This window comes from Klebsiella sp. X13 (assembly GCF_003323835.1).
Lineage (GTDB): Bacteria > Pseudomonadota > Gammaproteobacteria > Enterobacterales > Enterobacteriaceae > Klebsiella > Klebsiella ornithinolytica.
The window spans coordinates 2632615-2688804 of record NZ_CP030874.1; the positions used below are offsets into that span (position 1 = coordinate 2632615).

Sequence of the window (56190 nt, forward strand, 5' to 3'; positions counted from 1 at the left end):
GGAGAGTCGTTATGTTCGGAAGGCATAATCATCGCGTCGCGGTGATTGTGGCGAACCGGCGTAGTCGTTTGCTCCGCATAGCTCTGGCTGGAGACCAGGCCGACCAGGACCATGGCCGCGGTAGCGAATAGTTTCATGATTTCCTCAATACGTCTTGTTGCAGGCGATTAACAGCAGTTGTTTAGTGGCATCAGATAGCGGGATTCACCCGGCATATTGGTCATGCGATATTTGTGCGGCGGAACGTCGAAGTAGTTTTTAAAGGTTCTCGTCAGCGTTTGTTGCGATTCGAAACCGTAACGTTCTGCCAGGTACAAAATCGGCTCATTGCTCTGCTTGAGTTTTTGCGCGATTTCCGTCAGCTTGCGACTGCGGATGTACTGGCCTAAGGAGTGACCGGTCTCTTTTTTAAACATTCTTTGCAGGTGCCATTTGGAGTAACCAGAACGCTCGGACACTTTTTCCAGCGACAGGGGCGATTCCAGGTTATCTTCAATCCACGACAAAATACTATGGATAGTGATGGCGTCATTATTGCGTCTGGACATCATCTTACCTCTTCTTATTACGGCAGGACTTTTTTGAGTAAATGCTCAAGATTGACCACTTCATCCGCCGACAGATTTTTTGTTAATTCCTGGTGCAATTTCTGACCCACAACCTGATGACACTGCTCACAAAGGGCTGCACCGTCTGGTGTTAGCTGCACCAGTACGCCGCGTTTGTCATTGGGGTTGGGTAACCGTTCAATCCAGCCTTTACAGACCAGACGGTCGAGCATGCGCGTCATTGCGCCTGGGTCGACCGACAGCACGGTTTTCAGCTCAACGGGGGTAATACATACTTCGCAACGAATGGAACAAAGCACCCGAAACTGGGTGGAAGTAATATCCATCGGCGAGAGATATTCGTTGAGCAGGCGATCTTTTTTCTGGTTAACCATTTGGATCAAGCGACCGAGGGGGATCATTTCGTTAAACAGATCGCTGGTGTTTTTCACAATGGTTGCCCAGGCAAGTAGTTAATTGCTGCTGATATTATTGCCCAGGCAATAATATGTCAACCTGAGGGATTAGACGATGACACGATTTGCTAAAGCAGACTTCTGGCCCTGGCTGAAGCGGCGGTGGGGCGCTGCACTGGCCGGGTGATAAGCGCTGGAATGATATTGACGAGCAAAGTTATACTGGCGCGGCAAAACTTTTTAATAGTGAAAAATTAACGGGGCCTTAATTCATTATGATTGAACTCTTTCAGGCGATAGGTCTGGGGCTGGTGGTGATTTTACCGCTGGCGAACCCGCTGACGACCGTTGCGTTGTTCCTCGGGCTGGCTGGCAATATGAACAACGAGGAGCGCAACAAACAATCGCTGATGGCCTCGGTGTACGTATTCATTATCCTGATGGTTGCCTGGTATGCCGGTCAGGTGGTGATGAGCACCTTCGGCATCTCTATTCCCGGCCTGCGCATTGCCGGCGGGTTGATTGTGGCCTTCATCGGTTTTCGGATGCTCTTCCCGCAGCAGAAATCGCATGACTCGATGGAAGCGAAGATCAAATCCGAAGAGCTGGTGGATGAACCGACGGCCAATATCGCGTTTGTGCCGCTGGCTATGCCGAGCACCGCCGGGCCGGGGACCATCGCCATGCTGATCAGTACGGCATCGACGGTGAAGCATGGCGTCGATTTTCCGAACTGGGTGGTGCTGGTGGCGCCGCCGATTATCTTTGCCCTGGTCGGGATTATTCTCTGGGGCTGCCTGCGCAGCTCTGGGGCAATCATGCGTCTGGTGGGGAAAGGGGGAATCGAAGCGATTTCGCGCCTGATGGGCTTCCTGCTGGTGTGCATGGGCGTACAGTTTATTATCAACGGCGTGCTGGAAATTATTACCACCTACCACGCCTGATAACGTCGCCGTCGCTTCACTGACGACCCGCGAATAAAAAAGCCTGCCGATGGAACAACCGGCAGGCTTTTTTTTCGTCAACCCGTTCAGGAGTGGTGAGGCTGATGATCGTCCAGCGACACCGGCCAGCGGCGGAATATCATGATTGACCACACCAGCGCCACCAGCGCCGGAATCGCCCCGACGTAGCCGATCGCGTCCATCGAAAGATGCGTGCTGACCTGGCTGCCGACCAGCGCGCCCGCGCCGATACCAATATTAAAGATCCCTGAAAACAGCGACATCGCCACATCGGTGGCATCCGGCGCCAGCGCCAGAACCTTCACCTGCATCCCCAGACCAATAATCATGATCGCGATGCCCCAGAAGATGCTTAACACCATCAGGTGGTGAGCGTTTTGCGATGCCGGCAGCAGCAGCAGCAGGCTGACCAGCAGCAGGCCAATGGCGATGCTAATCAGCCCGGAAGCATGCTGGTTGCCCAGTTTACCAAACAGCACGCTGCCGATGATCCCTGCGCCGCCGAGGATCAGCAGCAGCACGGTGGCAAAATTACCGCTCATACCGGCTACCGTTTGTACAAACGGTTCAATATAGCTGTAGGCGGTGTAATGTGCGGTCACCACGATGACGGTCAGCAGATAGATGCTCAGCAGCGCCGGGCGACGGAACAGCACCGGCAGGCTTTTCAACGAACCGGAATGCTCGCTGGGCAGTTTAGGCAGCAGCTTAAACAGGCACACCAGCGTCACCAGCGCCCCCAGACCGATCGCCAGGAAGGTGGTCCGCCAGCCAAAATACTGCCCGATGATGCGGCCGATAGGAATGCCGAATACCATCGCCAGCGCGGTGCCGGTTGCAATCAGACTCAGCGCCTGCGCACGTTTGCCCGGCGGCGCCAGACGTATTGCTAATGCAGAGGTTATCGACCAGAAGACCGCGTGGGCAAAGGCGATCCCGATGCGGCTGATCACCAGAACGTTGAAGCTCCAGGCAAAGAACGACAGCACATGGCTGGCAATAAACAGAATGAACAGGCCGATCAGCAGGCGGCGGCGCTCCATCTGGCTGGTCAGCAGCATAAACGGCAGCGACATTAACGCGACCACCCACGCATAGATGGTCAGCATCATGCCCACCTGAGCGGTCTCCATGCCGAAGCTGTCGGCAATGTCGGACAGCAGACCGACCGGAGCGAACTCGGTGGTGTTAAAAATGAAAGCGGCGATCGCAAGCGTGACTACCCGAAGCCACGCGACCCTGCGTGAAACCGTGTTTGTAATCATAGGTTCTGAGCTGGTTACTAAAGAGGAAGAAGAGGTCTCGATCTTAAAACGATTGCTGGTGAAAATACAATCGTTTTGTGATCTGGATCTCACTATGGCATCAGGCGGCATTTATAAGCTAACGGATTCATTTTTATATAGATCGTGTACATGACCCGCTTTTATGTCATGTTGAAGAAAAGTAAAAACAGGAAGCGTTGTATGATGCAGGAAATTGATTTTTACCTGGTAGATGCCTTCAGCGATCGCAATTTTGGCGGTAATGCCGCCGCGGTGTGCCCACTCACCGAATGGTTACCCGACGACACGCTGCTGAGTATGGCGCAGCAGCACAACCAGTCCGAGACCGCCTTTTTTGTGCGTACCGATGAGGGTTATGAGCTGCGCTGGTTCACCACGCTGCATGAGATTAACCTCTGCGGTCACGCCACGCTGGCCTCGGCGCACATTATCTTTGAATATCTCGACCATCCTTCCACCACGGTGGTGTTCAGTACCCGTTTTGTGGGGGAACTGAGGGTGACGCGTAACGGCGACTGGCTGACGTTAGACTTCCCGGCGTGGCAAACCACCCCGGTTATCGCCCCGCCGCCGGAGCTGCTGGCCGGACTTGGGCTGGATAAGGCCGTAGAGATTCGCGAAGGGCGGGATTATCTGGTGATCCTCGAAAACCGCCAGCAGGTGGAAGCCGTGCGGCCGAATATGTCATTGCTTGAGCGGACGGGCAAAATGATCTGCGTCAGCGCCGCCGATGATGAATATGATTTCGTCAGCCGCTTTTTCTGCCCGGGCGAGGGCGTTGTTGAAGACCCGGTGACCGGCTCGGCGCACAGTATGCTGATTCCCTACTGGGGGGAAAAACTGGCCAAAACGACGCTGCAGGCGCGGCAGGTCTCCGCCCGCGGGGGCGATCTGCGCTGTCAGTGGCTGGGCGATCGGGTGCTGATTGGCGGGCAGGCGACAACGTACATGACCGGCACCATTACGCTACGCTAAGGAGATACCGTGAAAGAGATCCCCATGTATCTGGTTTCAGCGTTCAGTGAACGGCCTTTTGCCGGTAACCCGGCGGCGGTGTGCCTGCTGGACGCGTGGCTGGCGGATGATATTTTGCTCAAAATGGCGCAGGAGCATAATCAGTCTGAAACCGCCTTCGTGGTGCGCGAGGGAGAGGCGTTTTCTCTGCGTTGGTTCACGACCCGCAATGAAGTGAATCTGTGTGGGCACGCCACTCTCGCCAGCGCACACGTTATTTTTCATCACCTCGACTTTCCGCACGCGGCGATTCATTTTGCGACCGCCTCCGGTCGTCTGACCGTGAGCCGGGAAGGGGGCTGGCTGACCCTGGATTTCCCGGCGAGTGCCACGCAAGAGAGCACCCCGCCTGCAGCCCTGCTCGCCGGATTAGGCCTTGAGCGGTACGTAAGCGCCCACCGTGGCCGGGCATGGCTTATCGAGCTGGCCAGCCGCGAAGAGGTTGCCGCCGTGCGCCCGAATATCGCGGCAATGACGCCCGGAGAACATAAGGTGACGATTACCGCCCCCGGCGATGGCGAGTATGACTTTGTCAGCCGCTTTTTCTCCCCGGGAGAAGCGGTATGGGAGGATCCGGTCACCGGTTCGGCGCATACCATGCTGATCCCGTTCTGGAGCGCGAAACTGGGGAAAAGTAAAATGCTGGCCCGCCAGATATCGGCGCGCGGCGGCGATATTCGCTGTGAGCTGAAGGGCGATCGCGTGCTGATGGCCGGCCAGGCGGTGACCTGGCTGCAGGGGAGAATTTTGCTGCGCTGAATCTAAACCCGTGAGAGCAGGATGCCCGCGTAAAGCGGGCATCAACGGCTGAGAAGCGAATCTAGCCGAGACGGGCGATATTGGCTTTAATCACCTCAACAGAGCGGCGGAATTGCGCCGCTTCATCGTCGGCCAGTTGCAGTTCAATAATCTGCTGGACGCCGCTCTGCGTCAGTACCGCCGGTACGCCAACCGCGACATCATACATACCGTATTCGCCGTCAAGAATGCACGAAATAGCCAGTGCACGGTGGCTGCCGGTGAAAATATTGCGACAGATCTCGGCGATGGTGCCGGCGACGCCGTACTCGGTGCAGCCTTTCCCGGCGTAAATTTCAAAGCCAAGGGTGCGAACCTTCTCCGCGATCTGCTGGCGATCCAGCCGCTGGCCGGTATGTTTCAGGTAAACATCGGCAATCGGGGAACCGTAAACCGACGAATGCGACCAGACCGGAAACTGCGTATCGCCATGTTCGCCGAGAATAAAAGCATCGATGCTCTGGGCGCCAATATCGAGTGCCTGGGCGAGCACCCGCCGCAAGCGGGTGGTATCCAGCCAGACGCCGGTGCCTATCACCTGGCTACGCGGGAGTCCGGACAGCTTCCATACCTGCCAGGTAATAATATCGCAGGGGTTGGTGGCCACCAGAAAGAGGCCGTTGAAGCCGTTGTCCATCATCTGTGGAACGATGCTGTTAACGATTTTGGCGGTGGCGTTCAGCTCGTCAAGGCGGGTCTGGCCTTGTTTCAGCGATCCGCCGGAAACGGTAATCACCGCGATATCGACATCGGCACAGTCGCTGACCTCCCGGGTTGAAATGGTCATCATCCCCGGCATATAGGCGGCTGCATCGCTAAGATCCTGAGCATGTGCCTGTGCTCTGGCCCTATCGAGGTCCACAAGGATCAGCTCCTCGCAGATAGTCTGGTTTAACAATGCGTAAGCCGCTGAGGTGCCGACATTGCCGGCACCGATAATCATCACCTTGCGTGCTTTGGTATTCATGGTCCATTCCCGATATCAAGCGTCATGGCATAAAATTACTGCGGTTCAATTGCTTAGCGCAAGTGGCGGCGGGTTGTATAAGTTAAAACTATGAGAAAGGGGGTATGCGCTGCGCTACAGTAGGCGAAAAAAGGAGCTCGCCTATGTATACCATCGCCCCGACAGCCATAACCGATCCGCATCTGACGGCGCTGATTGCTCGCCTCGATGCCTATCAGAAATCCCTCTATCCGGCCGAGAGCAACCACCTCGTGGATTTGAGCCAGCTGGCGGTGGAGTCGGTGATTGTGCTGCTGATCCGCGATGCCCACCAACAGGCGGTCGGCTGCGGGGCGATTGTGCTCGGCCACGATGGGGTTGGGGAGATGAAGCGGGTGTTTATCGACCCGGATCATCGTGGGCAAAAGCTTGGCGAACGGCTGCTGGAGGCGCTGGAAACGGAAGCGCTGCGCCGGGACTGCCATACCGTGCGGCTGGAGACGGGAGTTCATCAGCAGGCGGCGGTCAGGTTGTATACCCGCTGGGGTTATCAGACCCGCAGCGCCTTCGCACCCTATCAACCGGACCCGTTGAGCCTGTTTATGGAGAAACTGCTCGTTGCCGATCTTCGTTCAGCTGCGCTATAAACGCCTCCAGCTGACGGGTTTTCGCTCCGCGCCGCCAGACCAGCCAGGTTGTCAGCCAGCGCCACTCTTCGGCCAGCGGCCAGGCCGACACCTGATGATGGCCGGGCATACTCTCCAGCATACTACGCGGGATCAGCGCCAGCCCGGCGCCGGCAATGACGCAGGCCAGCATCCCGTGATAGGACTCCATTTCATGGATCCGCCCCGGCGTTGCCCGGTCGGCGTGGAACCAGCTCTCAAAATGGCGGCGATAGGAACAGTTAGCGCGAAACGCGTAGACGCTGCTGCCGTTCACCTCGCTGGCGCGGGTAATCGGCGGATGGCCGAAGGGCGCCACAATCATCATCTCTTCCGGAAAGACCGGTAACCCCTCAAGGCCGGGATGGACCAGCGGCCCGTCGACAAATGCGGCGCTTAAGGTGCCCTCCAGTACGCCATCAATCATCGTTCCGGAAGGGCCGGTAGAAAGCGCGAGATGGATTTTCGGGTAGCGCTGGTTATAAAGCGCCAGCGTCGAGGGAATGCGAACCGCGGCGGTACTCTCCAGGGAACCCAGCGAAAACAGCCCCTGCGGCTCATCTCCGGCGACCACCATTCGGGCTTCATCGACCAGCGCGAGGATCTGCTGGCTGTAGCGCAAAAAGCTGTGTCCCGCCGGCGAAAGGCGCAGGCGCTGATTCTCACGAATAAACAGCTCGACGCCGAGGTCGGCCTCCAGCTGGCGAATTCGGGTCGTCAGATTTGACGGGACGCGGTGCACCTTCTGCGCGGCCTGGGTAATGCTGCCGGTGCTGGCGACGGCGTTAAACATCTCAAGCTGGGTCAGGTCCATAGTGTTCTTCTTTTGTGAATAGGTTGCTTAATATTATTCATTTTCAATGAAAAGCAGGGTAAGCCAGAATGAGGTCAATTCGCAATCAACATTCGTCATCAACAGAGAGAGCATAACGATGAATTTATCTGCAACTCACGCGGTTTCCGTCAACCCGGCCACGGGAGAAAGGGTGTCGTCTCTGCCCTGGGCGAGCGAACAAGAGGTGGATTCGGCGATTGCGCTTGCTGAGCAAGGTTATCGTCAGTGGCGTCACGTCAGTCTCGAACAGCGCGCTGACGCCCTGCGTAAAGTCGGTAATGCGCTGCGCGCCCGCGCCGAAGAGATGGCGCAAATGATCAGCCTGGAGATGGGTAAACCGATTGCCCAGGCTCGTGGTGAGGTGACTAAATCCGCCAATCTCTGCGACTGGTATGCGGAACACGGCCCGGCCATGCTGGCGACCGAAGCCACTCAGGTGGAAAATAACAATGCGGTGATTGAGTATCGTCCGCTGGGCGCGATTCTCGCCATTATGCCGTGGAACTTCCCGCTGTGGCAGGTTCTGCGCGGTGCAGTACCGATTCTGCTGGCGGGGAATAGCTATCTGTTGAAACATGCGCCGAACGTGATGGGGAGCGCGGCGCTGATTGGCGAGATCGTTAATCAGGCAGGGCTGCCGGCCGGCGTATTTGGCTGGGTTAACGCGACCAATGACGGTGTCTCCCGGATGATCAACGATTCGCGTATTGCCGCGGTGACGGTAACCGGCAGCGTACGCGCCGGGAAAGCGATTGGCGCCCAGGCCGGCGCGGCATTAAAGAAATGCGTTCTTGAACTGGGCGGTTCCGATCCGTTTATCGTCCTGAATGATGCCGATCTCGATGAAGCGGTAAAAGCCGCGGTGATTGGCCGCTATCAAAATACCGGGCAGGTTTGTGCCGCCGCGAAGCGCTTTATCGTTGAGGCCGGGATTGCCGAAGCCTTCAGCAAAAAGTTTGTTGCCGCGGTTGAAGCGCTGAAGATGGGCGATCCGCGTGATGAGGCCAATTACCTCGGGCCAATGGCGCGATTCGATCTGCGTGATGAGCTGCATCAACAGGTAACGGCCACCCTGGCTGAAGGGGCGACCCTGCTGCTTGGGGCGGAGAAAATCGCCGGGCAGGGTAACTACTATGCGCCAACGGTACTGGGCAACGTGACCCCGGAGATGACCGGATTCCGCCAGGAGCTGTTTGGTCCGGTGGCGACCATTACCGTGGCGCGAGACGCCGCCCATGCGCTGACGCTGGCAAATGACAGCGAATTCGGCCTGTCGGCGACCGTGTTTACCGCAAGCGTCGATGAAGCCGGGCGTTTTTCTCGCGAGCTGGAGTGCGGTGGCGTCTTTATCAACGGTTACAGCGCCAGCGATGCGCGCGTGGCGTTTGGCGGGGTGAAGAAGAGCGGCTTTGGTCGCGAGCTGTCCCACTTTGGCCTGCATGAGTTCTGCAACGTCCAGACCGTATGGAAAGACCGTCGCTAACGGAAGTCGCACCTGACGATCGTCGTCGTGCTCTGCTATACTCGCAGCCCGAATTTTGACGGCGGGCAAGGAGCCGGGTGTGGCGACGGTCATCAATAATGCAATGCTGGAGACGATTCTGGCAGAAATCAGGCCGCTAATTGGGCGTGGCAAAGTGGCGGATTATATTCCGGCGCTGGCAAGCGTAAGCGGTAATAAGCTGGGTGTGGCGATTTGTACGGTGGAGGGTCAACACTATTCTGCCGGCGATGCCCACGAGCGTTTTTCCATTCAGTCCATCTCTAAAGTGCTGAGCCTGGTGGTGGCGATGAACCACTATCAGGAGGAGGAGATCTGGCAGCGGGTGGGGAAAGATCCTTCCGGACAGCCGTTCAATTCATTATTACAGCTGGAAATCGAGCAGGGCAAACCGCGCAACCCGTTTATTAATGCCGGTGCGCTGGTGGTTTGCGATATGTTGCAAAGCCGACTGAGCGCGCCGCGACAGAGGATGCTGGAAATCGTGCGTCGTCTGAGTGGAGTGACGGATATCGGGTATGATCCGGTGGTGGCGCGTTCGGAGTTCGAACATTCGGCGCGTAATGCCGCGATCGCATGGCTGATGAAATCGTTCGGCAACTTCCATAATGATGTCGCGACGGTCCTGCAAAACTATTTTCACTACTGCTCGCTGGAAATGAGCTGTGTCGAACTGGCGCGGACGTTTCTGTTTCTCGCCGATCGCGGGGTGGCTCCGCATCTGGATACCCCGGTAATTGCCCCGATCCAGTCGCGGCAGGTGAATGCCTTAATGATGACCAGCGGGATGTATCAGAACGCCGGCGAATTTGCCTGGCGCGTCGGACTGCCGGCAAAATCTGGGGTAGGCGGTGGTATTGTCGCCATTGTCCCGCAGGAGATGGCTATCGCGGTGTGGAGTCCGGAGCTGGATGCGGCCGGTAACTCGCTGGCGGGAACCGCGGTACTGGAAAAACTGACCCAACGCCTGGGAAGGTCGGTATTCTGATGGCCAACATAGATTCCTTATTTGCCCGTCTCCAGCGGTCGACCTTTCGTTCCCGCTTCCATCTTGGTCGCAAAGAGCGGCAGTACTGTGTCGATAAAGGACCGGAGATCATTGACCAGCACGCGGCGGATTTTATTGCCCGCCGGCTGGCGCCAGCGCATATTCCGAATGACGGTAAACAGACGCCGATGCGCGGACATCCGGTATTTATCGCCCAACATGCCACCGCCACCTGCTGTCGTGGCTGTCTCGCGAAGTGGCATGATATTCCCGCCGGCCGTGAACTGACAGACCGGGAGCAGCGCTATGTGGTGCAGGTGATCCATCGCTGGCTGGTTATCCAGATGAATTCATCTGGAGGTCAATAATGCGCATTTATCCGCCATGGGTATGCTGGATAAATATTCTCATGTTATGATAATCCGCTAACTAATTATTAACATAATAATTGCCTGAAACAATTAGACGGATAATCACTGAATGTCTTCACTGTCGATTCGGTTATTCACGCTGTTTCGTGAGGAACACCCCGTGCGTGACGCGCTGGTGTTATTCACCTTAACGTTGTTGCTCCATTTTTTCGGTGCCATGCTGCGTCTGGTCCAGGAACTGTCCTTTTTCTGGCCGCTGAATGCCGTGATGGTCGGGATCTTCGCCCGCTATGTCTGGCTCAATCGTAGCTATTTTTATGCCACCTGTTTTGTGGCGATGATGGTGTACGACGGCCTGACCTCACGCTGGGGAATGGGCTTTGCCTCGCTGCTGATTAATTTCTCGAATATTGTCTTTATCGTCAGCCTGGCGCAGCTGTTGCTGTGGGATAAGCGACGGACTGATTCCATGCCGGGCCCGATCAATGTGCTGAATTTGTTCTGTTACTGTCTGCTGGCCGCTTTCCTGAGCGCCGCCGTGGGGACGCTTGGATCGATGGATGTCGAGCGGGAGACATTTATCTCTCTGCTGGCCGATTGGTTTAGCGAACAGTTCTCGACGGCGGTGCTGATCCTGCCGTTTATCCTGACGGTGACGATCCCTTCGACGTTCAGCGGCTTCCGCTGGAGTCAGCTGCTACCGGTCATGGTGCTGGTGCTGTCCATTATCCTTGGCGTCGCCGTAGGGGGAGCCGAAAGTATCACTTTCCCGCTGCCTGCGCTGATCTGGTGTGCGATTCGTTATCCGCTGCCGCTGACCTGCCTGCTGACTTTCCTCACCGGAATCGGTGAGATCCTGCTGGTGGCGAATGCGTTAGTTCATCTCTCTCCCGATGCGCATCTGCAGCCATGGCAGCTGTTCTCGACCCGCCTTGGCATTGCGGCGATGTTAATCAGCCCGGTGATTGTGGCCTCAAGTGTTGACGCGATTAATAACCTGGTGAAACAGCTGGCGCTGCGGGCTGATTTTGATTTCCAGACGCGGGTTTACTCGCGTTCCGGTCTGAGCGAGGCGCTGAAGCGTCAACCGCAATCAGAAACGCAGCAGCTTACCGTGATGTTGCTGGATATCGATGACTTTAAGCGGGTCAACGATAGCTGGGGTCACGAGTGCGGAGATTGCGTGCTGACTCAGTTCGCCCAGCGGGTGCGGGATCTGGTGGGCGAGCAGGGGCTGGTGGCGCGTATTGGCGGGGAGGAGTTTGCCGTTGCCATGTTGAGCGCGACGCCGCAGGAGGGTCAGCTGCTGGCGGAGAAAATTCGCCAGGGCGTGGCGGCGCAAACCTTCGTCTGGGGGCCGCACAAGATTAAACTGACCCTGAGCATGGGGCTGGAGTGTCGTCCGGTCGGCGGCGGGCGGATCACCGAGCTGTTTAATCAACTGCTGATGGCTGCCGATGATTATCTTATTAATGCGAAGGAAGCCGGGCGCAATCGGATTTGTACGCCGACGCTGGCGGAACATCAGCCATAAGAAAACGCAATGACAATTCCGCTTGTGTTAAATATAAGTTAAAAAGATAGTGATGTGGTCAATTTCATGGAGCGACCAATGACCACATCCTTTTCCCTTCGTACGCTTTCGCGTGCTGATATTCTCGAAAACCTTTCCCCGCTGAGCGATATTCTGGCCGATTGCGTTAACGGCGGTGCCTCCGTCAGTTTTATGCTGCCTTTTTCGTTGCAAACGGCGCGAACGTTCTGGCTGCGCATCGCCGAAAGCGTGGCGGCCGGGGAGCGTCTCGTGCTGGTGGCCGAACATGCCGGGCAGATTGTCGGCACGGTACAGCTGGTCATCGATCAACCGGAAAATCAGCCTCATCGCGCCGACGTGGCAAAACTTTTGGTTCACCAAAATGCGCGGCGGCAGGGGCTGGCTAATGCGCTGATGAATTATCTGGAGCAACTTGCCCGCGAGCAGGGCAAGTCGGTTCTGGTCCTTGATACGGCCACCGGCAGCGGCGCAGAACGCTTTTATGTCCAGTGTGGCTGGGAAAAAGCCGGGGAAATTCCGCGTTATGCCTTAATGCCGGACGGAACGATGACGGCGACCTCACTGTTCTATAAGATCCTGCAATAACCGAGACAGGTTTGATCAAAACACGGTTTTACTCTTAGAAAAGCTGTTAAGTTATTACACCAATTACTCAGGTTGTATGACCACTCTACGAGGGAACCTATTGTGAAAACATTAAACCGTCGTGATTTTCCCGGCGCGCAGTACCCTGAACGTATCATCCAGTTCGGTGAAGGTAACTTTCTTCGGGCATTTGTCGACTGGCAGCTTGATCTGCTGAATGAGCATACCGACCTGAACGCCGGCGTGGTGATTGTTCGCCCCATAGAGAGCGCGTTCCCCCCGTCGTTGAGCACGCAGGATGGGCTGTACACCACCATTATCCGCGGTTTGAACGAACGGGGTGAGGCGGTGAGCGATGCGCGTCTGATCCGTTCGGTAAACCGGGAAATCAGCGTTTACGCGGATTATGACGCCTTCCTTCAGCTGGCTCATAACCCGGATATGCGCTTTGTGTTTTCCAATACCACCGAAGCCGGCATCAGCTATCACGCCGGCGATCGGTTTGAAGATGCGCCGGCGGTGAGCTACCCGGCAAAACTGACCCGACTGCTGTACGAGCGTTACAGCCACTTCGCCGGCGCGGCGGATAAAGGCTGGATCATTATCCCTTGCGAACTGATCGATTATAATGGCGAAGCGCTGCGCGAGCTGGTGCTGCGCTATGCTCATGAATGGGCGCTGCCGGCGGCATTTACGACCTGGCTGCAGGAGGCAAACGCTTTCTGCTCGACGCTGGTGGACCGTATCGTAACGGGCTACCCGCGTGATGAAGCCGCGGCGATCGAAGCGCAGCTGGGGTACAAAGACGGTTTCCTCGCCACCGCCGAACACTTCTATCTGTTTGTTATCCAGGGGCCAAAATCGCTGGCCGCTGAACTGCGTCTGGATAAATTGCCACTTAATGTCCTGATTGTTGATGATATTAAGCCGTACAAAGAGCGGAAAGTGGCGATTCTTAACGGCGCACATACCGCCCTGGTACCGGTGGCCTACCAGGCAGGGCTGGATACCGTCGGCGAAGCGATGAATGACCCGGAGATTTGTGCATTCGTCGAGAAGGCGATATATACAGAGATTATTCCGGTGCTCGATCTGCCGCGCGCTGAACTGGACTCTTTTGCCAGCGCGGTGACAGGGCGTTTTCGCAATCCGTATATCAAACATCAGCTGCTCTCCATTGCGCTAAACGGCATGACCAAATTCCGCACCCGCATTCTGCCGCAGCTGCTGGCAGGGCAGGCGAAATCAGGTAAACTACCGGCGCGTCTGACTTTTGCGCTGGCGGCGTTGATTGCCTTCTATCGCGCGGAGCGCGATGGCGCAACTTATCCGGTGCAGGATGACGCCGAATGGATGACGCGTTTCCAGACCCTGTGGGCGCAGCATCGCGACGCGCAGATCGGCACCCGTGAACTGGTGAAAGCGGTGCTATCGGTGACCTCTCATTGGGAGCAGGATCTGACGCAGATTAATGGCCTGGTTGAACAGGTAACGCAGGATCTTGATGCCATTCTGCTGCGCGGCATGCGAGAAGCGGTGAAGCCGTTGTGCTGATTTAAACATCGTCGAACAACGTTGACCCGGCCACGGCCGGGTTATTAACTTGCCTTATTTAGTTACAACATACAATGGCTGCAAATCAGAAACAAAACGCGCAGATCTGTAGCGCTGAAAACAACAATCGCCAGACAGCGGTAAATGCGCGTACAGATAAAGACGAATAAGGGCAAATTGTGCCCCCGCCGCTTGAAGAAATGTCAGGCCAGGAAAATAATGGGCATCGTAACTGCAAGACGTTAATCGATCGCCCGCGTAACCGGTCCAGTTCGGACATCAGGAGAGATAATCGATGGTTGTTGATATTCGCGAGGTCTGTGCGCAAGACAAGTCGCAATGGCTGCAGCTTTGGCAAGGCTATACCTCTTTTTATGGCAGCCCGCAGCCGGCCGATGTCACGGAATACACCTGGCAGCGGTTACTGGACCACGGCTCACCGGTTCTGGGGCGTGTGGCCGTGGTCGACGATCGCGTAGCGGGTTTTGCAATCTGCGTCCTCCATGAAGGGACCTGGGTGAAAACCCCGATTTGCTATCTGGAAGACCTGTTCGTCGATCCGCAGCTCCGCGGCCGCGGCATTGCCCGGCAATTGATGCAGGCGCTACGGGCGGAAGCCAAAGAGCAAGGATGGTCGCGCCTTTACTGGCATACGCGCACCGACAATCCGGCCCGTCGACTGTATGACGAATTTACTCCCGCTGATGATTACGTGCGTTATCGCATCACCTGTTAAAACAGGTCAAAAGAAAGCCGTTGTTCAGCGTCGCCTGGCGGCTGAAAACAACTCAGGAGAATCAAAAATGGAAAAACGCATCGAGACCGCCATTAACCTGATTATGTTTCTTTCGCTGCTGGCCACCGCGTGGGATCTCTCGCTGGTGCACCATCTTTCCTGGTAACTCTGCTGCGGCGCCTGCTTTGGCGCCGCTCAACCGCGCCGGATGTTTATTGCTGAAGCATGATATTGTGCCAGAAGAGAGGGCACCGTGGTTTTCAGGAAAGATATCACCTGATTGATTGCGGGTGAAATCGGTTTTTGCGGTGGGGTCAAGGCATGTAAATCAAAAGCGGGGATGTGATAACCCGGCAATAGCTCAACCATTTCACCATTGCTTATTTCTTTCATGCATGCCGGCGCCTGAAGAACGCCAATGCCGATGCCGCGTTTGACCAGCCCATAAATAGAACTCCAGTGGGTGGTCGCTACCACCGTATTGATACGGGTTTGAACCACCACGCCATCCTCGTCATACAGTATCAGGTCTCCACCATCAAAAATCCCCTTTACGCGAATAAAAGGATGATGGCGGAGCTGTTCCGGAACGGTAATGGCCTCGCTGTTGCGGAGGTATTCAGCTGAGGCAACAAGTTTTCTTTCGACCTGGCCAAGCGGGTGGGCAATAAAAATCCCGTTTGCTAATTTTCCCAGGCGCAGAGAGATGTCGACCCCCTCAGTGACCGGATCCACAATTGCATCATTGAGGGTGAGATCGATTTTTAGCAAAGGATAGGCGGCATAGAGCAGTGCCAATAGTTCTGGCACCACCGTTTCGCCGAAGCAGCAGGGCGAAGACAGACGTAACGTCCCGGCAAGTCGATCTTCCGTCGGTGTCACGGCGCGAATGGCTTCTGCCGCCGCCGCAAGGACAATTTTGCTGTGGTTGTAGAACGTCATGCCATAATCCGTGCAGGTGATAGCGCGTGGATTGCGCATCAGTAAACGTACTGCCAGATATTTTTCCAGTCGGGTGAGGGTTTCACTTACCGAAGATTGCCCCATATGCAGATCTTTGGCTGCCTGCGAGATGCTCCCTCGTTCGACAACCCGGGCATATACGCGCATGGCCAGAATCATATCCATAGCATTTTCCGTATTCAGTATTGGCCTAATTATAGTCTTTTCTGGCGAGTAAATAGCGGCATGCTATAAACCGTTCAATCTGTGCAAACCATAAATAATTTGACTGCAAAATAACAATCGTATTAATTGATATTTATTATCGTGTTTATTGACTTAAGTTTATTTTTATCTTCACTTAAGATTTGCGCTGAGGTGAAGTATATGTCAAGAATACATCGTACGAATAAATATGATTTAATGGGTTTATTGAGAGAGGAGTTAAAAAATAAAAGTCTCCTGCAAATACACACGCAAGATAACCTGATGACCACTCAGTTGAAAGAGGTGAGTGCCGCCGGTTTTACCACCGATCTTGATATTTCTGATGGTAAAAAATTATCCTTTACTATTTTTAGCGAGAATGGAAAGGCTAATTTTTTTTCACGGAGAAAGAAGGGTGTAGCGGACAGTATCGGGACACTATTTAATCTCCCGGATAGCATTACAATAACCCAGAGAAGAGCGCATCCGCGCCTGACGACGGCGCCGGACTATCCTTTCTTCTGCCATGGCCGTTTTCGTAATGGCAAAAACTATCATTTTGCGATCGATAATCTATCCTGCGGCGGCTGCGGATTAATAGCGCATCAGGCATTCAGTGAATTAAAAGTCGCTAACCTGTATCTGAAGCAAGCCATATTAAATCTTGGTGCCTATGGCGAAATAATCGTTGATCTGGCGATAAAAAATATTTATAGCCCCCCCTGTTTTGGCCGCGACAGCCGCGTTGAATATCGTATTTCATGTCAATTTATCTTTCGCCACGAGGACGATAAACAGCGGATGGAAGACCTTATGCTTGAGTTGACGATCAATGAGAAAAGAAAAAAACGCGTAATGCCAGAAAGCGGTCATTACAACGACAAAAACGACGCTGACGCCCGGCGATAGCGCATTGCGTGGCTATCTCGCCGGACGTCTCTGTCATCTGAGGCGAGGTTTGCGCTGCGCGACGATAAACAGTCGTGGGAACAGCAGCAGGACCTTTCCGTTACGCTGTAGCGGATAGTGTTGCTGCAACAGCGCCAGATAGCGTTCGAGGAATCCCTCCTGCTGCCCGGCATCGAGCGGTTGCAGGTAGGGGCGAAGCCCCGTGGATTGCAGCCAGTCGATAATCGCCTGGTGCGACTCCAGCGGGTGGTAATATGTTGTTCGCCAGATATCCACCTCGCAACCGCAGGCGGTGAGAATATCGTAATACGCCTGCGCACCCGGCAGCGGATGACGTCCGCTCTCCGGGAATCCCATCTCCTGCGCCACCTGACGCATAAGCGTGTGGGAGGGTTCCTGCCAGTTGTCCGGCATTTGTACCGCCAGCAAGCCGTTATCCGCCAGCTGATTAACGAGGTGCGGAAACAGGGTTTCATGATCCGTCAGCCACTGCAGCGATGCGTTCGCATAGAGAAGATCCGCGGGGCGTTCGGGTTGATACTGGCGAATATCGGCGGCGACGAACCGGCAGGTCGGCAGCGCCCGGGCGGCGTCATCGAGCATCGCCGGTGAGCTGTCGACGCCGACAAGGGTCGCTTCCGGCCAGGCATGATGCAGCAAAGCGGTGCTGTTACCAGGACCGCAGCCCAGATCGACAGCGAATGTGACGGGATGCTGTGCAATACGGGCGACTAATTCAGCGGCGGGGCGCGTACGTTCAGCGCCAAATTTCAGATACAGGGAAGGATTCCAGTCGGCCATGGGTGACTCCGGGTAAGATATACGCGTTCATCAGCATAGAGGGCAATGCCGTCAGATAAAACGTCTTTTGCACGCGATGAAGGAATTGTCACCCTTTTTGTGACAATGTCACGCACGAGCGGTACGCCGCACGTGCCTCAGCGTTTACACGTGGGCTATGCCGGGGAGCCCGGCATGTGTAATGTGCAATGTGCGGGCGGTTAATCGCTCTCCTTGAGCGCTTCGGCGCGTTTCGCCGTGGCATAGACGAAGTCCAGCATCGGCTCCAGATCGGTGTCATACCCGGCCTGAATAATTTTACCGCGCAGCCATTCGATTTCGCTGGTGATATCCGGATGGAAGATATTGTTGTCCTGAGCTTTACGCAGCCATTTCAGCAGGAAATTGTTCTTTCCTCTGATTCCACCCGATTTTTTTGATTTTCCATGAATTTTCAGCGCGACTAAGATGCAGTAATAGAAATGAACGCGCTGATTAAAGCTTTGATGCATTTGCGTATTTCCCGCCAGGCTCAAGAACTCACCGTCGTGGTCAGTGATTCGGATTGGGTTACGTCACGGGCCGGATCTTTAATTACGCGATCTCTGTTATGCCACCCGCCACGTCAGTGCGCCTGTAACCAGACGTGACAAGGATGTTGGCACGGATGCGGAATCACAGTCAATTATTGATTAGTTTTTTACCGGCTCCGGTAACCTGCGGCTACCGGAGACCGTCGCTCATACGTGGCGCAAAGCGGCGCGTTGCTGCAGGTGGACACGAAAAACCAGCAGGAATGCCAGCACGACGACCACCGCGGCCAGCAGATAAATTGTATCCAGTGCATAATAGCCGGCGACCCAGCCAGCCAGCGGGCCGGTCAAACCCAGCGCTAAATCGAGAAAGGCCGAATAGGTCCCCAGCGCCGTCCCCTGGTTTTGTTCTTCAACCTGTCTGACCGCCTCCACGCCCAGCGCCGGGAAAACCAAAGAGAAACCGCTGCCGGTCAGCAGTGCGCCGAGGCCGGCTATCCATGCGGAAGGCGCGAGCCAGATAATCATCAGCCCGAGACACTCGACCACGAAGCAGACCAGAGAGACGCGGACGCCGCCATAGCGGGTAATTACATTGCCTGCGACCAGGCGAACACAGATAAACCCGGCGCTGAACAGGGAGAGGGTAAATGCCGCGCCTTGCCAGCGATGCGCGGAAAAGTAGAGCGTGATGAAGGTCGCGATGACCCCGAATCCGACGGTTCCCAGGGCCAGGCCCAGGCCATAAGGCCAGATCTTGCGCACCACCACGTGGAACGGCGCCCGGATACCGGTGGTGACGCTGACATCCTGGCGCGTACGGGCAAAGAGCAGGCCAATCACCGCCACCAGAACGACCACCGCGGCAAAACCGCTGATACCAAAGACGCTGTTGAGCATCACGCCGAGTGGCGCGCCTACCGCCATCGCCACATAGGTGGCCACGCCATTCCACGAAATCACTCGCGAAGTATGGATCGCCCCCACGGTTTTAATTCCCCACAGCGTTGCTCCCGTCGCGGTAAAGCTTTCACCGACGCCGAGGAAAATACGCCCAATCAACAAAGCGCTAATCGCCAGCACCGGCACCGATTGCAGCGCCACAGCAACCAGTGTGAACAGACCGCTCAACAGGCAGCAGACGATCCCAAGACTGACGACCTTTTTCGGCCCCCAGATATCCGTATAGCGTCCGGCGTGCGGCCGACTGAACAGCGTCGAAATGTACTGCAGGCTGATAACAATACCGGCAATGAGCGTACTGTATCCCAGCTGGTAATGGATATATCCCGGCAACACGGCAAGCGGCAGGCCGATGGAGAGATAGCAGATACAGGTGAAAACGACGATCGAGATAATGCGCAGATTAAGCTGAGTATTACTGACTGAAGAGGTCATAACATCATGGTATTTCAAACGAAGGTGTGAGCAGCATAGCGCAGACCCGGTCATTCGGACGAGCACAGGATGCGTTTTTCCGCTGTTTTAGCCAAACCCACCAAAATTAGCGTTGGGACAAGACGAATCTGTGCAAGTCTGCGTATTCAATGTATAAATTTTCTACTGGCTCTATTCTGTGTTCACCGTCAGGAGGGAAGATGACAAAAGATTTCACCGATATCGCCGTGCTGTTTGTCGCGGGATTTGGTCCCATCACGCAAAACACCGCGCTGAGCCATGCCTTTTATGGCGAGACGTTAGGTTTACCGTTGAAACGGATGGCGGGTAACGATGACTATCTGCTGACCGAGCAGGATGCGCTGGCGGGAGTGAAACATTTTGCCCTCTGGCCGCTGGCCCAGGCGGCGTTCTCCTGCTTTGGCAGTGAAGAGTGGCCGGCAGATCTGCCCGTTCCCCAGGCGTGGATTGAATTTGAAGTGCGCGATATTCAGGCCGCCTCCGACGTGCTGATGGCCAAAGGATACCGACTGCTGATCGCCAACCGGGAAGAACCATGGGGTCAGACCGTCACCCGACTGCTCAGCCCGGAAGGGCTGCTGACGGGCGTCACGATTACGCCATGGCTCCGCGAGGAGGCTCCGTGAAAGCGCCACTCTTAACCACCGACAGGCTGCGGCTGGTCCCGCTGGTCAAAGACGACGCGCCTCAGATTCAGGCGGTGTTTCCGCAATGGGAAATCGTGCGCCATCTGGCGGCCAGTTTTCCGTGGCCGTTCCCGGACGACGGCGCGTCTCGCTATGTGAACACGATTGCCTTACCGGCTGCCGAAAAGGGGAGCGGCTGGTTCTGGACGATTCGCCGCCAGGCCGACCCGGAGCAGCTTATCGGCCTGATTACGCTCTCCGACCAGGCGGATAACAATCGCGGCTTCTGGCTGGATCCGGCCTGGCAGCGTCAGGGGTTAATGACCGAAGCCTGCCGCTGTGTGACCGATTTCTGGTTTAACACTCTCCATCGGGAGGTGCTGCGCGCGCCTAAAGCCCGCGACAACGATGGATCGAGGAAAATATCGATGAACAGCGGCATGCGCCTGATTCGCGTAGAGAAACAGCAGTTTACCGCGGGCATGCTGGATGCAGAATTGTGGGAAATCACCCGGGAGGAGTGGAACCGCCTGGTGCGCTGAAGCACGATGCGGCTCGTGACCAACATCCTGAAATGGTGTGGCTGGCCAGGCTTTCAGCTTCTGCTTCGTCCACGTCAGGCCTTCGATACGCGCCAGTCTACCGCGCCTTCTACCAGCAACTGGTTTTTAAAAGGAGTGCTCGGGAACGTATTAAATCCGAAAATGGGGGTATTTATGCTCTTTGCGGCCAGACTGGCGCTCAGTTACCGCTAACCGTTACGGGGGCTGCAAGCCCCCCGCATTATTTATCCGTCGCATTGACCACCACACTTCGTTGTTCAGCGAAGCATCTTCATCGGGCTCCTCTACACTGGCGGCAGTGGTCGGCCTGCGCTCCGCGTTTTCTGCTGGTCGGCCTGTTTATTACCACGACACCAAGAGAACAGTAGAAACGTCATTCTCTTATTGAGATTTTCAGCGGCGAGGTAGCGAGTGAACAGGACGAAACAGCGGCCGGAACGTCAGGCTTTGTGGTTGGCGCTGGCCGGTGCAGTGGTGCTGATTATCGGCATGGGATACGGGCGTTTTGCCTATACCGGAATTCTCCCGGTAATGCTGAATGAGCAGATTCTATCGCTGCGGCAGGGGAATCTGGCAGCGTCGGTCAACTACGCGGGTTATCTGATCGGGGCGCTGCTGCTGTCGAAAGCCCGACCGGCTGACAGCACCCGCCTGACTCTCGCTTCGGTGGCATGCACGTTAGTGTGCCTGGCGCTACTGGCGTGGGTGAGTTCGCCCTCGGGGATCATACTTATCCGCGGACTGGCGGGGGTGCTGAGTGCGGTGACGATGATCGCCGCCTCGCTATGGCTGCTCCAGCATATGCAACACCATCACGGTGCGCCGGTACTCTTTTCCGGCGTTGGAATGGGGATCTTTTTATCCGCCGAAGGTATTTCGCTGGCGAAACATGCGGCGCTCTCCAGCCCACAAATCTGGCTTATCTGCGCCGCGAGCGCGACGATCCTCTTTTTCCTGGTCGTACGCCTGCTGCTGATGCCGGCCCATGAGGTGCAGACCTGGCCGCCGCAGTCGCCGGCTTTAACAGCGACGGATGGACAAACCGCCGATGCCTGGCGATTGCTGGCGATATATGGTTTTTCTGGCTTTGGTTACATCATTACCGCGACCTACCTGCCGCTGTTTTTATCCGCTTCGCTGGCGCAGATCGATCCCGTGCAACTCTGGGCGCTGTTTGGTCTCGCGGCGGTCCCTTCATGCTTTATCTGGCACAAACTGGTGATCAAACTGGGCTTCCGCCGGGCGCTGACCGCCAATCTGCTGATACAGGCGGCGGGCGTGGTACTGCCGGCTCTCAGCCAGACGCTCCTCGCTTGCCTGCTCAGCGCGCTGCTGGTCGGTTTTACCTTTATGGGCACCGTTACCATTGCGCTCCCGGAAGCCAGAAGGCTGAATCAGCGGGTAAAATTCAATATGATCGCGGCGATGACGGCCACTTATGGTATCGGACAGATTATCGGGCCATTTGTCGCCGGGACGCTGCATAACCTGACGGGATCGTTTAATCCCTCATTGCTTGCGGCGGCAGCGTCTCTGTGTCTGGCGGCAGGGCTGGTTGCGGTCAGGTCAGCGCGCGCGCATCCTTAAAATTGGATGCCCGCCGTCAGCAGTTGCCGCATTTCACTGAGCGCAGGGGACATAGATTCCCGGCGCCAGATGAGCTGAGTCTGTACCTGCTTAAGCGGCTGAATCTGGCAGTTGTCTGGCAGGGGCAGGATATCTATTACGCTTTGCGGCAGGATACCGCGATAACCACCGGACGCAATGCAGGCGATCATGGCGTGGTACGACCCCACATCCTGAATCTCGACATGCGCATCGGAGGCGAAAAACGCTTCCGCGATCGCCCGATAGCTGCAGCCCCTGGGAAAAGCGGCAAGTCTGATATCAGCCGGCCCCTCTGGACTCACCAGCATCAGCTGCTCGTCAAAAACGGGGATCGCGTCGATGTCCGTCGGGCGGACAAGCTCACCTTCGGCGGTAACCGGCAGACTCACCAGCGCGCAGTCGAGGGCGGCACGCTGTACCAGATCGGTCAACTGCTGCGTAGGCTGGGTATGCAACGTCAGTTCGACCTGCGGACAGATGGCGCGGAACCGTGGAAGGAGGTGAATAAGCCGGCTCGCGGCTGTCGCTTCCATCGCCCCCAGGCGCAGGCGCCCGGCGGGGTTTGTCGGGTGCAGCGCCTGTTTCGCCTCTTCGCCAAGGCTCAGTATTCTTAGCGCGTAATCGAGGAACTGCTTGCCGGCAGAGGAGAGCACCATTTTTTTATTGCCCCGCACGAACAGCTCGACATCAAGCTCTTCTTCCAGCTGCTGGATGCGCGTGGTGATGTTTGATTGCACACGGCCCAGCTTCTTGGCTGCCCGGGTAATGCTTTGCTCTTCCGCGACAATTTTAAAGATCAGTAACGTGGCGTGGTTCATATTTTTCTTCTAAATATGGAAATGATATTGATCTTAACATCTCAAAAAGAGATGTTAAGCATTCAGCATCACACATTCAAACAGGGTGACCATGAGCAACCGCTTTACGCAGAGACTGGATATTGCCTATCCCATCATTCAGGCGCCGATGGCCGGGGTCTCAACCCCAGAGCTGGCTGCCGCGGTGAGTAACAGCGGCGGGCTCGGCTCGCTGGGGCTGGGAGCCGCGACCGTTTCCCAGGCCGAAGCGCTGATTGCGCGTACTCGTCATCTGACCACGCAGCCCGTCAATGTCAATCTGTTTTGCCATGCGCCGGCGCGCCGGGACCCGCACACGGAAGCAAGGTGGACCGCGCTGTTGCGTCCGCTATTCGCTCGTTTCGGCGCGCAACCGCCCGAGACGCTGACGGAAATCTATCAAAGTTTCCTTGTGAATCAGCCCATGGCCGAGCTGCTACTTGACCTGGCGCCAGAGGTGGTCAGTTTCCACTTTGGCGTGGCGGATAAGACACTCATTCGCCGGCTGAAGGAAAAAGGTGTGCTGACCATGGCCAGCGCCACCAGCGTAGACGAGGCACAGCGGGTCGTCGCCCAGGGCGTCGATGTGGTGATTGCGCAGGGGTATGAGGCCGGAGGTCATCGCGGGATCTTCGATCCTCGCGGCGACGATCGGCAAATGAGTACCTTGACGCTGGTCCAGGCGCTAAAGCGGACGGTGTCGATACCGGTTATTGCCGCCGGGGGGATCATGGACGGTGCCGGGATCCGCAGCATGATGCATCTGGGCGCAGAAGGGGTTCAGCTGGGGACCGCGTTCCTGCTCTGCCCGGAATCGGCTACCGACGCCGGATATCGCCAGGCGCTGAGCGGTGAACCTACGCCAGAAACCGTGATGACTGCGGCGATTTCCGGTCGCCCGGCGCGCTGCATTGACAATGCATTTTGTGAAACCGGCCGACGCAATCCCGACGTTATGCCCCCGGACTACCCGCTAGCCTACGACGCGGGAAAAGCGCTGGCGGCAGCGGCGAAAGCGCAGGGCGAATGGGGATTTGGGGCACATTGGGCAGGACAGGGGGTCGGGATGATCCGGGCGTTGCCGGCAGCGGAGCTGATGCAAACGCTGATCCGGGAGGGCGGATTTTCCACCCAGCCGTCGCGGCGGTGATGGCGACCTGCCGCGACGGCTGATGTTTAACGACGGTGGGCCAGTCGGCGGACCAGGCTGTCGCCCGCCATCTGCACGCCCTGCACCAGGGCCACCAGAATCAGCACCGTGCCGACCATCACTTCATTATTAAAGCGCTGATAGCCATAGCGAATCGCCAAATCGCCCAGCCCGCCGCCGCCGATCACGCCGGCCATTGACGAGAAGCCAATCAACATCACGATAGTCAGCGTGACGCCAGCCAGCAGGGTTGGCAATGCTTCCGGCAGTAGCGATTTAAAAATTACATGCCAGACCGTGCCGCCCATCGACAAAATGGCTTCAATACGTCCGTAATCCACTTCATCGAGCGCGTTTTCCGTCAGCCGGGCGAAAAAAGGGAAGGCGCCAATCGTTACCGGCACCACCGCCGCCGTGCTCCCGAGCGTCGTACCGATAATCAGCCGGGTAAACGGGATCAGGGCGATCAGCAGCACGATAAACGGCAGCGAGCGACCGAAGTTAATCACTGCCCCCAGCAGCGCGTTGAGTTTCGGCATCGGCAGCAACCCGTTTTTACGCGAAATAAACAGCACCACGCCAACAGGAAGGCCGAGCAGAACGGTAAATACCGCCGCCAGCCCCACCATATACACCGTCTCCAGCGTCCCGTCCCACAGCAGCGGCCAAAGGTCATCCCAGCTCATGCGACTGTGCATAATGGCCTCCGCTGATAACCATGACGAGCAAGAAAATCGCGTTCCGACTGCGGATCGTGCAGCAATGATTGACGCAGCTTCGACCACGGCGCCACCAGCAGTTCGGCGATACTGCCGCTTTCGACGATTTCGCCATTTTCCAGCAGCGCGGCGTGGTCGCACAGGGTTTTGACCACCTCCAGTTCATGGGTGATCAGCACAATCGTCAGATTCAGACGCTGATTAATATCTGCGAGCAATGCCAGCACCGAGGCGGTGGTCTCGGGATCCAGGGCGCTGGTCGCCTCGTCGCACAGCAGGACGTCCGGCCTTGACGCCAGCGCTCTTGCAATACCCACGCGCTGTTTTTGCCCGCCCGATAGCTGGGAAGGGAACGCGTGGGCTTTATCGCTAAGCCCGACCAGCTCAAGCAACTCCGCGACTCGCGTCTGACGCGCCGTTTTGGCCATGCCGGCAATTTCCAACGGCACAGCGACATTGTCGGCGACGTTACGTGCGTGCAGCAGGTTAAAATGTTGAAAGATCATCCCGGTACGCAGGCGATAAGCGCGCAGCGCGGCTTTATCCATCTGCGTAATATCCTGTCCGTTCACAATAATGCGGCCCGATGTGGGCCGCTCCAGCAGATTCAGACAGCGGATCAGCGTACTTTTTCCCGCGCCGCTGCGTCCGAGGATGCCGTAAATCGCGCCCTTCGGGACCTGCAGCGACACATTGTTCAGCGCCGGTCGGCCTGTTCCGGCGTAGGTTTTACTCAGCCCGATCGCTTCAATCATGATTTCGGGGTAACCGGGATAACCGAGCCGTTATAGCGTTGACGGATAAATTCAGCCACCTGCGGCGAAGTCAGGTCTTTCGCCAGCTGTTTGATGCGCGGATCGCTTGCCAGGGAGGGATTGGTGACCAGAATGTTGGCGTAAGGGTTATGGCTGGCGCTCTCAAGGCCAAGCGCGTCTTTTGCCGGCGTCAGCCCGGCTTCCAGCGCATAGTTACCGTTGATCACGGCCAGATCGACATCGTCCAGAGAGCGCGGGATCTGTGGCGATTCAATTTCGAGAATCTTCAGATGCTTCGGGTTTTCCACAATATCTTTGGGCGTCGCCAGCGTCGTGGCCGGGTCGGTGAAGGAGGAGGCCAGTTTGATCAGTCCCTGGCTTTGCAACAGGAACAGGGCACGGCTCAGGTTGGTGGTGTTATTGGGCACGGCGACGGTGGCATTTTCCGGCAGTGAAGCAAAGTCTTTGTGCTTGCGCGAATAGATACCCAAAGGCTCAATATGAACCGTGGCGGCGACGGCGAAGGTCTTGCCCAGCGCCTTTTCCTGATCCTTCAAATAGGGTACGTGCTGGAAATAGTTTGCATCCACGTCGCCGTTTGCCAGCAGTTCATTGGCATTTACGCCGCTGGTCAGTTCGACCACCTTCAAATCCAGGCTCGGATCGATTTTCTTGATGTAGTTAAGGATCTCCGCATGCGGAACCGGGTCAGCCGCTACGCGTAAGGCGGCGGCCTGCGCTGATGTCCAGGCGAAAGAGAGAGACAGAGCAACCCCTGCCAGTTTAAAAGCGGCAATTTTCATGGTGTTTTCCTTTATTTTTATCTTTAAACGATTGGTTGCCCGGCCGGTTCGCGAAACACATCCTGGTAGTAGCGTTCAGCCACATCCGGGTGTGAGCGCAGGCGGCCCTTCAGGTAATTCCAGCCCACTTCGCGCAGCAGCGGGTTTTGCGGATCGCTGTCCGGTCCGAGCGCTTCCTGCGCCAGTTCCGGCGGCAGGGTGAAGACCGGAACGGTGGCATCCAGCTGCGCACCGAGGAAAAATGCGATAGAGAGACGCTCCTGGTGTACCGGCGGAGACACCACCCGATGGACGGTGGCACGCAGGTAGCCATTGGTGGCCAGCTCCAGCAGTTCGCCAATATTGACGACAAAACTGCCGGCCAGCGGAGTCGCATCGATCCATTGCCCGGGGGCAACTTCTACCTGCAGACCCTTTTGCTCATCCTGAAGCAGGAAGCTGAGGAACCCGGAGTCTTTATGCGCGCCGACGCCCTGGTGGCTTTGCGTCTCATGCTGACCGGGATAGCGGATCAGTTTGATATGCTCGTTGGGTTTATTGCCATACAAGGTCTCAAAGGCGTCATCAGGTAGCGCCAGCGCTTCAGCAAAGGCGCGCAACAGGGTTGTGCCGACCTCGGTCATGGCGCGCTGCCAGCTGAGCAGCGTGGGTTTCAACGTCGGTAGCGCTTCCGGCCACAGGTTAGGCCCCTGCAGACGCTGCCAGCGCGGCGCATCGTCATCCAGACGCAGCGCCGGACGCTCGGCGCCAATATCAAACTGTTCTCGCCAGTCTGGCTGTCCGCGGGTCAGCTCGGATGCGGCGCGGTTATAGCCGCGAAAGTGTGGGGAATGAATCATCGCAACCGGCTGTTTTTGCTCATCAGGCAGGGCAAAAAAGCGGCGGGATTGCTGCTGGACAGCTTTTTGCAGGGCATCGTCGACGCCATGATTGATCAGATAAAAGAAGCCGATCTCGCGGGCCGCATGGCGAAGGTCGGCCAGAAAAGCCGTTTTTTCAGCAGGATCGGCGTAGCGAGCAAGATCGAGAATCGGCAAAGTCGTTGCGTTCATTGTGTGCTCCGAAGACGGCATTCAGGGAGTTGCGTTTATTCATATTCAGGGTTCGGGGACAACAACAGCGCATGGTGATTTCCTCATTCTGTGGGGTGAACACAGCTTGCCTCAACGGAAAATAATCAACCAATAACCTTCTTTTCTAATTTATGACCGGGCGGGGTTCTGTGCTTTTGCGAATAATGGATAAAGGCGTCGCGAACCTGCTTTCTGCCTTGCGCAGGGGCGGTGTAGCCAGTATGGTGTGCGACATTTATCAGGTATTCAGGATTCAACATCGCAATGCAGCCTTCTAAAGATCCTCTTCATGGCATCACCCTTGAGGCTTTACTGAACGCCCTGGTGGCGAAGTATGGCTGGGCCGAGCTGGCAAAACGGATCAATATCAACTGTTTTAAGAGCGACCCGAGCATCAAATCGAGCCTCAAATTTTTACGTCGAACGCCGTGGGCGCGTAAAGAGGTTGAAGACCTTTATATCGACTCTCTCGGCGATTCAACCTCCACCGCGACGCCGCTGTCGGCGGAAAGCCCGTGGGCGAACTGGCAGAATAAAAAAGAGTAGGGCGTAAGCGCGAAGCGTTACAGCACCGTCTCGCCACGGAGCGCCCCTGGCGCTTTGCCGGTGATGCGCTTAAAGGCCCGACTGAAGGCGGCTAACGAACTGTATCCCAGGCGGAAGGCGACCTTTTCCAGCGTCTGACCTTCATCCGAAATATACTGCACGGCCAGACGCATCCGCAGTTCCGTGAGGTAACGCGCGGGTGTGGTACCGGTGGCGGCGAGGAAACGTTCCGCAAAAACGGAACGTGAGGTCCCGGCTTCGCGCGCAAGCTCTTCGACTTTCCAGTTGACGCCAGGCTGCTGATGCATCGCGTAGATAGCTCTGGCAAGTTTGGGATCGCGCAGGACCTGTACCCAGCCGTTTGCGTTACCGCAACCGCACGCCACCCAGCCGCGAACAATCAGCGCCGCCACCACATCGGCAAGTCGCGCCAGAATACCGGCATAGCCCGCCTGTCGAGTGAGGCTTTCGCGTTCCATGGCCGCCAGCATCGGCTGGATTTCCGGGCGGCTGGTCAGAAGGCTGCTGACCAGCATCACTTCGGGCATCGCTTTAACCAGAGGCTGCATGCCGCCCAGCTCAAAGTCCATACAAGCGCTGAAGATAATGGCGCTGCCGCTTTCCGCGTCGTCGCACGCGTTTTTGACACAGCTTACCGAGTCACAAACCGGTTCGCTGGGAAGTCTGGAGACGTTGACTACCGATGCCTGGTCATCAGAGAGCAGCACGTGGCCATCGCCGTTGGGAATAAACAGCGCATCGCCGCTTTGCAACATTAAGCGCTGACCGCTGACCATGCGCAGCAGTACCGGTCCCCGGCTGATAAAGTGAAACTGCGCTTTACCGGGTACAAAGCCGAACTCGACGCCGAAAGGACGGGAGGTTTCGATGCGCCGATAGTTGACGCCGGAAAGGCGCATGCCGCGCAGTAGTTCGCTGGTGAGATCGAGGGCTTGCTGAGTCATAACATCATTCCCGGACGAATTATCAATAATCACAGAGTATTTATCATAGATCGTCCTGACGGAACCTCCTAACCTTAACGAAATGTTAATTGTTCTGGAGAGATGTTTATGAGTTCCTGCATTGCAACTGAAGAGAGGCTGGCCACCGCCAGGCCCGCATGGCGCGCCGTGTATGCACTGGCATTGGGCGTTTTCGGCCTGATTGTTGCAGAGTTTCTTCCCGCCAGCCTGTTAACACCGATGGCAGCCAGCCTTGGGGTCAGCGAAGGGATGGCGGGGCAGGCGGTGACCGCGACGGCTCTGGTGGCGCTGGCGACCGGATTGCTGATCACCCCCGCCACTAAAAATATCGACCGCCGCTGGGTACTGATGTTCTTTTCTGTCCTGCAGATCGTCTCCAGCCTGATGGTGGCTTTCGCCACCTCGCTCGAGTTTCTGCTGCTGGGACGCCTGCTGCTGGGGATAGCGATCGGCGGATTCTGGTCGATGTCGACCGCCACGGCGATGCGTCTGGTGCCTGCCGCGTTCGTGCCGAAAGCGCTGGCGGTGATCTTCTCCGCCGTGTCGATAGCGACCGTGGTAGCGGCGCCGCTGGGCAGCTATCTGGGCGGCCTGATCGGCTGGCGCAGCGTCTTTATTCTCTGTACCGTCCCGAGCGTTCTGGCGCTGCTGTGGCAACTGTGGGTACTGCCCTCAATGCGCCCGGAAAGCGTCGGCAGCTTTGCTACGCTGTTTAAGGTTCTGCGTCGTCCCGGCATGGTTGGCGGGATGCTGGCCACCATTTTAATCTTCAGCGGACATTTTGCCTTTTTCACCTATCTGCGGCCGTTCCTGGAGACCGTCGCCCAGGCCAGCGTCGAAGGGGTCTCTCTGATTCTGCTGGGATTTGGGGTGGCGAACTTTATCGGGACCTCTATTGCCGGGCATCTGCTGAGCCGTAGCCTGCGTTTGACGCTGGCGCTGGTTCCTCTGGCCATGAGCGTGCTGGCGCTGATGATGGTGACCTTCGGCCACATCGCGCTTCTCGACGGACTGCTGGTCGCCATGTGGGGCTTTGCTTTCGGTCTGGTGCCGGTAGGCTGGTCAACCTGGCTGGCGACGACGGTACCGGATGAAGCGGAAAGCGCGGGCGGGCTGCTGGTTGCCTCTATTCAGCTGGCGATTGGCGCCGGCGCGGCCGGCGGCGGGGCGGTGTTTGACCTCAATGGCGCCAGCGGCGTCTTTACCGGCAGCGGTTTACTCCTGCTGACCGCCATGATTATTGTTTTTGCCGGCGTACGGGTGAAATCCCCGGCCAGCGAAGAGTAGATCCGCGCCGCGTCAACGATGCGCCTGCGGGCGCATTTTTTTCGCCTGCTGTTGCGGCCAGGCCGCTTTGCGTTCCAGCAGGTGATACGTTCCCTCGTCGCTTTTCCCTTCGCCAAGCGTGACAAAGCCGCTGGCGGCATAAAACGCCAGCGCCTTGTGATTGCGCGTCAGGCACTTCAGCCGATAGCCGTGTTCTTGCCAGCCGGGTAATGCCTGCAGCAGCATTTTGCCCACTCCGCATCCCTGACGGGCGGGAGCGACATGCAAATGGTGAATAAAGTGGTCTGGCATCCAGACGGCAATGAAACCGGCCAGCTCTCCCTGAGGATCATGCGCCAGCCAGATCGTTTCCCCTTCAGTCTGCTTTTCCAGATCGGTTAAGCGAAAATCGGTGACGTTCAGCCACGTAAACGTATGACACCGCGATAAAAGAAACAGCCGCTGTAATGCTGGCCAGTCATGACGGGTTGCCTGACGAACTGAAATAGTCAATCTCACTCCTTTCTCTTTTCCCTGCCTGAACCCGGAACATCCCCGGCGGCGACACAATTATAGCGAATCTCCCTTTTTAGCTGCACATCAGGCGAACAAAAACCGCCCTTCAGCGGTGCAGCGCAACGCCAGGCTGAACATACGGCGGCCGATGACTTCAAGAAGACATTGATAAATAACAAATAAATAACGTGGCATGGTTAATGCTTAGCACTGTAAGTATTGGGATGCGCAGGGGACGGGGCGGGGTTTCAAGGACCCATAACCGTCATGACCGTCATTGTTGATTTGTGGCTAACGGATTACTGGAGCTGATTATGACCGTTCTCAGAGAACCTTTGGTTGTCGCCGGATATGGCAAATGGACGCAACTCTCACTTGGCCTGATCTGTATGGCTGCAATATCCAGTCCGCAATATGTCTGGACGTTGCTGACCAGACCGTTGACCGAAAAGCTGGGCGTCGGGTTAGCGGAACTACAGGTTACCTTTTCGCTGCTGATTATCCTGCAGACGTTTTTCTCGCCGTTTCAGGGACGGCTGGTTGAGCGCTTTGGCCCTCGGCTGCTTATCTCTATCGGCACGGTCATGGCTGGGCTGAGCTGGGTTCTCTCGGCTCAGGTCAGCGGCCTGGCCGCGCTGTACCTCGTCTATGGCGGCCTCGGCGGGCTGGGGACCGGTATTGTCTATATCGGCGTCGTCGGTTTAATGGTGCGATGGTTTCCCCGCCATCGTGGATTTGCCGCTGGCGCCGTCGCGGCAGGGTATGGCATGGGGGCGATTATGACCACCTTTCCTGTCTCCGTTTCGTTGGGCCAGTACGGACTGGAACAGACCATGACGGTCTTTGGCATCCTCTTTGCCGCCGTGGGATTGCTGGCCAGTCAGGGGCTGAAGCTGCCGCCCGATAGCGGAGCGTTGCCCGCCAGTCGGAGCGTTGCGCAAAGTACCCGGCAATTCACTTCGCGTGAAATGCTGCGCCAACCGCTTTTCTGGCTGATGTTTGCCATGATGGCGATGATGTCGACCTCCGGACTGATGGTGACGTCGCAAATGGCCGTCTTTGCTGAGGATTTCGGTATCAGTAAGGCGGTGGTTTTCGGCATGGCCGCGCTGCCGCTGGCGCTGACTATCGACCGTTTTACCAATGGCCTGACGCGACCGCTGTTCGGATTTATCTCCGATCGCTATGGCCGCGAAAACACCATGTTTATCGCCTTTGCGCTGGAAGGGGTGGCGATGACCCTGTGGCTGGCCTGCCGGGACGATCCGATGCTGTTTGTGCTGTTGTCCGGGGTGGTGTTTTTCGGCTGGGGAGAGATCTTTTCACTGTTCCCCTCCACGTTGACCGACACGTTCGGCAGCGAATATGCGAGCTCTAACTACGGCTGGTTGTATATATCGCAAGGGATCGGATCGATTTTTGGCGGCCCGCTGGCGGCGCTGCTGTACCAGCATACTCAAGGGTGGGGAGTGGTATTCAGCTGTGCGATAGGGCTTGATTTTATTACTGCCGCGCTGGCGATTGCGCTGCTGAAACCCTGGCGCGCACGGTTTATCCGTCAACACAGTGACGCTGCCGCGCTTCGCTAAAGGTTCTCAGGTCTCCACCCCGGCGCCAGCCTGTGGCCGCCGGGGCTATTCTTTATCTCATACTGACGAATTTACGCCTGTGCCAGCGACAGCTCATGCGCGCTGGCCGCCTCCTGACGCTTACGTTCCAGCTCCAGCGCGCCACGGTGTGACAGGTAGCAAAACAGGATGCAGCACACCACGCCGCCCATCAGCAGATAGAAACCGCCGTGCCAGCCCAGCTTATCTACCATCACGCCGAACAGACTGGTCCCCAGCGACGCGCCGAAGATGTAGCTCATAAAACCGCGCAGACCGACGGCAGAACCGACCGCAAAGCTCGGCACAATCTCCATGGTCTGTACCGAGGCCAGAAATTGCGGGACGTAAATCAGGCAACCGACGATGGCGGCAAACACCGTGACCATAAACAGCGAATCACTTTTCCAGTAGCCAATCAGGCAGAAGAAGATCAGCGTCATGCAGATCATCGCCAGCGGCATGCGGCGACCTTTAAACAACTTATCCGACAGCCAGCCGGCCAGCAGCGTCGACGGAATAGCCGCCCATTCGAAAAACAGAAAGGCGACGCTCATCTCTTCTTTCGAGAAGTGCTTCACCGACAGAAGATAGATAGGCAGCCAGCTGATCATCCCGAAGCGCACCATATAGACGAACACGTCGACCATCGACACGTACCAGGCGTTCTTGTTTTTCAGCACGTAGGTACAAAAGATCTGCCATGCGCTCATGTTTTCCGGCGCTTTTTCCACTTTGCCGGTATTGAGCAGCACTTTCTCTTCCGGGAGCATTTCGTCGAGCGCCGGTAGCCCTTCGCTGCGCGGGGAGCCTTTCCCCAGAATCAACACCACAACGGCAAACAGCACCGCAACCGCGGCGGGAACGATATAGCTGGCGGTCTGCCAGTGTTCGGTACCGAGTAGCGCAAAAGCGGTTCCGACGATGGGGGCGACAATACCGCCGCCAACGTTATGCGAAATGTTCCAGAATGCGCCGACCCGGCCGCGTTCGCGGCGTGGAAACCAGTTGGCGATGGTGATAAACGAGGGGCCAACGCCCATGCCCTGAAACAGCCCGTTGATCACTACCAGCGCCACGAAAATCCAGAACGCGCTGCTGAAGCCCAGCCCGACGTTCACCGCCGCGCACATCACCAGTCCGCAGGCCATAAAGACTTTCGGGCTGGCCTTATCCGCCAGGCTGCTCATCACGCCTTTGCTGATACCGTAGGCGATCAACATGCAGCTGCTGAGCATGCCAATTTGAGTGGCGCTCAGGTCAAGCTGCTCTTTGAGGTAGGGGGTCGACAACGTGAAGTTGTTACGCACGATGTAGTAGGCGAGATAGCCGAGAAAGACGCTCAGTAGCGCCTGCATACGATAGCGTTTATAGGTGGGGACAATCTGTTGTGCAGGAATCGTGGCCGAGGCGACCTTGGGTTTTAATAATGAAAGCATAACCGTACCTGTATTTTATTGGCGGTGGTGAATATCGGGATAATTCAATTAAGCGGTTGTCAGTACGCTATCGATTGTGGTGAAAACAAAGCGACAATACAATCCAGGCTATTTGAGTCAAAAGTGACTCAAATATAAATCCAAACGTTCTTTTTTTGACCCAAATATATTTTTCTGGCATCACTCATTTTGTGAAATACTCATGCGGGCCGGAGGCATATGGTGCAACGGCGCAAAGGGCCTGCATTCTTGTTAGTTTGACCTTGTTAACAGTATGATTTTAATAGCGGTGCTAGGCTGTTTATTATTCTGCGAGATTAAGCTGAGTGTGGATATTTTCCCGGCTTTAAGCAAAGCGCCGGGCAATGAACTTTTTTGTCACAAACCTCAGCGAGATATTATTTATTCAGGTTCTTGTTTTATGAAAACGATCACAAAACCATTTCAGCGGGAAGGGTATTTCATGACGAAGTGGTCAAATAAACGACAGCGCGGATGGGGTATTGCGCTCTTTCTCAGTTTGCTGATGGTCTTTAGCGCTGAGGCCAAAAAGAATGAACTGGTGATTGCCACCACGTTCTCACCTGATGCGACCGCCTATATCATCAGCCGCTGGCAGACTCAGCCGCAATCGGTGATCATCCGTACCCTGAATCGCACCAGCGCCTCACTGGAACAACTGCTGGACGGCGCCGGAGGCGAGAATATCGATCTGGTGCTGACTTCCTCACCCATGCTGCTGCAGCACCTGCAGGAACATCAGCGGCTGGCTGCCTACCCGGACGCGCCGGCCCAGTCGCAGCAGCGGGTACCGGCTTCGATCCGCGGTACCGCGGTCGCGGTGGCCATCTCCGGTTTTGGTTTGCTCATTAACCAGCGTAATCTCAGCGAGCGCCATCTGCCGCTGCCCGGCAGCTGGGACGATCTGATGCAGGCGCGCTACCAGGGCACCTTATTAATGAGTAGCCCCTCGCGTTCGGATACTAACCATCTGATGGTGGAATCGCTGCTGCAACAGGAGGGCTGGAACCACGGTTGGGAGATTATTTTGAGCATGGCGGGAAACCTGATCACCATCTCCAGCCGCAGTTTTGGCGTGGCGGATAAAATCAAAAGCGGCTTAGGTTCGGTCGGCCCGGTGATTGATAACTACGCCAATCTGTTGCTCGACGATCCCAACCTGACGTTTCACTATTTTCCGCACTCGGCGGCATCACCTACCTATGTTGCGATGATTCGTCATAACCCGTACCCGGCGGATGCCCGGCGCTTTATTCAGTTTTTGCTGAGTCCGGAAGGCCAGCAGGCGCTCTCGGATACCAACACCGGAAAATACTCGATTATCCCCGACCCGGGAAATACGCCGCGCGCGCGGCGGCAGCGCCAGCTATTGAGCGAACCCTCGCTCAATTATCAGTTGATCCTGCAACGTCAGCGTCTGGTGCAAAAGTTGTTTGATACCGCGATCAGCTTTCGTCTGTCGCAGCTGAAGGATGCCTGGCGGGCGTTGCACAATGCTGAAGCCCGGCTTAAGACGCCGCTACCGGAGGTCCGTGCGTTGCTGACCGCCATGCCGGTCAGCGAGCAGCAGAGTCGCGATGAGGATTATCTCCGACAGCTGGATAATAAAGATCGGGCCGAACAGCTCATGATGGAGTGGCAGCTCTTTTTCCAGGAACAACAGCGGCAGGCGATCGTCAAGCTGGAGAACCTGAAATGAGGTTGCCCGGCTTTATCAGAAATCTGACTATCAGCGCCAGTCTGCGCGGCGCGTTCCTGACCGGCGCGCTGCTGACCCTCGTCGTCAGCGGTGTCAGCCTCTATTCCTGGCACGAACAGAGCTCGCAAATTCGCTATGCGCTCAACGACTATTTCCCGCGGATTCAGACCTCGTTCCTGATTGAAAATAGCCTGAATACGCTGGTCGATCAGCTTAATGAGTTTTTACTGGCGGCCAATACCACGTCGCGCCTGCAATTACGTAACCAGATCCTGCAACATCTGGATGACATCGACAGGTTAAGCCAGCGCCTTGATAGGCCGGAACGCCAGCAAATTGAGCTGACGCTTCGCGACAGCCGGCAGCTGCTCGCCAGGCTCGATCGCTCGCTCTACAACATGTTTATCGCACGGGAAAAGGTCAATGAAATCACCGCGCGTATTAACTGGCTGCATGATGACTTCACCTCGGAGATGAACTCCCTGGTGCAGGACTTCAGCTGGCAGCAGGGCGCCTTGTTGGATCAGATGGAGGAGAAGCAGGGCCATGCCGTTCACCGTCTGCAGGCCAATCTGCGGGCGGTACAGGGAGAACAGCAGCAGGTCTACACCCTGGCGCGCATTGAGAACCAGATTATTAGCGACCTGCGCGACAGACTCAGCGAGGTGCAGTCCAGCACGGAGGGCGACGGCAACGTGGAAGGGCATATTCGCTACCTGACCTACCTTAAAAACACCGCCGATGACAATATGCATCTGCTGGAAGGCTATCCCAGCACGATCACCCTGCGGCAAACCATCGATGAGCTGCTCGACACCGGCATCGCGGAAAACAAAATGCCGGCCGCGATTCGGGAATACATTGAAGCGCAAAAGGCGCTGGCGCAGGTGACGCAAGCCAAAGAGAGCACGCTGGCGCGTTTTCGCGCCCAGCTGGAGTCCCAGCTCAGCGACAGCCACGGTAAAATGCGCGCGTTCAATCAGCGCCTGGAACATACCATGTGGTTCAGCGGCAGTCTGATTCTGATTGCCACGCTGCTGGCGCTGGCGCTGGCATATTTGCTCAACCACTATTTTATCCGCTCGCGGCTGGTTAAACGCTTTAGCCAGCTGAATCAGGCGGTGGTGCGTATCGGACTGGGCGATGTTAACGCCGCTATTCCGGTGTATGGCGAAGATGAACTGGGGCGCATCGGGAAACTGCTGCGCCATACCCTGGGACAGCTTAATCAACAACGCCAGCTGCTGGAACAGGAGATCGCTGAGCGCAAGAGGATCGATATCCATCTGCGTACGACCCAGGATGAGCTGGTTCAGGCAGCCAAGCTGGCGGTTGTCGGGCAGACGATGACAACGCTGGCGCATGAAATCAATCAGCCGCTCAACGCCCTGTCGATGTATCTCTACAGCGCCCGTACCGCCATTAAGCATGAACAGATGGCCAGCGCCAGCCAGACCCTGGTCAGGGCGGAAGGGCTGATTGGCCGAATTGACGCCATTATCCGCAACCTGCGGCAGTTCTCTCGTCGTGCGGAGGCGGATACGCCCGCCCGCGCCGTCAGTCTGCGCCAGGCATTCGTTGCTGCCTGGGAGCTGCTGGCGTTGCGCCATAAACCGCTGTGCGGCGTACTGAACCTGCCGCCTGATGAACCACGGGTACTCGGTGACGAGGTGCGCATCCAGCAGGTACTGGTAAATGTGCTCACCAATGCGCTGGATGCCGCCCAGACGGCGCCCTGCATTAGCGTGGCGTGGGAGCGCACGGCTGAAGGCTGGACGGTGATGATCGCGGATAATGGCGGCGGCTGGCCACTGGCGTTGGCGGGGTCGCTCCTCAAGCCATTTGTCACCAGCAAGCAGCTGGGGCTGGGTATCGGCCTGTCGATCAGCGAATCGTTAATGATACAGATGGAAGGGCATCTACGGCTGGCGTCGACGCTGGATCGTCATGCCTGTGTTGTTTTGCAATTTTTAGCTACGGAAATAAGTCATGCTGACCGATCACCACAACATATTGCTGATTGACGATGATAGCGATGTCCTCGATGCCTATACCCAGCTGCTCACCCAGGCCGGGCATCGGGTTTACGCCTGCGGCGATCCGCGAAGCGTACAGGATCTGGTCAGCGAGGCGTGGCCCGGCATTGTGCTCAGCGATGTGTGTATGCCGCACTGTTCCGGTATCGATTTACTGAAGATACTGCTTAAACACGATCCGCATTTGCCGGTGATATTAATTACCGGCCACGGCGATGTCCCGATGGCGGTTGAGGCGGTAAAGCAAGGCGCCTGGGATTTTCTGCAAAAACCGGTTAATCCCGGACAGCTGTTAGAGCTGGTCGATAAAGCGCTGGCCCAGCGTCAGTCGCAGGTGATGCGGCGACAGTGGCAAAAAGAGCAGCTGGAAGACAACCTGATTGGTCGCAGCGAGTGGGTGATTCAGATGCGACAAACGCTTCAGCAGCTGGCCGAAACGGATGTCGCGGTCTATTTTCATGGCGAACGGGGAACGGGGCGAACGCTGGCGGCATGCTACCTGCATCGCCTCAGCACGCGCGGCGATCGGCCGATAATTTTCGGCGATATCCTGCAAGGCCAGGAGACACCGCTGCAGGCGTGGTGTGAGCAGGCGCAGGGCGGCACATTGGTTCTGCGTAATATCGAATTTCTGAGCCAGGCGCAGCAGCTGGTACTGGCCCATCAGCAAGCGCAGGATGAACCGCCGTGTCGACTGGTTGCCACGGGGCTTCAGCCGTTGATTACCCTGGTGGGCAACAACCTGGTTGTTCCCGATCTCTATTACTGTTTTGCCATGACCCAGCAGTTTTGCCCGCCGCTGGCACAGCGTCTCGACGATATCGAGCCCCTGTTTCTGCACTACCTACAGCAGGCCTGCTTACGGCTGAATCATCCGGTACCTGAACTGCCGACGGCGCTGGCTAAAAAGCTGGTCAATCGCCACTGGCCGAACAACGTGCGCGAACTGGCAAATGCCGCCAGGCTGTTTGCCGTCGGGGTGATGCCGCTGGCCGAGATCCCCAATCCGCTGCTGCATCAGGTAGAACCGATGCAACTAGACCAGCGGGTTGAGGATTATGAACGGCAGATCATTATTGAGGCCCTGAACATCCATCAGGGCCGGATCAACGATGTCTCAGAGTATTTGCAGATCCCGCGTAAAAAGCTCTACCTGCGAATGAAGAAATTTGGCTTAGACAAGCACCACTATCGCTAAGCCGGCGGGGCGGTGTTTGAGCTCAATGGCGCTTTACCGCTAGCGGGTTACTGCTGCTCGAGCGCCATGATTAGGGTCTTTGCCGGTGTCCGGGTGACACCAACGGTCAGGGAAGAATCAATCTGCAAAGCGTTAGCGGTGCGCCTGTGGGCGCATTTTTTTGTTCCCCGCACTCAAGCTGACGGTGGCCGGCACGTGTCATTTTTTTCATCTGAAAATTTGGTTTTCTGTCGTTTCGTTTAAATAAAGAATTTTATCCTTAAAAATAAAATTACACAGTTTTAATGATCGAATAAACACATATTTTAAGATATCCATCCGCATCTGTGCAAATGTCTATTGTCCACTCCATACATTATTTTCATAATAATCATCGCGTTGTTTTTCGCTCATTAAAGCAACCTCGACATATAATTTTGAAGATTGCATGGAATATTTGATGGATAAAATTCGGACAGAATGTAAGCTAGTAAAACATCAAATTTGCAGCCCGCCAGATATTCTGGCGCAATCATCATTGCAACCAGCAATGCACGTTTTCGTTTCTCTTTTACACTGCCAGTTTGATGTTAAATCATCGTCTTTTAATAGGTAATCAACCACAAGGCAATCACTTGCTTTGCTCTTCGCAATGGTACAGTGATTGCATCTGTTTAATATTGTTCGGAGATAAACTATGAGTTCGGAAGATATTAAAGACAGAACACAGACCTGGTTTAACTACATTACCAGCCCGGTAAATCATGATCATATATTCTTGTTTAACTCACAAGATATACTCGTTATGAACCCTGCGATAGCCGCTGCGACGCAGGATTATATTGATGGTAATATTCACGCAAGTAAACTTGTTAATGCAACATCGTCAGCCCCGCAAACAATGTTTGATGGCCTGCAAACCATTGTAAACCTCTGTCGCGTGCAATCAGGTTATAACGCGCTGGATCCTGATGGTACCGGGAATAAAGTCTATTTCACCAGGTTTACTCAGAACGTGGCCAACGTTCCGTGTCTGAGTTTACTAAGCGCAGAGACAAAAAATATTAAACAACAAAGTCATAACGCAGATGAGCTCATCAACTCATTTGTCGATGCTTTTGATGGTCTTACACAAAGCGACCAGTCTAAGATTAAATCCTCCGTAACCTCGTTAGCAAAAGCAGCGCTAAGCTATGCAAACCAGGATCAGAAATCATCAAACTTTACGCAAAACATTTTGCAAACTGGCGACGACCAGGTGATTTTCACGCTATATGCCAGCACATTTGAGATTTCGTCGACCCAAAGCAAAGGCGTGATCTCCTTTAAGTCTGAATACTCATTGCAACAGGCGTTATATAGTCTCTCCCGTGCGAGCTGGGAACGGGTTAAAGATCTGTTTGCGGAACAAGAAAAAACCACCATGGAACAGTGGTTGAATGATATGAAAACGCCGGCTAAAAGTGGTAGCACAGTAAAAGCCCTGTGTCTGGAATGACGTTTTTTTAAATAAAGCGCTGCAATAAATTGCAGCGCTTTCGTTTAATATTGGCGTGGTCAAGCGTAATGCTATGAGGTGTTAAGATGCGTATTTACTATAGATATTTATGCTTGTGGTTTGTGTTCTTATTATTTTCTTGTACTACCAGTTATCAACCCTCGACTCAATTTCCTGTAACAACAGATAATTGTGAAGTTGGATGCCCAAGCGGTGGCAGTGATCAAACATTAGTTCGCGATAGTTATACCCTGAATAATAATAGCAATACTAAGTTTGCTAATTGGGTGGCATATAAAATGACAAAATCCAGTCAGGCGAGCGGCCGTCCGAGAGACTGGAAGCGGGATCCCGCATTACCACCTGCTGATACATTATCCCCGGATGCTTATCAAAATGCTAATACGCTCCTTGGGGTAGACCGCGGACACCAGGCACCGTTGGCTGGGTTAGGAGGCGCGTCAGACTGGCCATCACTCAATTATCTGTCGAATATTACTCCACAAAAGGCGGACCTCAATCAGGGAGCCTGGGTTAGGTTAGAAGATAAAGAACGAGAACTGGCCAACAGAAGTGATGTTACGGCTGTTTATTCAGTCACCGGACCACTTTTCGAACGACATATCGCCACTTTACCGGCGGACCCTTCGGTTGAAATTCCAAGTGCCTACTGGAAGATCATTTTTATTGGCGTCAGTCCTGATAAAGGACAATACGCAGCGTTTCTGATGGATCAGTCAACGCCTAAAACAGCTAATTTTTGCGATTACCAGGTCACCGTAGACTTGATTGAGAGTAAAACAAACCCAAAACTCTCGATTTGGTCCTCGCTGCCTGCGAAGGTCTCGGCTCATATCAAAGCAACGAAAGGGACTTTAGCCAGCGAGATGGGTTGCCTGTAAAAAACGATAATCTGGCTTGTTAAACTCAGGCCGCAGAATGGCCGTGATAGGGATACAGTGGGGTAAGTGTTCATACAACGCCAGCGCCGTGAATGCGTGTCGTCCGGGCGGGTTATCGTTGTTGATTAAGCCAGCGGCGCTCTTCCGGCGTGGATCTCCTGCCGAGCGCCTGATTGCGATACGGGTAGCGGCCAAACTGGTCAATCACCCGCTTGTGCTCTGTTTCTGCTCTGAGTGAGCGTGTGCTCGCGTAGCGTTGATAGAGCCTGAGCGCAGCAGCATGAATTATCGGCGATTCCGAATGCATAAATGGCAGCAGGGCAAAATCGCGTCTTTCAACAGGAAGTTGGTCAAAGTCAGGTTGTTTGACCAATTCCTGTGCCAGGGCCAGCGCCATACCGTCGGCAGCGAATGAAAGCGGGCTGTTGCGAAACAGATTGCGCGAAAACTGATCGAGCACGATGATTTCCGCCAGCCGACCGGAGCTGCTCTCCCGCCACTCGGCCAGCTCACCGCGCAAGGCTGCCTGATGAACATCAGAAAAGCGGTGACGAATCTGCTCATCAAAACCCGCGTCCGATCGAAACCAGTGCTCAGGCGGGGTTTGATGAAACCAGAATTGCAGAATTTCCCGGGCATCACTCATCGTATTAAGCGACATTTTCGCTCCTGTTATCAATCCTCGACGATTGCCAGTGGTTTACTCCGCATCCATCACCGGCAAACCTGCCAGCGCGTTCCGGCGATCCTGTTCGCCGATCGGCCTGAGCACCCGGCAGGGAACGCCGGCGGCCACCACGTTGGCGGGAATATCTTTTGTTACCACGCTTCCGGCGCCTATCACGCTGTTACGGCCAATGGTCACGCCAGGGTTAATGATGGCGCCGCTGCCGATCCAGACATTGTCTTCCAGGGTGACGGTCTGTGAAAACTGCTGACCGGTAATGCGAACCGCGGGGTCAATCGGGTGTCCGGTCGTCGAGATGGTGACGTTAGGGGCAATCATGACATTATTGCCGATAATCACTTTGCCATCATCGACAACCACCAGATTAAAATTTGCGTAGAAGTTATCGCCGATACTAATTTGACTGCCGTAGGCCACGTGCAGCGGCGGTTCAATCCAGACGTTATTCCCGACGCGGCCCATCATCTGGCGGATCAACGCCACGCGTTTCTCGGGTTCTGCGGGGGACGTATGATTAAATTCATACGCCAGCATCTTACCCCGAAGCCGCTCTTCCGGCATCCCCTCATCCATATCGGTGTACAGGTAGCCACTGGCGAGGCGTTCCCTTTGCGTCATCATCTTGAGATCCTTTGCATTGTTGAAGTAGGGGGCTTACGTCATCTGGTTTGCGTGCCATCCCGCCTCCGCTTAAGCCTGAGGCGAATGGCGGGCTGCAGCCAGGGTGATAAGCCGAGAAATCAATGAGGTTATAAAAATACTTTTTTATACATATCACGGATTTGTGCTAAAAATCGAACCTGGATTGTTGATTGTGTGCTTAGGCCAACAGCCAGCTTTTCGCATCGGCTTTCATCTTCGCTTCCAGTTCGCTGCCGCGGGTAGCAAAAATCCGTCCCAGCGGAAAACCACTCTGTTGCAGAAGATAGGCCAAAGCCGCGTATTCGCGGGGGTAAGCCAGCGCTACCGACGGGTCAATTTCAACCGGACCGAGCGGGAAGGTAAAGGTACCCATATCGTAAATGCTCTGCCGGTGAAACAATTTCCACACGCCGTCTCTTTTTTCTGCCAGATCGTAGAACCGGTTATGGCATTCACAGCCCAGATTGAGTTTGACGTTTTCAGCGATGATCATGGCGTTGGTCTCAAGAATAGCCTTGTTCCCGCTGGCATTGAAGGTGATCACGGGTGTGCCGATGAGGTGTTTGGTGCGTAGGTCAGATGCGCCCATCCGCATGGAACCGTCGACAAAATCGCTCGCCAGCCCTTCAAACCACGTAATTTCGATCGTGCCATCAGGATGAAACAGCTGACGTAGCGCGGCCCATTCACCGAGGTCGCGATGCATCCAGCCATTCACCAGATCGTTGAGTTGTTGGCGGTCTTGTTGGCGATTGTTCATAGCTTCAGCTCCTGTTAGTTGACGGCCTTCAGTTTGCGGAACGGCAAGGTTAAACTCAAATAGATAGATCTGACTGAATAATCATTTTAAATGATGAATGGGGGGTGTATGGAGTTACGTCATTTGCGCTATTTTCTGGCCGTGGCGGAGGAAGGGCACTTCGGACGCGCGGCCGAACGGCTGAATATTGTTCAACCCGCACTCAGCATGCAGATCAAAGCGCTGGAAGCGGAATTGGGCGGGGCGCTGTTTATTCGCACCAGCCGCCGCGTTGAGCTCACCGATGCCGGGAAACTGCTGCAAGCAGAGGCCCAGCGGACGTTAGACCAGGTCGAGCATACCCGTCTGGCCGTGGCGCGCTCTCTTCGCGGCGAAACGGGGCGTGTAAGGGTCGGATTTGCCGGCAATGCAATCTTCAGCGGTAAAATGATGAGCGATCTGCGTCAGTTCAGAAAACGCTACCCGGATGCGGAGGTGACGATTGAGGAGATCGGCCCGCAGCAGCAGGTGGCGGCGATTCTTGCCGGGCAGATAGATGTTGGCTACACACCCGATAATAGTACCACCCATTCACCCGGCATCACGGTATATCAGGCGGGGCGCTGGAAGATGATGGTCGCGCTGGCAGACGATCATCCGCTGGCCGCTCACGCCTGTTTGACGGTGGAGATGCTCGCCGGAGAGCCTCTGGTTCTGCATGATACTCACGATAATCATGAACAGCTTTACCTTGTGCTGGGGCAAATGCTGGGCAGCCAGTTCCATGTTGCCCATCGTTCTGGCAGTACTCTGAGCGTGCTGGCGATTGCCGCGGCGGGCCTCGGGCTGGCGCTAATTCCGGCGCCGCTGCAGCAGGTTAACATCCCGGGCCTGGTCTATCGTAACCTTAACGCACCGGAAGTGGCGGCGAATCTGGTGATTATCGGCCGTGCAACCGAACCGGGTCGCACCGTCGCCGCCTATCTCGCCCTGGCCACCCTGTCGCACACCTAGCGGACAGGCGATCTTTTCTGTAACCCCAGCCAGAAAAACAGCGCCGCCGCGCTGATGCCCGCACCGGCCAGACAGACCGCATTCCAGCCCCAGTGCGCATAACATTGTGTCGCCACCACGGCCCCCAGCGCGCTGCCGACAGAGTAAAAGCACATATATGCCCCGACCAGGCGACTTTGTGCGTCGGGCCGTGCGGCAAAGATCAGACTCTGGTTAGTGACATGAACCGCCTGTACGGCGAAATCGAGAATGATGACCCCGATGACCAGCAGCGGCAGGGAGGTTTCAGCCCTGGCGATCGGGGCCCAGGCAAAGAGCAGTAATGCCAAAGAGACGCCGGTGACGCGCTGCGCTGCCCCGCGATCGGCCCAGTGTCCGGCCTTTGACGCGGCCAGGGCGCCAGCGATGCCCGCCAGGCCAAATAAGCCGATCTGCGTATGGGAAAGTCCCTGAGCGCTGAGCGGTAAGACCAGGGCGGTCCACAAAACGCTGAAGGCGGCGAAAATCAACAGAGCAAAGACGCCTCTGACCCGTAGCGTCGGTTCCGTCATCAGCAGGTGGAAAACCGATGTCATCAGCGCCAGATAGCTTCCAGCCATGGGCGTTTTTCTGGCGGCCGGCATCGCCTGAGCAAGCACTGCGGCCAGCAACAGCATCAGGCTGGCTGCGCTGAGATATACCGCGCGCCATCCGGCAAGATCGGCAATCACCCCTGAAGTTAAGCGGGCGAGGAGAATCCCCAGCACCACGCCGCTGGTGACCATCCCTACCGCTTTACCGCGCCCGGCAGGGGCGGCCAGCGCGGCGGTACAGGCCACCACGATCTGCACAACGACCGCCATCATCCCGACAAGCGCCATGGCGCCGAGGAACATAAACCAGCGTTGTGACAGCCCGGCGACCGTCAGCGCGGTCGCCAGTAGCAACAGCTGGGTAATAACCAGATATTTGCGATTCACAAGATCGCCGAGCGGCACAATAAACAGCAGACCGACCGCATAACCGATCTGCGTCAGGGTCACCACCAACCCGACCGTCGCGGACTGTACGCTGAGGCTTGTTGCCATTGATTCAAGCAAAGGCTGGGCAAAATAGACATTGGCGACGGCCAGCGCCGCCGTCAGTGAAAACAGGCAGGTGAGCCAGGGCGTTAACCGCTGTTCTTCCCGATTCGACTCTGCTACGCAGTACGTTAACGCCGTCTCTTCTTTCAGGCCTGGCTTCGTCTTCATGGTGTTTTTCCGTATCAATTGCGGTTTCTTTTTAAAACCAGATTACTCATAATTAGACGTAGAAGTTTTTTTTTGCAACTAGTTTTGTTTGCGTTTATTCTGGCGACTGAACAATTCGCCCAGTGAAAGAAGGAGAGCCCGTATGGCGAAGCAGCAATCACTCACCGACGGTGAATGTCCTGTCGCCAGGACTCTGGAGGCAATCGGCGAACGCTGGTGCATGATGATCATTCGTGAGGCCTTTGACGATGTCCGACGCTTCAGTGAATTCCAAAAGAATCTCGGCCTGGCAAAAAACATTCTCGCCTCACGCCTGAAACAGTTGGTTAATCTGGGTGTGTTCGAGATCTGCCCGGCCTCAGACGGGAGCGCTTATAAAGAGTACGTGCTGACCGAGCGCGGTCGCGCCGCATTTCCTATCGTGGTGGCCATGCGGCAGTGGGGTGAGCGCTATATGTTTGAACGCGGAGAGGTGCATTCGGTACTGCTGGATAAGGCATCGAACCAGGTGGTTATGCCGCTGGAGGTGCGTTCTGCTGAAGGCAAAACGCTGGCGCCGCAGGATTGCCATCGTCGGCGAGTGGTGAAAGGCGAGTAGCGCGGAAAGTCCGGCGCCGTCGGTAAGCTATACTCATTCCACTTTCCCGGCGCTGGCAACAAGCGCGCAGAACCGGGCGATGTTCATCCCGCGAAATGAGGTCAGCTTTATGAATACTGAAATTAAGGGGGGAATTGATATTGCGATGAAGGTTCCCCCGCACCAGTATCAACAGACGCTGGATTTCTACCGACAAACGCTCAGGCTTCCGGAGATTACGGACAAAGCGCCTGCCACCGGCTTCATCCTTGGCCCAAACCGACTGTGGATCGATGAAGCGCCGGGCCTCAGTCAGGCGGAAGTCTGGCTGGAGCTGTTCACCCCCGATTTTCACGCCGCGGAAAAGCATATCGAACAGCACGGCGTCGTGCGCTGCGATGCGGTTGAGCCCTTGCCGGAAGGGTTTAAGGGGGATGGATCATGAACCCCTGCAATATTGTCCATATGCTGCGGGAACCAGAAGCCTGGTGATTTCTCTTTGCCGATTGGTTTCCGACTGGCCACCGGCGATTATTTATCATCCCGGCCGCAGGTTACCTGGCAAATTTTCGCGAGCCGATCACGCATAAGATCACGCCCAGGGTGATCAGGATCATCAGCGGGCTGACAACTTCATGCAGGAGCGTAGCCGATAGCGTCAGCCCAAGGAATGGCTGTAACAGCTGTAGCTGGCCGACGGCGGCAATCCCACCGGCCGCCAGCCCTTTGTACCAGAATATAAAGCCGATCAGCATGCTGAAGAGTGAAACATAACCCAGCGCCAGCCAGGCGGAAGCAGAGATCTGGCTAAAAGAGGCCGGCAGGGTCAGAATGGATGCTGTCAGCATAAAGGGCAGGGAAATAATCAGCGCCCAGCTGATAACCTGCCAGCCGCCCAACACGCGAGTCAGTTTTGCCCCTTCAGCGTATCCCAGACCGCAGACCATCACCGCGGCCAGCATCAGCAGATCCCCGGTCAGCGAAACGGCGGCGTTCTGGGATAACGCAAATCCCATGACCAGCAGACTCCCCATCCCAGAGAAGAGCCAGAAAATGGGTGTTGGTCGTTCGCCGCCTCGAATCACACCGAAAATCGCCGTGGCCAGCGGCAGCAGCCCTAAAAAGACGATGGAATGCGCCGACGTCACGTGCTGCAGCGCCATTGCGGTCAGTAAAGGAAAACCGACGACCACGCCGAGCGATACCACAAGCAGCGGTAAAAGTTGGTCCGCACGCGGGCGTTTTTCCCGGTAGCCAAAAATGAGTATCATCGCCAACGCCCCGGCAATCGTTGCCCGCAGGAAGGTCAGGAAAAACGGGTCTATATCGACCACGGCGACCCGCGTGGCGGGTAAAGACCCGCTGAATATCACAACGCCGAGCAAACCATTTAGCCAGCCGGAAGCTGAACCCGGTGCCGTTTTATATGCTGTAGAATTTACCACTATGACCTCACGTTGCGGGAACACTCATTATCTTGAGCATCTGGTGAGCCGATGGTAATCTCACGCATCTGATACAATCAAATTATTGTCATGGATACATTGGATGAAAGCCCGCTATAAAGCCATCGTCGATCGGTTTGCGGCGTCGATTCGCCGCGGTGATATCGCGTCAGGGACGCGTTTGCCGACTCATCGGGATCTTTCGGCAAAGGAGCATATTTCTCTGGCAACGGCGACGCGGGTCTATGCAGAGCTGGAAGCGATGGGGCTGGTCAGCGGTGAGACCGGGCGGGGAACGTTCGTCAGAGAGATTGCGCTGCCGCCTGGTCACGGCGTCGATCAGCACGCGGTGGCCAGCGATGTCCTTGATTTGAACTTTAACTATCCGACATTACCTGGGCAGGGCGATGCGCTACGTGATGCTCTGCGACGGGTGGCCGCCGCCGGTGATATTGAATCACATTTACGCTATCAGCCTCATGCCGGCCGGCTTAGCGAACGCGAGATCATCGCCGGACATCTTGCCGGGCACCGCTTTCAGCCATCAGCGGAGAATGTGATTATCGTCAACGGCGCCCAGCATGGACTGGCTGTCGCGGTGATGGGTCTGCTCAGACCAGGCGATGTGGTGGCCGTTGACGCGCTGACCTATCCCGGCTTTAAAGCCCTGGCCGCGCTCTACCATCTCGAACTTATCGCCATACCTTCGCTGTCCGATGGTCCGGACTTCGCCGCCTTGAAGCAACTTTGCCAGAAACGAGATGTGCGCGCCGTGTATACCATGCCCACGTTACATAACCCGCTGGGCTGGGTGCTGAGCCAACGACAACGTAAAATATTGGCCGACATTGCCCGCACTCATGACCTTGTGATCATTGAAGATGCCGCGTATGCCTATCTGGCTCATCGTCCTCCTCCGCCGGTCGCTGTTTTTGCCCCGGAACGTACTCTCTACATCAACGGATTTTCCAAAAATGTGGCCACCGGACTGAGAGTCGGCGTGGTTATCTGTCCTGACGCTTACCGAGGAGCCCTGCAGAGAGCGGTCCGCGCAACGAGCTGGAACACGCCATCAATTATGACGACCCTGGTATGCAACTGGATACAGGATGGGAGCGTCGCCCGTTTTGAAATGCTGAAGCGACGGGACGCGCGCCAGCGGCAATCCGTGTTGAGAGAAGCGCTCGGGGATATTGCTTATATCGCCCATCCGGGCTCCTATTTTGCCTGGCTTCCTCTGCCGGATGAGACCAGGGCCGACCGGGTGGTCAAAGATCTGCTGGATAAAAATATTGCCGTTTCAGCGGCTGAACCATTCTGTACCTCACAAACGGTGCCTCAGGCTATCCGGATGGCGCTTGGTTCGGTGAATATCACCCATTTACGAGCGGCGCTGCTTCAGGTCCGCGAGGCTATCGAATCGGAACAATATCGTTAGCATGGAAAAGCGCAGGGAAGGGAGATCCGGATAGGGTATCGGCGGCAGGAGAAGGGGGATGTGTGATAAATATGGTGAACCTGCTTATTTAAATCGCCATGTTACGTAGATTTTCCGCGGCTTAGAGCTGAGTCTTATTACTCTCGCCACAAGCGTTCATCCTGTCCTGAGCGGGCGCATGAAGGAATATTGAGCGCACATATAAATTTCAGCCGTTCCCTGCTATAAACGATCGCTAATATCTGCGGTTTTAAAGGATGCCACAATGATGATGCTGCAAGGTAAAGAGGGGCTTAACTCGGTTGACTGGCGGGCAATGGCAGAACTTATCGCGGCTTCCGGGCTGGGGCAACGCGATATATCGTTGCTTGAACAGGCCTTTCGCCACAGTACGTTCTGCTGGTTTGGTTTCCACAACGGCCAGCTGGTTGCGGTAGCCAGAGCGATAAGCGATCTCACCTGGTGTAGCTATCTGGCCGATGTGGCCGTAGATCCGCGTTATCAAGGGCTGGGCTATGGCCGTCAGTTAATGCAGACAATATGTGATGTGCTGTTACCCTACGGGAAAATTTTTATTTATTCGGTGCCGGATAAAACCGGATTTTATCAGCGTCACGGATTTGAATTACTGACGACGGGTATGGTCTGCCTGAGTGATGAAGCTGTAATAAGAATGCGTGAGCAGGGTTATATCAGATAAGCCGCCAGTTTGCCGACTTGCAGAATTATCTGATGTAGACAGCGACAATATATTCAAATAGTCTGACATTGCTTAGCGTGAGCAATGCGCATTATCCGAAACACACATAAAATATTTAACGGGATTATTCAGTGCATATCAACATGAAACCATGCCTATTGTCATTGCTGCTGGCGACGGCAGCCATTCCCGTCTGGGCGAAACAACCTGTTTCCCTTTACTCGCCGGAAGCACACGTCCTGTGCGATAAGTATATCTGCGCCACGGCGACAGACGGCGTTTCTCAGGCCATGACTGCGAAATATCTGGGCAAAGAAGCGGCGAAACGACTGAGTTCACAGGGGCAGTTTGACCCGACTTCGTTTACCTTTGCCGGCGGCACATTCTGCGATATTAAGGAAAAGCTGTGCCGTGAAGACCGATATTATGGCGCGGATGGTAAACACAGCGGTGCGATTTCGACAAAATATACCCGGCTGCTGTTCGGGAAGTAAGACTTCCCGCTCACCCTTGGTGAAGGGCAGGGAATTCACGGGATGTACTCGCTGCAGCCCTGTGCTCCCTGTTCTGAACCCGCTGTATCATCTGCAAAGCGGGTCCCGAACCGTTGTTGTCACCCCTGGATCGCCGCCACGTACTTCCATCCGATCTGGTCTTAGGGCCAATGAGGCGCCGCTTGCCCAGAGCGTGTTCCATCCCGATCGCCTGACGGCGCGCTGTTCTCCTGAAAATACCGACGTCCTTTCATAAGGATGGCCAGGCCGATCCCGGTACCTTTAGCTATATTCTTAATACAGAACAAACGCTTTTCTCTTTCAGGAATGCAGCTTCTCTTATAGGTGTCCTATGAATAAGAAGGATATTTTCCGCTTTCATCGACCCTTATCCCGCTACTCGCATACGTTTGGTGATGAATGGTTTGCCCTGAAAGCTGAAGCATTCGCACGTTTTTTTGGTACACCAACGTTTTTGGTGGCACAGACGGTCATTGTCGTTGTCTGGATCCTTATCAATATTATCGGATGGACCCGGTTTGACCCTTATCCCTTTATTTTGCTTAATCTGGCCTTCAGTTTACAGGCGGCCTACGCGGCGCCGCTGATCCTGCTGGCACAAACCCGACAGGCTGAGCGCGACGGGGCGCACGCGTTAGCCGATGCACAGCACCGTGAAGAGCTGGCGGAAGATATAAGCCAAAGGCAGGGGCTCGCACAGCGGCAATCAGAACAGTTGATGATTTTATTGCAGCAAAATACCGAATTAACGGACCTGACGCGGCAAATGGCTGAGCGCATTGAGAAATTAACGCTGCAGCTCGCCCAACATCAGAACCTGAATATTCAATAAAACGGCCAGAGGGACGGGGAATTATGGCTAATAATAACTCAGCAAGCCACAGGACATCAGGAAAGCTCATGCTGGCAGGGGGAGCGCTGGGAGTGGTTTTTGGTGATATTGGCACCAGCCCACTGTATACGCTAAAAACGATACTGCTGTTATCCGGCGATAGTCCCACTCCCGATGTCATTCTGGGTTTATTATCACTTATCATTTGGACACTTATTCTGGTTACTTCCGTTAAATATGCCATCTTCGCCATGCGTATGGATAATAATGGCGAGGGCGGAATCATGGCCCTGATGTCATTGCTGGTACATAAAGGTAAAGATAGTAAGTGGGTGACATTTTCTGCGTTGACTGGTGCGGCGCTGATATACGGAGATGGCGCAATTACGCCCGCTATTTCCGTGCTTTCAGCCCTTGAAGGGCTGAATATTATCTTTCCTGACGCACACTCTTTTATATTACCTGCCACGGTAGTGATCCTGGTTACTTTATTCGCTATTCAACCATTCGGCACCGCCAAAATAGGTAAAATTTTTGGTCCGGTGATGACATTGTGGTTTCTGGCGATTGCTGCGCTGGGGATATCGGGTATCGTCCAGCATCCGGCAGTGCTGCTGGCGATGAATCCGGCCTACGGTGTCTCCTTTTTACTCTCAAATGGGTTCAGCAGCTTCCTGGTATTAGGCGGTGTGTTTCTGTGTGTCACCGGAGCCGAAGCCCTTTATGCGGATATGGGCCATTTCGGTAGAAAACCAATCTGGATGGCCTGGTTTGGCCTGGCGTTTCCGGCGTTATTACTCAACTATGCGGGCCAGTCAGCGATAATTCTTTCAGGTGCGGACATTTCACAGAATATCTTCTTCCGTCTTTGCCCACCGTTCCTGCAAATTCCACTGGTTATTCTGGCCACCCTGGCCACTATCATTGCCAGTCAGGCCATTATTACCGGGGCGTTTTCAATGACCCGACAGGCGATTCAGCTTGGCTGGTTTCCGCGCTTGCATATCAAACAAACCACCGCGGAGAGCTACGGGCAAATCTATATCGGCACGATTAACTGGCTGCTGATGATCGTTACCGTCGGTCTCGCGATTGCATTCAAATCATCAGAGAACCTCGCCGCAGCCTATGGGATCGCAGTGTCGTTGACGATGCTGATGACCTCCGGGCTGCTGTTCATGGCTATGCGGCAAATCTGGGGCTGGAATCTGCTTGCCAGTACGCTGGTTGCCATCAGTTTTCTGCTGATCGACAGCAGTTTTCTGATTGCCAATCTGGTCAAAGTCATGGAGGGCGGTTATATCCCGCTTATGCTGGCAGCCGTGGTTTGCGGCGTTATGATTATCTGGAACCGCGGCGTGAAGGCCACGTCACGCGCGATTAATGAGAAAGTGATGGATGTTGACGAGTTCTTCAAGAAAATCAACCGGCTGAAGATTCCTCGCGTACCGGGTACTGCGGTGTTTTTAACCCGTAGTCAGAATGGCGTGCCGCCGGTTATGCGCTGGCACGTCGCGCGTAACCGCGCTCTGCAACAGCAGGTCATCTCATTGACCATTGAAGTACAGAACATCCCTTATGTGGATGCGGGGAAGCGACTGGTGCTTACCGAGCGGGCACCGGGTTATCTGCAGGGCGTTGCGCATTATGGCTTTATGGAGCAACCGCATATTCCGCAGCTTCTTCATAGCGTCCCTGGACTGGCGGTTCCGTTTGTTCCAGAAGAGATCACCTGGTATCTGGGACACGAGACGATCATCGCGCTCGAGGGGCATGGCATGGTCGCGTGGCAGCGTAACTGTTTTGCGTTTATGGTGAGAAACAGCACCCACATTACCAATTACTATCGTTTGCCGGGCGATCAGGTGGTGGAAATTGGTCGGCGGGTAGCAATTTAGCGCGGTGGTAGAGAAATGGCGTTCATCCGGCGGCGGTCTTATCGGCTTCGGAGCCAGCGTTGGCGCTAAATTAGCATATTGTCAAAGATTAGTAGAATTGTTTAATCAGCGGTTCATTAGAAAATCAGTCATCATTTTCAGTACGTTAGTCAAGGTGAGGGTGTATGGATAATGCGCGATATAAACCGGATGGCCGTAAACGATATACCACATGGTTGTGGTGCGGAATTTTGTATTTGGTTACATGGTATTGTTCGGCGGATGAAATAAACCTGTACTCAATCAATACGGGCTCATATGTTTATCATTTAACCCATAACCACGGGCAGTATACTGAGAATTTTGAAAATAACTTCATATCCGTGGAGCGAAAATTCTCTGATGATTCAAAATATAGTTTTGTGCTCGGCACAATGAAAAACAGCTTTGATGACAGATGCCTGGCTGCCGGCGTAAGAAGGGATTGGGTAGGGTGGGATAATGGCTGGGTTTTCAAGGGAATATATGGCTATGTCGGTGAGTTTTTCTTTGATGCTTTCAGTGATTGCGGCGATCATGGCTCATACCATGATTTTAAGAAAGCGACAGGAATCGGTTTTTCTCCCTATATCTATCATGGGTTCCAGTATAATTTTACATCTTATTTTGGGATGGATGTTGGCATTATCATACCGTCAGTATTTGTCATTACGGCACAGTGGAGCTTTAGATAAAATAGTCGTGAGAAAGCGTATATTTCGAAAATGACATAAGCGTTCGTTTTAGAGAAGGAGAAGCCTGTCATCAAAATGTCTAAGAGGGCCGTTGTTATGCGCTGATTTGAATAACAACGGGCGCTCTCTACCTCAATGTTTTATCCGTATAGATGGATTAATATCCCGTCATATCATCCTCCCTGGGAGGGTGGGATAATCCCCCCCCTTTAATACATTTCAGTATAGTAGTCATGGTGCTTAAATCGTTATCAAAGCCCCCGTGAGAGGTTGATTTTGTCTCGTTGCTTTGCGAATGATAGATTATCAAATTATTTCCTTTCGGCATTCCAGATTTATAAATTTCCATTCCAGCTAATGGCATATTTTTTCTTTCCTCAAATGCACGAGATACCAGATACAGCAGGGAGTGGCGGTATTTTGGCCATGGGACAGATGGCAGGCCAACAATATCCTTATACTCCAGGTCATCCTGCATCATATACAGATAAATTTTATCGTTTAGCTTTATACTCCCTTTATCTGTGAGCAGAGGCTGATAATGTTCATTGAAAAAATCCACGGTGCAGGCTGGAGCCATCAAATGAATACTCTCAATACAGAGAGTATTCAGCTCAAAACGGCCGAAAGTGGTAAGTAACCTGCCCAAAACGATTGACCCGGCACTGTGTCCCACCAAATGAATTTTGATCTTTTTCACCCTGGCCTGATCCAGTTTTTTGAGCAATGGCAATAGTCCACGATAGCCGCCATCATAATCAGGGTCGCCGCTGAACGCTGCCTGAGCATCTCCTTTCATATTACGCCAGGCGCGACTCCCAGCGGCTTTTACCGGTCCTGTTTCATACATAAAATCATCACTAAAGCTGACTCCGGCAATATCTGAGGCGGCGGAAATTCCGCCAAACACTTCGCCAATAAAATCGGATGCCCACATCAGATGAAAGTTATAAATGCCGTTGCCATCAAAAATCCCCGACCTCTTCCATTTAGCAATGCGTTTGGCCTCAGCTTCCTCGGAATTAAGTCCTCCGTGAGCATAAATAACCAGATGATCAAATCCATCCCCCTTATTGCTAGTAGGCGAAAGTAATCTTTTTGCTGTCTCTTCTATTTCGAGGCCAACCGGAGAGAAGTATTTACCCGTGGTTTTTAGTTTCCCATCATCAATATTGATAAAATGACCGAGAATTTCATCCCGGGTCGGGGAAGATAAACCAAAAAGCCCAGAGGGAGCATTTGTGAACATTCTGGGGATAGCATCGAAGGCAGAGGGGGCATTCACACCGAGTTGCAAAACCCATGCATCCATCACCGTGTCGGCCCAGTCTTTGTAATCCCAGTGAGCTATGCCCTTATCTCCCCATTCCTCACCCCATGTGTTGAGGATCAGGAAACCGGTTTTGTCATAGCCAACAATGACGAACGCGTGGCCACCAAAGGGCTCACCGCCCGGAATGATGCTACCGTTTTTGACAACATACCAGTTGCTATGAATTTGCGCGGAGATATAAATAGCACCGATATCATTCAGGGCTGCGTGGTAGTGGCTAAGTTCTGGTAACAGCCGATAATAAGCACCCAACCTGATTTCACGTGCTTCTTTTGCCAGTTCATAGGTTAACGTCCAGGATTTCTTATTAGCAGGCGCGCTACTCTCCTTACAGACACCATTACGATAAAAGCCCTTAAGCCCCCCACGCAGACTGGAACCTTCATGAGGTGATTCTGCCCACTCATCATTAGCCCTGGCCATTTCATAAAGCATCCGTGCGCTGACCCGATTATTTATTAGATCATTATTGGCGGACATCAGAATATCGATATAATGCCCCAGCGCAAAACCAACACAGCTGTTATTTCTCCCTTGATCTCGAATAGTGAAGGATAGAGTCGGTTTTATTTCCGGCCTTAATACCCGCAAGTTGGGTTGGAAGAGCGTATCCCTGATATCGGGTTGGTCGGGAAGAATATCCAGTACTCTTGGATTTTTACTTCCCGGTTTGAGCTGTGTGAGGTAGTTTCTACCGCCGATAGAAACCGTGTTGGTATTTATGTTTGGGTTATTTTTCTTTGTAGGCATAGCGGACTCCAAAGGAATTTTGTTGTATTCAACAAGGAATCTCCTGAAGGGAACTCAGCCCGGATTGTTCAGATCGAACAATCTCCAAAAAGAAACACATTATCAACCGAACTGAGCAATGATGATCATAGCATCAATACCTCGTAGCGAATGACGCCTGATGCAGAAAATCATTTATAAAACCCTCTCTGCCTGCAGGCTTATCTCCGTGGCATTCGATTGAGGAACATCGTCCACTGGATAACGTTTTACCTCGCAAGCTTTGCGTTACGGAGACACAGCTCCGAATCCACTG

At 55.0% G+C, this 56190-nt stretch carries 57 protein-coding genes and 1 pseudogene (1 of these 58 only partly in view); 34 read left to right on the top strand and 24 right to left on the bottom strand.

The window, feature by feature from the left end; genetic code table 11:
* The 3 genes in view from marB to marR are tightly spaced (at most 30 nt apart) and all read right to left on the bottom strand, a layout consistent with a single transcriptional unit that may run on beyond the window.
* Positions 1–137, bottom strand: partial view of a multiple antibiotic resistance protein MarB gene (gene marB / locus DSD31_RS12550; protein WP_004862194.1) — the 5' portion only. The gene continues 70 nt to the left of window position 1, outside the view; 137 of the gene's 207 nt are visible here — the first part of the coding sequence; it begins with the start codon at positions 135–137; its stop codon lies off the left edge, out of view.
* A gap of 30 nt (positions 138–167) precedes the next feature.
* A complete protein-coding gene (marA, locus tag DSD31_RS12555) occupies positions 168–548 on the bottom strand; it encodes an MDR efflux pump AcrAB transcriptional activator MarA (RefSeq protein ID WP_004862191.1) in 381 nt (126 codons plus the stop codon).
* Between the two features lie 17 nt (positions 549–565).
* Positions 566–1000: a multiple antibiotic resistance transcriptional regulator MarR gene (marR, locus tag DSD31_RS12560; protein ID WP_004862187.1), complete on the bottom strand. Its 435-nt coding sequence runs from the start codon at positions 998–1000 to the stop codon at positions 566–568.
* Positions 1001–1239: 239 nt separating this feature from the next.
* Between marR and DSD31_RS12565 the strand changes: the two genes are divergently transcribed.
* Positions 1240–1908, top strand: coding sequence for a MarC family NAAT transporter (locus DSD31_RS12565; protein WP_004862185.1), 669 nt, complete (start codon positions 1240–1242; stop codon positions 1906–1908).
* Positions 1909–1994: 86 nt separating this feature from the next.
* Here the strand turns inward: DSD31_RS12565 and DSD31_RS12570 are convergent, their stop codons facing one another.
* On the bottom strand, positions 1995–3194 hold the full coding sequence (locus DSD31_RS12570) for a sugar transporter (protein WP_004862182.1): 1200 nt from the start codon (positions 3192–3194) through the stop codon (positions 1995–1997).
* Positions 3195–3398: 204 nt separating this feature from the next.
* Between DSD31_RS12570 and DSD31_RS12575 the strand changes: the two genes are divergently transcribed.
* Together DSD31_RS12575 and DSD31_RS12580 are read left to right on the top strand one after the other, a co-directional pair.
* Positions 3399–4190, top strand: a complete 792-nt coding sequence (locus tag DSD31_RS12575) for a PhzF family phenazine biosynthesis protein (RefSeq protein WP_032724359.1) — start codon at positions 3399–3401, stop codon at positions 4188–4190.
* A gap of 9 nt (positions 4191–4199) precedes the next feature.
* Positions 4200–4988, top strand: coding sequence for a PhzF family phenazine biosynthesis protein (locus DSD31_RS12580; protein ID WP_032717476.1), 789 nt, complete (start codon positions 4200–4202; stop codon positions 4986–4988).
* A 61-nt stretch (positions 4989–5049) separates the two neighbouring features.
* Here the strand turns inward: DSD31_RS12580 and DSD31_RS12585 are convergent, their stop codons facing one another.
* Positions 5050–5994 carry an L-lactate dehydrogenase gene (locus DSD31_RS12585; RefSeq protein WP_015584294.1) on the bottom strand — a complete coding sequence of 315 codons (945 nt, stop codon included), beginning with the start codon at positions 5992–5994 and terminating at the stop codon, positions 5050–5052.
* A gap of 143 nt (positions 5995–6137) precedes the next feature.
* Here DSD31_RS12585 and DSD31_RS12590 point away from each other — a divergent pair, with 143 nt between their 5' ends.
* The gene (locus DSD31_RS12590; protein WP_071359417.1) at positions 6138–6620 is read left to right on the top strand and encodes a GNAT family N-acetyltransferase; all 483 of its coding nucleotides are present in this window, start codon (positions 6138–6140) and stop codon (positions 6618–6620) included.
* Here the strand turns inward: DSD31_RS12590 and ptrR are convergent.
* The gene (ptrR, locus tag DSD31_RS12595; RefSeq protein WP_004862169.1) at positions 6574–7452 is read right to left on the bottom strand and encodes a putrescine utilization regulator PtrR; all 879 of its coding nucleotides are present in this window, start codon (positions 7450–7452) and stop codon (positions 6574–6576) included. The genes DSD31_RS12590 and ptrR overlap by 47 nt on opposite strands.
* A 118-nt stretch (positions 7453–7570) precedes the next feature.
* Between ptrR and sad the strand changes: the two genes are divergently transcribed.
* From sad to DSD31_RS12630, 7 genes are all read left to right on the top strand, one after another.
* The gene (gene sad, locus DSD31_RS12600) at positions 7571–8956 is read left to right on the top strand and encodes a succinate-semialdehyde dehydrogenase (protein ID WP_015584296.1); all 1386 of its coding nucleotides are present in this window, start codon (positions 7571–7573) and stop codon (positions 8954–8956) included.
* Between the two features lie 79 nt (positions 8957–9035).
* The gene (gene glsB / locus DSD31_RS12605; protein WP_004862165.1) at positions 9036–9962 is read left to right on the top strand and encodes a glutaminase B; all 927 of its coding nucleotides are present in this window, start codon (positions 9036–9038) and stop codon (positions 9960–9962) included.
* Positions 9962–10330, top strand: coding sequence for a DUF4186 domain-containing protein (locus tag DSD31_RS12610; RefSeq protein ID WP_032717473.1), 369 nt, complete (start codon positions 9962–9964; stop codon positions 10328–10330). The genes glsB and DSD31_RS12610 overlap by 1 nt, the downstream gene beginning before the upstream one ends.
* 112 nt (positions 10331–10442) lie before the next feature.
* Positions 10443–11867 carry a GGDEF domain-containing protein gene (locus DSD31_RS12615; RefSeq protein ID WP_048023611.1) on the top strand — a complete coding sequence of 475 codons (1425 nt, stop codon included), beginning with the start codon at positions 10443–10445 and terminating at the stop codon, positions 11865–11867.
* 78 nt (positions 11868–11945) lie between these two features.
* Complete coding sequence (locus DSD31_RS12620) at positions 11946–12473, top strand: GNAT family N-acetyltransferase (RefSeq protein ID WP_064359319.1); 528 nt, start codon at positions 11946–11948, stop codon at positions 12471–12473.
* A 102-nt stretch (positions 12474–12575) separates the two neighbouring features.
* Positions 12576–14027, top strand: coding sequence for a tagaturonate reductase (locus DSD31_RS12625; protein WP_064367565.1), 1452 nt, complete (start codon positions 12576–12578; stop codon positions 14025–14027).
* A gap of 295 nt (positions 14028–14322) precedes the next feature.
* Entirely contained in the window at positions 14323–14763 is a 441-nt protein-coding gene (locus DSD31_RS12630; protein ID WP_004862154.1) for a GNAT family N-acetyltransferase, read from the top strand.
* A gap of 195 nt (positions 14764–14958) precedes the next feature.
* On the opposite strand, the gene DSD31_RS12640 is transcribed toward DSD31_RS12630, so the two are convergent.
* On the bottom strand, positions 14959–15891 hold the full coding sequence (locus DSD31_RS12640; protein WP_113991083.1) for a LysR family transcriptional regulator: 933 nt from the start codon (positions 15889–15891) through the stop codon (positions 14959–14961).
* Between the two features lie 201 nt (positions 15892–16092).
* Between DSD31_RS12640 and DSD31_RS12645 the strand changes: the two genes are divergently transcribed.
* Positions 16093–16821, top strand: coding sequence for a flagellar brake protein (locus tag DSD31_RS12645; protein WP_015584301.1), 729 nt, complete (start codon positions 16093–16095; stop codon positions 16819–16821).
* A 33-nt stretch (positions 16822–16854) separates the two neighbouring features.
* Here DSD31_RS12645 and tam read toward each other — a convergent pair whose 3' ends face one another.
* The 3 genes from tam to DSD31_RS12660 form a co-directional block, all read right to left on the bottom strand.
* Positions 16855–17622 (bottom strand): trans-aconitate 2-methyltransferase, encoded by a 768-nt coding sequence (tam, locus tag DSD31_RS12650; RefSeq protein ID WP_015584302.1) that lies wholly within the window; start codon positions 17620–17622, stop codon positions 16855–16857.
* A 200-nt stretch (positions 17623–17822) separates the two neighbouring features.
* Positions 17823–18113 carry a hypothetical protein gene (locus DSD31_RS12655; RefSeq protein WP_004862141.1) on the bottom strand — a complete coding sequence of 97 codons (291 nt, stop codon included), beginning with the start codon at positions 18111–18113 and terminating at the stop codon, positions 17823–17825.
* A 228-nt stretch (positions 18114–18341) separates the two neighbouring features.
* Positions 18342–19532, bottom strand: a complete 1191-nt coding sequence (locus DSD31_RS12660; RefSeq protein WP_113991084.1) for an MFS transporter — start codon at positions 19530–19532, stop codon at positions 18342–18344.
* 200 nt (positions 19533–19732) lie between these two features.
* Between DSD31_RS12660 and DSD31_RS12665 the strand changes: the two genes are divergently transcribed.
* The 4 genes and pseudogenes from DSD31_RS12665 to DSD31_RS12680 all read left to right on the top strand — a co-directional run bounded on the left by DSD31_RS12665 (position 19733) and on the right by DSD31_RS12680 (position 22329).
* A complete protein-coding gene (locus tag DSD31_RS12665) occupies positions 19733–20179 on the top strand; it encodes a VOC family protein (protein ID WP_004862136.1) in 447 nt (148 codons plus the stop codon).
* A complete protein-coding gene (locus tag DSD31_RS12670) occupies positions 20176–20721 on the top strand; it encodes a GNAT family N-acetyltransferase (protein WP_004862134.1) in 546 nt (181 codons plus the stop codon). The genes DSD31_RS12665 and DSD31_RS12670 overlap by 4 nt, the downstream gene beginning before the upstream one ends.
* 12 nt (positions 20722–20733) lie before the next feature.
* Positions 20734–20895, top strand: a pseudogene (locus tag DSD31_RS26435) (LysE family translocator); the annotation flags it as partial.
* A gap of 336 nt (positions 20896–21231) precedes the next feature.
* Positions 21232–22329, top strand: coding sequence for a YbfB/YjiJ family MFS transporter (locus DSD31_RS12680; protein ID WP_369974014.1), 1098 nt, complete (start codon positions 21232–21234; stop codon positions 22327–22329).
* Here the strand turns inward: DSD31_RS12680 and DSD31_RS12685 are convergent.
* A complete protein-coding gene (locus DSD31_RS12685) occupies positions 22326–23168 on the bottom strand; it encodes a LysR family transcriptional regulator (RefSeq protein ID WP_015584306.1) in 843 nt (280 codons plus the stop codon). The two genes, DSD31_RS12680 and DSD31_RS12685, sit on opposite strands and share 4 nt — an antisense overlap.
* Before the next feature lie 91 nt (positions 23169–23259).
* On the opposite strand from DSD31_RS12685, the gene DSD31_RS12690 reads away from it, so the two are divergent.
* Positions 23260–24336 carry an NAD(P)H-dependent flavin oxidoreductase gene (locus tag DSD31_RS12690; protein WP_069475937.1) on the top strand — a complete coding sequence of 359 codons (1077 nt, stop codon included), beginning with the start codon at positions 23260–23262 and terminating at the stop codon, positions 24334–24336.
* 26 nt (positions 24337–24362) lie between these two features.
* Here the strand turns inward: DSD31_RS12690 and DSD31_RS12695 are convergent, their stop codons facing one another.
* Genes DSD31_RS12695 through DSD31_RS12710 form a run of 4 tightly spaced genes read right to left on the bottom strand, consistent with a single transcriptional unit; the run spans position 24363 to position 27665 of the window.
* Complete coding sequence (locus DSD31_RS12695) at positions 24363–25022, bottom strand: methionine ABC transporter permease (protein ID WP_160873165.1); 660 nt, start codon at positions 25020–25022, stop codon at positions 24363–24365.
* Complete coding sequence (locus DSD31_RS12700; RefSeq protein WP_086816602.1) at positions 25019–25810, bottom strand: methionine ABC transporter ATP-binding protein; 792 nt, start codon at positions 25808–25810, stop codon at positions 25019–25021. The genes DSD31_RS12695 and DSD31_RS12700 overlap by 4 nt, the downstream gene beginning before the upstream one ends.
* On the bottom strand, positions 25807–26613 hold the full coding sequence (locus DSD31_RS12705) for a MetQ/NlpA family ABC transporter substrate-binding protein (RefSeq protein ID WP_004862122.1): 807 nt from the start codon (positions 26611–26613) through the stop codon (positions 25807–25809). The genes DSD31_RS12700 and DSD31_RS12705 overlap by 4 nt, the downstream gene beginning before the upstream one ends.
* A gap of 23 nt (positions 26614–26636) precedes the next feature.
* Complete coding sequence (locus tag DSD31_RS12710; RefSeq protein WP_004862120.1) at positions 26637–27665, bottom strand: isopenicillin N synthase family dioxygenase; 1029 nt, start codon at positions 27663–27665, stop codon at positions 26637–26639.
* A 285-nt stretch (positions 27666–27950) separates the two neighbouring features.
* Between DSD31_RS12710 and DSD31_RS12715 the strand changes: the two genes are divergently transcribed.
* The gene (locus tag DSD31_RS12715; protein ID WP_004862116.1) at positions 27951–28232 is read left to right on the top strand and encodes a VF530 family protein; all 282 of its coding nucleotides are present in this window, start codon (positions 27951–27953) and stop codon (positions 28230–28232) included.
* A gap of 17 nt (positions 28233–28249) precedes the next feature.
* Here the strand turns inward: DSD31_RS12715 and DSD31_RS12720 are convergent, their stop codons facing one another.
* Entirely contained in the window at positions 28250–29197 is a 948-nt protein-coding gene (locus DSD31_RS12720) for an AraC family transcriptional regulator (RefSeq protein WP_004862114.1), read from the bottom strand.
* A 108-nt stretch (positions 29198–29305) separates the two neighbouring features.
* Between DSD31_RS12720 and DSD31_RS12725 the strand changes: the two genes are divergently transcribed.
* Positions 29306–30505 carry an MFS transporter gene (locus DSD31_RS12725; RefSeq protein ID WP_004862113.1) on the top strand — a complete coding sequence of 400 codons (1200 nt, stop codon included), beginning with the start codon at positions 29306–29308 and terminating at the stop codon, positions 30503–30505.
* A 12-nt stretch (positions 30506–30517) separates the two neighbouring features.
* On the opposite strand, the gene DSD31_RS12730 is transcribed toward DSD31_RS12725, so the two are convergent.
* Positions 30518–30997: a GNAT family N-acetyltransferase gene (locus tag DSD31_RS12730; protein WP_004862110.1), complete on the bottom strand. Its 480-nt coding sequence runs from the start codon at positions 30995–30997 to the stop codon at positions 30518–30520.
* Between the two features lie 317 nt (positions 30998–31314).
* On the opposite strand from DSD31_RS12730, the gene oxlT reads away from it, so the two are divergent.
* Positions 31315–32589 (top strand): oxalate/formate MFS antiporter, encoded by a 1275-nt coding sequence (oxlT, locus tag DSD31_RS12735; protein WP_050486211.1) that lies wholly within the window; start codon positions 31315–31317, stop codon positions 32587–32589.
* Between the two features lie 71 nt (positions 32590–32660).
* Here the strand turns inward: oxlT and pgtP are convergent, their stop codons facing one another.
* A complete protein-coding gene (gene pgtP, locus DSD31_RS12740; protein WP_004862107.1) occupies positions 32661–34046 on the bottom strand; it encodes a phosphoglycerate transporter PgtP in 1386 nt (461 codons plus the stop codon).
* Between the two features lie 463 nt (positions 34047–34509).
* Here pgtP and DSD31_RS12745 point away from each other — a divergent pair, with 463 nt between their 5' ends.
* The 5 genes from DSD31_RS12745 to DSD31_RS12765 all read left to right on the top strand — a co-directional run bounded on the left by DSD31_RS12745 (position 34510) and on the right by DSD31_RS12765 (position 41379).
* Positions 34510–35766, top strand: coding sequence for an ABC transporter substrate-binding protein (locus DSD31_RS12745; RefSeq protein ID WP_369974008.1), 1257 nt, complete (start codon positions 34510–34512; stop codon positions 35764–35766).
* Positions 35763–37790 (top strand): two-component system sensor histidine kinase PgtB, encoded by a 2028-nt coding sequence (gene pgtB / locus DSD31_RS12750; protein WP_004862103.1) that lies wholly within the window; start codon positions 35763–35765, stop codon positions 37788–37790. Before DSD31_RS12745 ends, pgtB begins: the two co-directional genes overlap by 4 nt.
* Positions 37756–39000, top strand: a complete 1245-nt coding sequence (gene pgtA / locus DSD31_RS12755; protein ID WP_004862101.1) for a two-component system response regulator PgtA — start codon at positions 37756–37758, stop codon at positions 38998–39000. Before pgtB ends, pgtA begins: the two co-directional genes overlap by 35 nt.
* Before the next feature lie 676 nt (positions 39001–39676).
* Positions 39677–40477 (top strand): hypothetical protein, encoded by an 801-nt coding sequence (locus DSD31_RS12760; RefSeq protein WP_004862099.1) that lies wholly within the window; start codon positions 39677–39679, stop codon positions 40475–40477.
* 86 nt (positions 40478–40563) lie between these two features.
* Complete coding sequence (locus DSD31_RS12765; protein ID WP_004862097.1) at positions 40564–41379, top strand: DNA/RNA non-specific endonuclease; 816 nt, start codon at positions 40564–40566, stop codon at positions 41377–41379.
* A gap of 112 nt (positions 41380–41491) precedes the next feature.
* On the opposite strand, the gene DSD31_RS12770 is transcribed toward DSD31_RS12765, so the two are convergent.
* The 3 genes from DSD31_RS12770 to DSD31_RS12780 form a co-directional block, all read right to left on the bottom strand.
* Positions 41492–42040 (bottom strand): DUF924 family protein, encoded by a 549-nt coding sequence (locus tag DSD31_RS12770; RefSeq protein ID WP_081351918.1) that lies wholly within the window; start codon positions 42038–42040, stop codon positions 41492–41494.
* Between the two features lie 39 nt (positions 42041–42079).
* A complete protein-coding gene (locus DSD31_RS12775) occupies positions 42080–42688 on the bottom strand; it encodes a maltose acetyltransferase domain-containing protein (protein WP_004862093.1) in 609 nt (202 codons plus the stop codon).
* 199 nt (positions 42689–42887) lie between these two features.
* Positions 42888–43469, bottom strand: coding sequence for a nuclear transport factor 2 family protein (locus tag DSD31_RS12780; protein WP_004862091.1), 582 nt, complete (start codon positions 43467–43469; stop codon positions 42888–42890).
* A 108-nt stretch (positions 43470–43577) separates the two neighbouring features.
* On the opposite strand from DSD31_RS12780, the gene DSD31_RS12785 reads away from it, so the two are divergent.
* A complete protein-coding gene (locus DSD31_RS12785) occupies positions 43578–44462 on the top strand; it encodes a LysR substrate-binding domain-containing protein (RefSeq protein ID WP_044351616.1) in 885 nt (294 codons plus the stop codon).
* Here the strand turns inward: DSD31_RS12785 and DSD31_RS12790 are convergent.
* Positions 44459–45694 carry an MFS transporter gene (locus tag DSD31_RS12790; RefSeq protein WP_099144428.1) on the bottom strand — a complete coding sequence of 412 codons (1236 nt, stop codon included), beginning with the start codon at positions 45692–45694 and terminating at the stop codon, positions 44459–44461. The two genes, DSD31_RS12785 and DSD31_RS12790, sit on opposite strands and share 4 nt — an antisense overlap.
* A gap of 142 nt (positions 45695–45836) precedes the next feature.
* Here DSD31_RS12790 and DSD31_RS12795 point away from each other — a divergent pair, with 142 nt between their 5' ends.
* Together DSD31_RS12795 and DSD31_RS12800 are read left to right on the top strand one after the other, a co-directional pair.
* On the top strand, positions 45837–46292 hold the full coding sequence (locus DSD31_RS12795) for a winged helix-turn-helix transcriptional regulator (RefSeq protein ID WP_004862084.1): 456 nt from the start codon (positions 45837–45839) through the stop codon (positions 46290–46292).
* Positions 46293–46401: 109 nt separating this feature from the next.
* Entirely contained in the window at positions 46402–46716 is a 315-nt protein-coding gene (locus DSD31_RS12800; protein ID WP_227538649.1) for a hypothetical protein, read from the top strand.
* Between the two features lie 109 nt (positions 46717–46825).
* Here DSD31_RS12800 and DSD31_RS12805 read toward each other — a convergent pair whose 3' ends face one another.
* On the bottom strand, positions 46826–47716 hold the full coding sequence (locus tag DSD31_RS12805) for a DMT family transporter (RefSeq protein ID WP_044351621.1): 891 nt from the start codon (positions 47714–47716) through the stop codon (positions 46826–46828).
* Between the two features lie 103 nt (positions 47717–47819).
* Here DSD31_RS12805 and DSD31_RS12810 point away from each other — a divergent pair, with 103 nt between their 5' ends.
* The 6 genes from DSD31_RS12810 to DSD31_RS12835 all read left to right on the top strand — a co-directional run bounded on the left by DSD31_RS12810 (position 47820) and on the right by DSD31_RS12835 (position 53812).
* A complete protein-coding gene (locus tag DSD31_RS12810) occupies positions 47820–49154 on the top strand; it encodes an aminotransferase-like domain-containing protein (protein ID WP_015584321.1) in 1335 nt (444 codons plus the stop codon).
* A gap of 265 nt (positions 49155–49419) precedes the next feature.
* Positions 49420–49854: a GNAT family N-acetyltransferase gene (locus tag DSD31_RS12815; RefSeq protein WP_054828890.1), complete on the top strand. Its 435-nt coding sequence runs from the start codon at positions 49420–49422 to the stop codon at positions 49852–49854.
* Between the two features lie 143 nt (positions 49855–49997).
* A complete protein-coding gene (locus DSD31_RS12820; protein WP_113991392.1) occupies positions 49998–50348 on the top strand; it encodes a YcgJ family protein in 351 nt (116 codons plus the stop codon).
* Between the two features lie 352 nt (positions 50349–50700).
* Positions 50701–51201 carry a DUF1003 domain-containing protein gene (locus DSD31_RS12825; RefSeq protein WP_004862067.1) on the top strand — a complete coding sequence of 167 codons (501 nt, stop codon included), beginning with the start codon at positions 50701–50703 and terminating at the stop codon, positions 51199–51201.
* 68 nt (positions 51202–51269) lie between these two features.
* Complete coding sequence (locus DSD31_RS12830) at positions 51270–53099, top strand: potassium transporter Kup (protein ID WP_369974009.1); 1830 nt, start codon at positions 51270–51272, stop codon at positions 53097–53099.
* A gap of 164 nt (positions 53100–53263) precedes the next feature.
* Positions 53264–53812 carry a hypothetical protein gene (locus DSD31_RS12835; RefSeq protein WP_004862054.1) on the top strand — a complete coding sequence of 183 codons (549 nt, stop codon included), beginning with the start codon at positions 53264–53266 and terminating at the stop codon, positions 53810–53812.
* A gap of 157 nt (positions 53813–53969) precedes the next feature.
* On the opposite strand, the gene DSD31_RS12840 is transcribed toward DSD31_RS12835, so the two are convergent.
* Positions 53970–55895 carry a C1 family peptidase gene (locus tag DSD31_RS12840; RefSeq protein ID WP_113991393.1) on the bottom strand — a complete coding sequence of 642 codons (1926 nt, stop codon included), beginning with the start codon at positions 55893–55895 and terminating at the stop codon, positions 53970–53972.
* Positions 55896–56190 lie beyond the last annotated feature (295 nt).

Bases quoted from the DNA above. Each gene is read 5' to 3' on its own strand.
- tam (WP_015584302.1), bottom strand. From the start codon at position 17,622: ATGGCCGACTGGAATCCTTCCCTGTATCTGAAATTTGGCGCTGAACGT.
- DSD31_RS12835 (WP_004862054.1), top strand. From the start codon at position 53,264: ATGGATAATGCGCGATATAAACCGGATGGCCGTAAACGATATACCACA.
- DSD31_RS12825 (WP_004862067.1), top strand. From the start codon at position 50,701: ATGAATAAGAAGGATATTTTCCGCTTTCATCGACCCTTATCCCGCTAC.
- DSD31_RS12820 (WP_113991392.1), top strand. From the start codon at position 49,998: ATGAAACCATGCCTATTGTCATTGCTGCTGGCGACGGCAGCCATTCCC.
- DSD31_RS12700 (WP_086816602.1), bottom strand. From the start codon at position 25,810: ATGATTGAAGCGATCGGGCTGAGTAAAACCTACGCCGGAACAGGCCGA.
- DSD31_RS12795 (WP_004862084.1), top strand. From the start codon at position 45,837: ATGGCGAAGCAGCAATCACTCACCGACGGTGAATGTCCTGTCGCCAGG.
- DSD31_RS12780 (WP_004862091.1), bottom strand. From the start codon at position 43,469: ATGAACAATCGCCAACAAGACCGCCAACAACTCAACGATCTGGTGAAT.
- DSD31_RS12775 (WP_004862093.1), bottom strand. From the start codon at position 42,688: ATGATGACGCAAAGGGAACGCCTCGCCAGTGGCTACCTGTACACCGAT.
- DSD31_RS12765 (WP_004862097.1), top strand. From the start codon at position 40,564: ATGCGTATTTACTATAGATATTTATGCTTGTGGTTTGTGTTCTTATTA.
- DSD31_RS12615 (WP_048023611.1), top strand. From the start codon at position 10,443: ATGTCTTCACTGTCGATTCGGTTATTCACGCTGTTTCGTGAGGAACAC.
- pgtA (WP_004862101.1), top strand. From the start codon at position 37,756: ATGCTGACCGATCACCACAACATATTGCTGATTGACGATGATAGCGAT.
- oxlT (WP_050486211.1), top strand. From the start codon at position 31,315: ATGACCGTTCTCAGAGAACCTTTGGTTGTCGCCGGATATGGCAAATGG.
- DSD31_RS12655 (WP_004862141.1), bottom strand. From the start codon at position 18,113: ATGCATCAAAGCTTTAATCAGCGCGTTCATTTCTATTACTGCATCTTA.
- DSD31_RS12745 (WP_369974008.1), top strand. From the start codon at position 34,510: ATGACGAAGTGGTCAAATAAACGACAGCGCGGATGGGGTATTGCGCTC.
- DSD31_RS12720 (WP_004862114.1), bottom strand. From the start codon at position 29,197: ATGACTCAGCAAGCCCTCGATCTCACCAGCGAACTACTGCGCGGCATG.
- DSD31_RS12770 (WP_081351918.1), bottom strand. From the start codon at position 42,040: ATGTCGCTTAATACGATGAGTGATGCCCGGGAAATTCTGCAATTCTGG.
- DSD31_RS12785 (WP_044351616.1), top strand. From the start codon at position 43,578: ATGGAGTTACGTCATTTGCGCTATTTTCTGGCCGTGGCGGAGGAAGGG.
- sad (WP_015584296.1), top strand. From the start codon at position 7,571: ATGAATTTATCTGCAACTCACGCGGTTTCCGTCAACCCGGCCACGGGA.
- marA (WP_004862191.1), bottom strand. From the start codon at position 548: ATGTCCAGACGCAATAATGACGCCATCACTATCCATAGTATTTTGTCG.
- DSD31_RS12715 (WP_004862116.1), top strand. From the start codon at position 27,951: ATGCAGCCTTCTAAAGATCCTCTTCATGGCATCACCCTTGAGGCTTTA.
- DSD31_RS12665 (WP_004862136.1), top strand. From the start codon at position 19,733: ATGACAAAAGATTTCACCGATATCGCCGTGCTGTTTGTCGCGGGATTT.
- DSD31_RS12710 (WP_004862120.1), bottom strand. From the start codon at position 27,665: ATGAACGCAACGACTTTGCCGATTCTCGATCTTGCTCGCTACGCCGAT.
- DSD31_RS12620 (WP_064359319.1), top strand. From the start codon at position 11,946: ATGACCACATCCTTTTCCCTTCGTACGCTTTCGCGTGCTGATATTCTC.
- DSD31_RS12815 (WP_054828890.1), top strand. From the start codon at position 49,420: ATGATGATGCTGCAAGGTAAAGAGGGGCTTAACTCGGTTGACTGGCGG.
- DSD31_RS12810 (WP_015584321.1), top strand. From the start codon at position 47,820: ATGAAAGCCCGCTATAAAGCCATCGTCGATCGGTTTGCGGCGTCGATT.
- DSD31_RS12565 (WP_004862185.1), top strand. From the start codon at position 1,240: ATGATTGAACTCTTTCAGGCGATAGGTCTGGGGCTGGTGGTGATTTTA.
- DSD31_RS12640 (WP_113991083.1), bottom strand. From the start codon at position 15,891: ATGGATATGATTCTGGCCATGCGCGTATATGCCCGGGTTGTCGAACGA.
- DSD31_RS12660 (WP_113991084.1), bottom strand. From the start codon at position 19,532: ATGACCTCTTCAGTCAGTAATACTCAGCTTAATCTGCGCATTATCTCG.
- pgtB (WP_004862103.1), top strand. From the start codon at position 35,763: ATGAGGTTGCCCGGCTTTATCAGAAATCTGACTATCAGCGCCAGTCTG.
- DSD31_RS12610 (WP_032717473.1), top strand. From the start codon at position 9,962: ATGGCCAACATAGATTCCTTATTTGCCCGTCTCCAGCGGTCGACCTTT.
- DSD31_RS12760 (WP_004862099.1), top strand. From the start codon at position 39,677: ATGAGTTCGGAAGATATTAAAGACAGAACACAGACCTGGTTTAACTAC.
- DSD31_RS12630 (WP_004862154.1), top strand. From the start codon at position 14,323: ATGGTTGTTGATATTCGCGAGGTCTGTGCGCAAGACAAGTCGCAATGG.
- DSD31_RS12645 (WP_015584301.1), top strand. From the start codon at position 16,093: ATGTCAAGAATACATCGTACGAATAAATATGATTTAATGGGTTTATTG.
- DSD31_RS12800 (WP_227538649.1), top strand. From the start codon at position 46,402: ATGAATACTGAAATTAAGGGGGGAATTGATATTGCGATGAAGGTTCCC.
- DSD31_RS12725 (WP_004862113.1), top strand. From the start codon at position 29,306: ATGAGTTCCTGCATTGCAACTGAAGAGAGGCTGGCCACCGCCAGGCCC.
- DSD31_RS12685 (WP_015584306.1), bottom strand. From the start codon at position 23,168: ATGAACCACGCCACGTTACTGATCTTTAAAATTGTCGCGGAAGAGCAA.
- DSD31_RS12570 (WP_004862182.1), bottom strand. From the start codon at position 3,194: ATGATTACAAACACGGTTTCACGCAGGGTCGCGTGGCTTCGGGTAGTC.
- DSD31_RS12790 (WP_099144428.1), bottom strand. From the start codon at position 45,694: ATGAAGACGAAGCCAGGCCTGAAAGAAGAGACGGCGTTAACGTACTGC.
- DSD31_RS12575 (WP_032724359.1), top strand. From the start codon at position 3,399: ATGCAGGAAATTGATTTTTACCTGGTAGATGCCTTCAGCGATCGCAAT.
- DSD31_RS12695 (WP_160873165.1), bottom strand. From the start codon at position 25,022: ATGAGCTGGGATGACCTTTGGCCGCTGCTGTGGGACGGGACGCTGGAG.
- pgtP (WP_004862107.1), bottom strand. From the start codon at position 34,046: ATGCTTTCATTATTAAAACCCAAGGTCGCCTCGGCCACGATTCCTGCA.
- DSD31_RS12830 (WP_369974009.1), top strand. From the start codon at position 51,270: ATGCTGGCAGGGGGAGCGCTGGGAGTGGTTTTTGGTGATATTGGCACC.
- DSD31_RS12680 (WP_369974014.1), top strand. From the start codon at position 21,232: ATGGGATACGGGCGTTTTGCCTATACCGGAATTCTCCCGGTAATGCTG.
- DSD31_RS12585 (WP_015584294.1), bottom strand. From the start codon at position 5,994: ATGAATACCAAAGCACGCAAGGTGATGATTATCGGTGCCGGCAATGTC.
- DSD31_RS12590 (WP_071359417.1), top strand. From the start codon at position 6,138: ATGTATACCATCGCCCCGACAGCCATAACCGATCCGCATCTGACGGCG.
- DSD31_RS12690 (WP_069475937.1), top strand. From the start codon at position 23,260: ATGAGCAACCGCTTTACGCAGAGACTGGATATTGCCTATCCCATCATT.
- DSD31_RS12840 (WP_113991393.1), bottom strand. From the start codon at position 55,895: ATGCCTACAAAGAAAAATAACCCAAACATAAATACCAACACGGTTTCT.
- DSD31_RS12705 (WP_004862122.1), bottom strand. From the start codon at position 26,613: ATGAAAATTGCCGCTTTTAAACTGGCAGGGGTTGCTCTGTCTCTCTCT.
- ptrR (WP_004862169.1), bottom strand. From the start codon at position 7,452: ATGGACCTGACCCAGCTTGAGATGTTTAACGCCGTCGCCAGCACCGGC.